The 57,671-nt window shown below is 54.3% G+C and carries 48 protein-coding genes (1 of these 48 running past the window's edge); 24 read left to right on the top strand and 24 right to left on the bottom strand.

The window, feature by feature from the left end; genetic code table 11:
* The coding region annotated (locus ACZ1HM_RS21325) for a hypothetical protein (RefSeq protein WP_472744736.1) crosses the window boundary (this coding region is incomplete at its 5' end): on the top strand, positions 1-118 show 118 of its 741 nt. 623 nt of the annotated region lie to the left of the window's left edge.
* Between the two features lie 63 nt (positions 119-181).
* Here the strand turns inward: ACZ1HM_RS21325 and ACZ1HM_RS21320 are convergent.
* The 10 genes from ACZ1HM_RS21320 to ACZ1HM_RS21275 all read right to left on the bottom strand — a co-directional run bounded on the left by ACZ1HM_RS21320 (position 182) and on the right by ACZ1HM_RS21275 (position 12,103).
* Positions 182-448 (bottom strand): integrase core domain-containing protein, encoded by a 267-nt coding sequence (locus ACZ1HM_RS21320; RefSeq protein ID WP_472744735.1) that lies wholly within the window; start codon positions 446-448, stop codon positions 182-184.
* Between the two features lie 479 nt (positions 449-927).
* Complete coding sequence (locus tag ACZ1HM_RS21315; RefSeq protein ID WP_472744734.1) at positions 928-1,755, bottom strand: hypothetical protein; 828 nt, start codon at positions 1,753-1,755, stop codon at positions 928-930.
* A complete protein-coding gene (locus ACZ1HM_RS21310) occupies positions 1,752-2,825 on the bottom strand; it encodes a GSCFA domain-containing protein (RefSeq protein WP_472744733.1) in 1,074 nt (357 codons plus the stop codon). Before ACZ1HM_RS21310 ends, ACZ1HM_RS21315 begins: the two co-directional genes overlap by 4 nt.
* A 238-nt stretch (positions 2,826-3,063) precedes the next feature.
* A protein-coding gene (locus ACZ1HM_RS21305; protein ID WP_472744732.1) for an IS3 family transposase occupies positions 3,064-4,190 on the bottom strand; the annotation gives its coding sequence in 2 pieces (ribosomal slippage) (positions 3,064-3,920 and positions 3,920-4,190; 1,128 coding nt in all).
* A gap of 103 nt (positions 4,191-4,293) precedes the next feature.
* On the bottom strand, positions 4,294-5,598 hold the full coding sequence (locus tag ACZ1HM_RS21300; protein WP_472744731.1) for a hypothetical protein: 1,305 nt from the start codon (positions 5,596-5,598) through the stop codon (positions 4,294-4,296).
* Positions 5,599-5,600: 2 nt separating this feature from the next.
* Positions 5,601-7,379: a glycosyltransferase gene (locus tag ACZ1HM_RS21295; protein ID WP_472744730.1), complete on the bottom strand. Its 1,779-nt coding sequence runs from the start codon at positions 7,377-7,379 to the stop codon at positions 5,601-5,603.
* A gap of 47 nt (positions 7,380-7,426) precedes the next feature.
* Positions 7,427-8,443, bottom strand: a complete 1,017-nt coding sequence (locus tag ACZ1HM_RS21290; RefSeq protein WP_472744729.1) for a class I SAM-dependent methyltransferase — start codon at positions 8,441-8,443, stop codon at positions 7,427-7,429.
* A 143-nt stretch (positions 8,444-8,586) separates the two neighbouring features.
* On the bottom strand, positions 8,587-9,381 hold the full coding sequence (locus tag ACZ1HM_RS21285; RefSeq protein ID WP_472744728.1) for a hypothetical protein: 795 nt from the start codon (positions 9,379-9,381) through the stop codon (positions 8,587-8,589).
* An 11-nt stretch (positions 9,382-9,392) separates the two neighbouring features.
* Complete coding sequence (locus ACZ1HM_RS21280) at positions 9,393-11,381, bottom strand: glycosyltransferase (RefSeq protein WP_472744727.1); 1,989 nt, start codon at positions 11,379-11,381, stop codon at positions 9,393-9,395.
* Positions 11,381-12,103 (bottom strand): hypothetical protein, encoded by a 723-nt coding sequence (locus ACZ1HM_RS21275; RefSeq protein ID WP_472744726.1) that lies wholly within the window; start codon positions 12,101-12,103, stop codon positions 11,381-11,383. Before ACZ1HM_RS21275 ends, ACZ1HM_RS21280 begins: the two co-directional genes overlap by 1 nt.
* Positions 12,104-12,341: 238 nt before the next feature.
* On the opposite strand from ACZ1HM_RS21275, the gene ACZ1HM_RS21270 reads away from it, so the two are divergent.
* The 8 genes from ACZ1HM_RS21270 to ACZ1HM_RS21235 are packed head-to-tail and all read left to right on the top strand — an operon-like array spanning position 12,342 to position 19,801.
* Positions 12,342-13,148 (top strand): hypothetical protein, encoded by an 807-nt coding sequence (locus tag ACZ1HM_RS21270; RefSeq protein ID WP_472744725.1) that lies wholly within the window; start codon positions 12,342-12,344, stop codon positions 13,146-13,148.
* Between the two features lie 39 nt (positions 13,149-13,187).
* On the top strand, positions 13,188-14,249 hold the full coding sequence (locus tag ACZ1HM_RS21265) for a DUF4214 domain-containing protein (RefSeq protein ID WP_472744724.1): 1,062 nt from the start codon (positions 13,188-13,190) through the stop codon (positions 14,247-14,249).
* Positions 14,250-14,309: 60 nt separating this feature from the next.
* On the top strand, positions 14,310-15,086 hold the full coding sequence (locus ACZ1HM_RS21260; RefSeq protein WP_472744723.1) for a hypothetical protein: 777 nt from the start codon (positions 14,310-14,312) through the stop codon (positions 15,084-15,086).
* On the top strand, positions 15,055-16,317 hold the full coding sequence (locus ACZ1HM_RS21255; protein WP_472744722.1) for a glycosyltransferase family 2 protein: 1,263 nt from the start codon (positions 15,055-15,057) through the stop codon (positions 16,315-16,317). Before ACZ1HM_RS21260 ends, ACZ1HM_RS21255 begins: the two co-directional genes overlap by 32 nt.
* Complete coding sequence (locus tag ACZ1HM_RS21250; protein ID WP_472744721.1) at positions 16,286-16,855, top strand: hypothetical protein; 570 nt, start codon at positions 16,286-16,288, stop codon at positions 16,853-16,855. Before ACZ1HM_RS21255 ends, ACZ1HM_RS21250 begins: the two co-directional genes overlap by 32 nt.
* A 9-nt stretch (positions 16,856-16,864) precedes the next feature.
* A complete protein-coding gene (locus ACZ1HM_RS21245) occupies positions 16,865-18,817 on the top strand; it encodes a glycosyltransferase family 2 protein (RefSeq protein ID WP_472744720.1) in 1,953 nt (650 codons plus the stop codon).
* Positions 18,769-19,182 (top strand): glycosyltransferase family 2 protein, encoded by a 414-nt coding sequence (locus tag ACZ1HM_RS21240; RefSeq protein ID WP_472744719.1) that lies wholly within the window; start codon positions 18,769-18,771, stop codon positions 19,180-19,182. Before ACZ1HM_RS21245 ends, ACZ1HM_RS21240 begins: the two co-directional genes overlap by 49 nt.
* Positions 19,175-19,801 carry a class I SAM-dependent methyltransferase gene (locus ACZ1HM_RS21235; protein WP_472744718.1) on the top strand — a complete coding sequence of 209 codons (627 nt, stop codon included), beginning with the start codon at positions 19,175-19,177 and terminating at the stop codon, positions 19,799-19,801. Before ACZ1HM_RS21240 ends, ACZ1HM_RS21235 begins: the two co-directional genes overlap by 8 nt.
* 83 nt (positions 19,802-19,884) lie before the next feature.
* Here ACZ1HM_RS21235 and ACZ1HM_RS21230 read toward each other — a convergent pair whose 3' ends face one another.
* Positions 19,885-21,672, bottom strand: coding sequence for an ABC transporter ATP-binding protein (locus tag ACZ1HM_RS21230; protein WP_472744717.1), 1,788 nt, complete (start codon positions 21,670-21,672; stop codon positions 19,885-19,887).
* 10 nt (positions 21,673-21,682) lie between these two features.
* Positions 21,683-22,951, bottom strand: a complete 1,269-nt coding sequence (locus tag ACZ1HM_RS21225) for a glycosyltransferase (protein WP_472744716.1) — start codon at positions 22,949-22,951, stop codon at positions 21,683-21,685.
* Positions 22,952-22,978: 27 nt separating this feature from the next.
* Between ACZ1HM_RS21225 and ACZ1HM_RS21220 the strand changes: the two genes are divergently transcribed.
* The 3 genes from ACZ1HM_RS21220 to ACZ1HM_RS21210 all read left to right on the top strand — a co-directional run bounded on the left by ACZ1HM_RS21220 (position 22,979) and on the right by ACZ1HM_RS21210 (position 26,782).
* On the top strand, positions 22,979-24,490 hold the full coding sequence (locus ACZ1HM_RS21220; RefSeq protein ID WP_472744715.1) for a glycosyltransferase family 4 protein: 1,512 nt from the start codon (positions 22,979-22,981) through the stop codon (positions 24,488-24,490).
* A 236-nt stretch (positions 24,491-24,726) separates the two neighbouring features.
* Positions 24,727-25,038 carry a helix-turn-helix domain-containing protein gene (locus ACZ1HM_RS21215; protein ID WP_472744714.1) on the top strand — a complete coding sequence of 104 codons (312 nt, stop codon included), beginning with the start codon at positions 24,727-24,729 and terminating at the stop codon, positions 25,036-25,038.
* 106 nt (positions 25,039-25,144) lie between these two features.
* On the top strand, positions 25,145-26,782 hold the full coding sequence (locus ACZ1HM_RS21210; protein WP_472744713.1) for a hypothetical protein: 1,638 nt from the start codon (positions 25,145-25,147) through the stop codon (positions 26,780-26,782).
* 171 nt (positions 26,783-26,953) lie between these two features.
* Here ACZ1HM_RS21210 and ACZ1HM_RS21205 read toward each other — a convergent pair whose 3' ends face one another.
* The 5 genes from ACZ1HM_RS21205 to ACZ1HM_RS21185 all read right to left on the bottom strand — a co-directional run bounded on the left by ACZ1HM_RS21205 (position 26,954) and on the right by ACZ1HM_RS21185 (position 34,464).
* A complete protein-coding gene (locus ACZ1HM_RS21205) occupies positions 26,954-28,249 on the bottom strand; it encodes an HlyD family type I secretion periplasmic adaptor subunit (protein WP_472744712.1) in 1,296 nt (431 codons plus the stop codon).
* Positions 28,250-28,295: 46 nt separating this feature from the next.
* Positions 28,296-29,039 (bottom strand): ATP-binding cassette domain-containing protein, encoded by a 744-nt coding sequence (locus tag ACZ1HM_RS21200; RefSeq protein WP_472744711.1) that lies wholly within the window; start codon positions 29,037-29,039, stop codon positions 28,296-28,298.
* A complete protein-coding gene (locus ACZ1HM_RS21195) occupies positions 29,036-30,088 on the bottom strand; it encodes a type I secretion system permease/ATPase (protein ID WP_472744710.1) in 1,053 nt (350 codons plus the stop codon). The genes ACZ1HM_RS21200 and ACZ1HM_RS21195 overlap by 4 nt, the downstream gene beginning before the upstream one ends.
* Positions 30,089-30,351: 263 nt before the next feature.
* Positions 30,352-30,543 (bottom strand): DUF6447 family protein, encoded by a 192-nt coding sequence (locus ACZ1HM_RS21190; RefSeq protein ID WP_472744709.1) that lies wholly within the window; start codon positions 30,541-30,543, stop codon positions 30,352-30,354.
* 150 nt (positions 30,544-30,693) lie between these two features.
* Complete coding sequence (locus ACZ1HM_RS21185) at positions 30,694-34,464, bottom strand: DUF4214 domain-containing protein (RefSeq protein ID WP_472744708.1); 3,771 nt, start codon at positions 34,462-34,464, stop codon at positions 30,694-30,696.
* Between the two features lie 488 nt (positions 34,465-34,952).
* Between ACZ1HM_RS21185 and ACZ1HM_RS21180 the strand changes: the two genes are divergently transcribed.
* Together ACZ1HM_RS21180 and ACZ1HM_RS21175 are read left to right on the top strand one after the other, a co-directional pair.
* On the top strand, positions 34,953-35,543 hold the full coding sequence (locus ACZ1HM_RS21180; protein WP_472744707.1) for a ParA family protein: 591 nt from the start codon (positions 34,953-34,955) through the stop codon (positions 35,541-35,543).
* Positions 35,544-35,612: 69 nt separating this feature from the next.
* Positions 35,613-35,912 carry a chromosome partitioning protein ParB gene (locus tag ACZ1HM_RS21175; protein ID WP_472744706.1) on the top strand — a complete coding sequence of 100 codons (300 nt, stop codon included), beginning with the start codon at positions 35,613-35,615 and terminating at the stop codon, positions 35,910-35,912.
* A 110-nt stretch (positions 35,913-36,022) separates the two neighbouring features.
* Here the strand turns inward: ACZ1HM_RS21175 and ACZ1HM_RS21170 are convergent, their stop codons facing one another.
* On the bottom strand, positions 36,023-37,075 hold the full coding sequence (locus ACZ1HM_RS21170; RefSeq protein ID WP_472744705.1) for a replication initiator protein A: 1,053 nt from the start codon (positions 37,073-37,075) through the stop codon (positions 36,023-36,025).
* 469 nt (positions 37,076-37,544) lie between these two features.
* On the opposite strand from ACZ1HM_RS21170, the gene hemF reads away from it, so the two are divergent.
* Positions 37,545-38,426 carry an oxygen-dependent coproporphyrinogen oxidase gene (gene hemF / locus ACZ1HM_RS21165; RefSeq protein ID WP_472744704.1) on the top strand — a complete coding sequence of 294 codons (882 nt, stop codon included), beginning with the start codon at positions 37,545-37,547 and terminating at the stop codon, positions 38,424-38,426.
* Between the two features lie 90 nt (positions 38,427-38,516).
* Here hemF and ACZ1HM_RS21160 read toward each other — a convergent pair whose 3' ends face one another.
* Positions 38,517-39,830, bottom strand: coding sequence for a nucleotide sugar dehydrogenase (locus tag ACZ1HM_RS21160; RefSeq protein ID WP_472744703.1), 1,314 nt, complete (start codon positions 39,828-39,830; stop codon positions 38,517-38,519).
* A 147-nt stretch (positions 39,831-39,977) separates the two neighbouring features.
* Between ACZ1HM_RS21160 and ACZ1HM_RS21155 the strand changes: the two genes are divergently transcribed.
* From ACZ1HM_RS21155 to ACZ1HM_RS21130, 6 genes are all read left to right on the top strand, one after another.
* Complete coding sequence (locus ACZ1HM_RS21155; RefSeq protein WP_472744702.1) at positions 39,978-41,102, top strand: class I SAM-dependent methyltransferase; 1,125 nt, start codon at positions 39,978-39,980, stop codon at positions 41,100-41,102.
* Positions 41,102-42,139 carry a glycosyltransferase family 4 protein gene (locus ACZ1HM_RS21150; RefSeq protein ID WP_472744701.1) on the top strand — a complete coding sequence of 346 codons (1,038 nt, stop codon included), beginning with the start codon at positions 41,102-41,104 and terminating at the stop codon, positions 42,137-42,139. Before ACZ1HM_RS21155 ends, ACZ1HM_RS21150 begins: the two co-directional genes overlap by 1 nt.
* Positions 42,124-43,491: a class I SAM-dependent methyltransferase gene (locus ACZ1HM_RS21145; RefSeq protein WP_472744700.1), complete on the top strand. Its 1,368-nt coding sequence runs from the start codon at positions 42,124-42,126 to the stop codon at positions 43,489-43,491. Before ACZ1HM_RS21150 ends, ACZ1HM_RS21145 begins: the two co-directional genes overlap by 16 nt.
* Complete coding sequence (locus ACZ1HM_RS21140; RefSeq protein ID WP_472744699.1) at positions 43,488-43,736, top strand: hypothetical protein; 249 nt, start codon at positions 43,488-43,490, stop codon at positions 43,734-43,736. Before ACZ1HM_RS21145 ends, ACZ1HM_RS21140 begins: the two co-directional genes overlap by 4 nt.
* Positions 43,737-43,750: 14 nt before the next feature.
* Positions 43,751-44,743 (top strand): glycosyltransferase family protein, encoded by a 993-nt coding sequence (locus tag ACZ1HM_RS21135; RefSeq protein WP_472744698.1) that lies wholly within the window; start codon positions 43,751-43,753, stop codon positions 44,741-44,743.
* A 362-nt stretch (positions 44,744-45,105) separates the two neighbouring features.
* Positions 45,106-46,680, top strand: coding sequence for a matrixin family metalloprotease (locus ACZ1HM_RS21130; RefSeq protein ID WP_472744697.1), 1,575 nt, complete (start codon positions 45,106-45,108; stop codon positions 46,678-46,680).
* Between the two features lie 544 nt (positions 46,681-47,224).
* On the opposite strand, the gene ACZ1HM_RS21125 is transcribed toward ACZ1HM_RS21130, so the two are convergent.
* The gene (locus ACZ1HM_RS21125) at positions 47,225-47,764 is read right to left on the bottom strand and encodes a recombinase family protein (RefSeq protein WP_472744696.1); all 540 of its coding nucleotides are present in this window, start codon (positions 47,762-47,764) and stop codon (positions 47,225-47,227) included.
* 219 nt (positions 47,765-47,983) lie between these two features.
* Here ACZ1HM_RS21125 and ACZ1HM_RS21120 point away from each other — a divergent pair, with 219 nt between their 5' ends.
* A complete protein-coding gene (locus ACZ1HM_RS21120; RefSeq protein ID WP_472744695.1) occupies positions 47,984-50,263 on the top strand; it encodes a mechanosensitive ion channel family protein in 2,280 nt (759 codons plus the stop codon).
* A gap of 21 nt (positions 50,264-50,284) precedes the next feature.
* Here the strand turns inward: ACZ1HM_RS21120 and ACZ1HM_RS21115 are convergent, their stop codons facing one another.
* The 4 genes from ACZ1HM_RS21115 to ACZ1HM_RS21100 form a co-directional block, all read right to left on the bottom strand.
* Positions 50,285-51,265, bottom strand: a complete 981-nt coding sequence (locus ACZ1HM_RS21115) for an NAD-dependent epimerase/dehydratase family protein (RefSeq protein ID WP_472744694.1) — start codon at positions 51,263-51,265, stop codon at positions 50,285-50,287.
* Between the two features lie 68 nt (positions 51,266-51,333).
* Entirely contained in the window at positions 51,334-53,904 is a 2,571-nt protein-coding gene (locus ACZ1HM_RS21110; protein ID WP_472744693.1) for a tetratricopeptide repeat protein, read from the bottom strand.
* 149 nt (positions 53,905-54,053) lie between these two features.
* Positions 54,054-54,629, bottom strand: a complete 576-nt coding sequence (locus ACZ1HM_RS21105) for a DUF4214 domain-containing protein (RefSeq protein WP_472744692.1) — start codon at positions 54,627-54,629, stop codon at positions 54,054-54,056.
* Complete coding sequence (locus ACZ1HM_RS21100; RefSeq protein ID WP_472744691.1) at positions 54,626-56,218, bottom strand: hypothetical protein; 1,593 nt, start codon at positions 56,216-56,218, stop codon at positions 54,626-54,628. Before ACZ1HM_RS21100 ends, ACZ1HM_RS21105 begins: the two co-directional genes overlap by 4 nt.
* Positions 56,219-56,924: 706 nt before the next feature.
* Here ACZ1HM_RS21100 and ACZ1HM_RS21095 point away from each other — a divergent pair.
* Positions 56,925-57,329 carry a hypothetical protein gene (locus tag ACZ1HM_RS21095; protein ID WP_472744690.1) on the top strand — a complete coding sequence of 135 codons (405 nt, stop codon included), beginning with the start codon at positions 56,925-56,927 and terminating at the stop codon, positions 57,327-57,329.
* 150 nt (positions 57,330-57,479) lie between these two features.
* The coding region (locus ACZ1HM_RS21090; protein WP_472744689.1) for a hypothetical protein at positions 57,480-57,671 on the top strand (192 nt) is incomplete at its 3' end.

The following is a 57,671-nucleotide window of genomic DNA, read 5'->3' as shown; positions in this document are numbered from 1 at the left end:
AGCGCAGCGTATTGTCACCGATGCTCGGGCCCGGATGGGCAACGACTACGAAAAACGGCGTGATTTCTTTTGGGATCGGCGCTGTGATTGGGTCAGCAACAGAATTGCCAGCTTCTGACTGCGCCCCTCGCCACTGACCTAGATTGCTCTGGGCGGCAGCCACCGCCTGACCATAGAGTGTCTAGCCCCCTGTTTCCGCGCCACTGATGAGGGGTTTCTCTAATAGGGTTTCGGAAACGGGCGGGCGCATGTTGAGTGCCTGATGCGGCCGGGTGTGATTGTACTGCCTGATCCAGTGATTGATGACGATCTGAGCTTGTTTGGTCGTCGTGAACCACTCCGCATTGAGAAGTGAGCTACCCCTCGAATTTCGGACACCGACGTAGGCTACGATTTGCTGTCTGCTGATCTTCGATGTGAAGCAACTCGGTGATCTTACGATAGCCATATCGGCCGTATTGCGTCGCCAGCCTGATGATGGCTAGCTGGTCTTCCCCCTTTGAAGTGGTCCTCCGCTATGTTTAGGAAAACGGAGGAAGACCATGGCAAACAAGCGACCTAAGCCTGAAGAGATTGTCACGACGCTCCGACACGTCTATGCCACATTATCACCAGTCGTCAGCTTCAGCTCAATCTCACGCAGCAGCTTCAAGATGTCTTCGTCTGAATGTCGCTTACTCGCCATGCCCAATCCCCCTCTCACGGCCAATGTAATGGCCCAGTTCTAGGGGAGCAGGTCAATACCGGTGCCACAAAGACGATCAACTATGATGACCTAACATATCAACAAAGATGTTATCTAGAAGCTAGAATCAGCGCAAGCCGCTAGCTGACGGGTACGGTTAGCATAAACTGAGGAAGTAGAAAGAATCGAGCCGCCAGAGCGACAGTAATAGAATAGTGGGCCGCTGTTGCTGTCCGGCGCGGTCACGTGGACGGTCCCGAACTGGTCAATGGCCTCCCAATAGCTTTTTCAAAGTTCATCCAAAATATAGCGCCATAGTCCGCATTACCATGCGTAAAATCTTCGGCAGGCTGTGCCTTTCCTCCAAGTCTAGGAGCGCCACGACAAAACGTATTCTTAGACAAAACTTTAAATTCTGAGACTGTTTCTTCGGGTTGGCTAAGCAGCCGAACATGTTTTTCTTCGAAAAATACTGAACGCATCTTCTTGAAATAATGTAGAATATTCGGTGCGAACTCGGAACTGTTCTCCAGCCTGCTTTTTGTACGTTGACCAAGCTTTCCACCTACGCTTGGATCAAGAAATTTTTCGAAAGGAAAAGGTGATGGCATCAGAAAATGTTGCTGACCTTCCTGCTCCAAAAGCATCCATTTTTGAAGAGAATCTTTGATCAGATCCGATTGAATTCCTGCAAATGTATTAGAGGAAATAAGAGAAATCGCGTCGAATTCGCCAGAGGGCGCGTCGCCAACGTCTACCTGAGCCATCAACCGTGAAACAGCATCAATACCAGTCTGAGCTCCAACCACACAAATAACGTCGAAATCACTAAGATCTATCTCCGCTTTTCCATTGATGTTCATAGCTTGTGTTCTGGCCTTGTCACAATCGACATCCAACCCTTTGACGGCCCGCAATACGCCATCGCTTTCTTGTTCAAAGCAATTAAAATAGTTTCCACCTACTGCAAAGAACTCTACTGATATGGCGTCCCCGAGGTCATCAGACACCATATCAAAGCCAGCCTTTATGCAGGCAGTGTGCGACGTTCCAATCATCCCAATCTTCATTTTGGAGCAAACCCCTCAAGCAGCGCTTCTTCACATACGACATCTTGATCTGCAGCTTCCACTCCCGTCGGTGTGTGTTCAACGACCGTGGGTTCCGCTAAGTCTGACATGGTAAGTTCTTGTGCCGATAGAAAGCCTTTCATTGCAACCGCTACACCTTCGTCGCGGACAGTACGCATGTTCTGGTGGAAGAAGCCCGCGCGTGCAGCCTGTGCTGTAATGATCTCATAGGAAGGATAGTAATCGACGTCATCAAAATCCTCATAAAGTTCTGCACATACTGCGCGTAACGTGGCCTTGGAACGACTAGTCGCCACTTCAACGTGTTGCGAAGTGGCCGTCGCAGTTAACGGCACAGGCGATACAGTAACAAGAAATCTTACATTCGGACGCAACTGCCGGACAATATTCCGTACATCTTCAAAATCCTGGCGAATTTCCGAGAAGCGAAAATTACGAAACGAATATCTTTTGGAATCAAAAGTTCCGGCAAGAGTTCCCGGTGCCGTTGGAAAAACAACTTCACCGTCCGACGTACACCAAGCCTCTGTAAGACCAAATGTAAACACAAATAAGTTGACATTTTCAAATATTCTACGGACGCGTGAAAGGTGAAATTCTCGGTGCTTTAAGACTTGCTCGGGACTATCAAGACCCCCCGGTTCAACATTTGGCCTTTGAGCGTCAAAGAACCGCCCACCACATTCCCAAACTCGTTCAATTGGATAATCCTCGAAGAATGCTTCTTTCAGGAGCTGGCGGAGCTGCCTGACTGTATAAATATTTCCATATCGGCCTGAATACATTCCATACCCATATCTTTGAGCAATAGTTCGAGGAATAATAGGAGGTAGCGGCTCTTCGTCGATAACCTTGTAACCGGCATCACTTAAGGCTCGACCTACATGCTGGGCGAAGCATGACCCAGCAGTCGCGATTTGATCACTTCGCAGAACACCAAATTTCGGGACATAAAAGCCATCAATGGTGGACGCGTCTCTTGAAGCCGCAGTTTTCGACCAAAAAGCCTTAGCTGGCAGTCCGCTATACGGAGAACTCGATTTTGACATTGGCAACCTATGAAAGTACCTATGAAAATTATGCACCGCTCCGGAGTGCGGCGCTTGCGATACTAACGTTGACGTGATGTTGCAGCAAAGAAATTTGAAAGTCCACACTCGGCATGCACTCGCACAAGTTGGTAGTTGATCTTTGCGGTGTGGCCGTGAGCTTTCTCAAATTTTTGTGAAGTGGTCCCATCTTTTCGGACAGTTTTGCAGCGTTTCTAAGGTGTATCGGGTTTAGGTATCATGCTGCCTTTTGCTCTTCCAAGCCGGTCCAGTATGCATCGTCGGGCGTTTGCCGATCAAGCGCGGAATGGGGCCGCTCGGTGTTGTAGAATGCCATCCAGTTCTTGATGACGCGTCGAGCCTCGAAGCCGTCGCGGATCTCTTCGAGATAGATCGCCTCCTGCTTCAGGCTCCGCCACAGCCGTTCGATGAAGATGTTGTCGAGGTACCGGCCCCGCCCATCCATCGAGATGCGCACGGCTGCTGCGGTCAGCGTCGTGATCCACGCCGATCCGGTGAACTGCGATCCTTGATCCGTGTTGCATATCTCGGGCGGGCCGTATTTGGCGATTGCCTCCTGCAAAGCCTCCAGACAGAAGTCTGCGTGCATGGTGTTGCTCAGTCGCCAGCTCAAAACCTTGCGCGTGGCCCAATCCATGATTGCGACCAAATACAAGAACCCGTTCTTGACCGGCACAAAGGTAATGTCGGCGCACCAGACTTGGTTTGGGCGGTCAATCTGCATCTTCCGCAGCAGATACGGATAGACCTGGTGCTGTGGATGCGGCTGGCTTGTTCTAGGCCGCTTGTAAATCGCCTCAAGGCCCATCTTGGCCATCAATCGCCTGACGCGATGACGCCCGACAATTGTGCCCTCTCTCCGCAGATAGGCCGTGATCTGGCGCGACCCGAAGAACGGGTATTTGGTAAACACGCGGTCAATCTCTTTCATAATGGCCAGCGTATCCGCATCAATCCCGACCGGGATGTAGTAGAACGCGGACCGCGACAGCTGCACCAGCTTGCATTGCTGACTGATACTCAGATCGGGGTGATCCCGCTGGATCATCGAACGCTTCTTTGCCGGGCTCACCTTTTGAGCCCTTCCGACAAAAAATCGTTCTCGACCGCCAGCCTCCCGATCTTGGCATGCAACTCTTTGACCTCTGCTTCTGTCGGGCCGCTTTGCTTACCGCCTGAAAACACATCGGCCATCCCATCAATCGCCTGCCGCTTCCAAGTGCTGACCTGATTTGGATGCAGCTGATGCTTCGCTGCGATCTCCTGCACGGTTTTATCGCCACGCAGCGCTTCCAATGCCACCTTGGCCTTAAACTGATCTGTAAAATTCCGGCGCTTCGCCATTCTCGTATCCCTTCAAAGGTCTGGGATACACCTTAGCTGACTGTCCAGTTTTCTGGGACCACTTCAGACGGCTATAAAGTTAATTCATTTTGGGGTCAAGAAACTAGCCGACTTCCCAATAGCGACCTTCAAAATATCCATGTTTATCAAAGTGTTCGCGACCACTAGAAAAGTAACCCATCCTGACCGCTTCACCCACATCCGGATAGCGATCTAAATACGCTTCTTCGAGACTCTTATTCTTGATGTCCCTTAGGTCTTCTTCCACAAACTTAGTAAGAGCAAAGAGGCTATCCTCAACACTAAATGTCTTCTCGATATTATTTAGATAATCAGATCCCAATATCTCTCTAAACTTTCTATCTATTTTGATATTTTCATGTTCATTTAGACTGGATGAGCTTCCACATACTGCAACCCTCAGAACATCTTTCAAATTCGTTCTGCCAGGGTAAGCTTCCAGCACATGGATAATGTCCTGGGGATCCAGAAACAAGGTAGATAAATGCTCAACTATGGAATTAGGATATGCGCGCCAACGTTCATATATATCATATTTCACTGCTAAAATCACACGCGCAACACGTTCACCTCCCGGCCAGCGCATGCCTTCCCGTTGACCAAAGCGCAAAAAGTGTAAAAGAGCACCTAATAAATAACCCTTGTCCGCCCTATCGAGAGACTTTGCAACATCAGGGCGATCTGCAAGATATTCCTCTGCCCCGCCACATAGTGACTTGACTAACATCTTTTGAGCCGCATCGAAGTCATGCTCGTTCAATGCACTTACTGCCTTTAGCAAAGCTATTTCCAGGTTCGCGCTCGCTTCTTCATCAATTCTTATCTGTACACCTCGAAATAACATTGTTCGAATTACAGATAGCTGCGCCTGACCCATAGGCTCATCGGGATTTACCTCACCAATTGAGGTAGCTAGCTTTCTGCCGTCTTCTGCTGTCATATCTGGTAGTGAAGTCAAAAGACGAAGTGCTTCCAACTCCTGCATGTCACCAAAGCTAGTTTTACTATCTAGGTGGCTTAGTAAGGATCTTGCTGCGGTACCTTGATCATTAAGTGCGGCTACACGAACTGCATGCACTAATGTTTCTGACGCACTTGGGTCACTATCCGGCTTTGCTAACCATGTTTTTGGTAATAGTGGATCAGAAAGACTCATATAATTAATTGGGTCAGAATAATGTCCTGAACGACTTACACGCCCTTCCGCAAGGTAGACGATTTCAAGAAGATCTGGTGAGATGGAACCAGCGAAAGCTGCTAGTTGGCGGGTGCGGTTGGCATCAATTGAGGAAGTAGAAAGCATTGAGTCGCCAGAGCGACGATAATAGAATAGTGGGTCTGGAACTGCCAGAACACTCAGCCCATTAAGAATAAATTTTGTGAACAACTCTAAGTCTTCATACCCAATGCCGTAATGCTCTGTGAACCCCCTAGTGAATCAAAAGCCTCCTTTTTTACTAAGGCATTTGCATCCCCTATGACATTGTTGAATAGAGAGAACCCCAACGAACCAGCTATTGGTACATAGCGCTCAGAAATTTCGGTTTTCTTTGTGGGGGTATCCAAGCCTTGAAAAACCTCGAATCCGCATGTAATCAGATCAACGTCAGTTCGAGAAGCAGCTTCAGCTAAAACTGAAAGTTCCTCTGGACGCGAAACGTTGTCGTCGTCCATAAATAGAAGATAATCACCTTTTGCTTCTGTTGCGGCACGATTTCGAGCTGCGCCAAGATAGTTATTTTCTGTTCGGATAATTTTCCAACGACGATTTTCAAATAAATCTTCTAAATCATCCAAAGTTTGTTTCGCAGCTTCACTCTTGCTACCGTCGTCGACAAGAATGACTTCGAAATCACAATATGTTTGAGACTCAAGAGATCTGACAGCCTGTACTAGAAGTTGCGGTCTCTCAAAATGCGTCAGACATACTGATATAAATGGTAATCCGCGTTTGTAGCTTGAAGACTTAGGGTGCAATAAATCTTCGACCTCAGTAATCCAATCTTGGTTCAACGTATCGGCTGAAACAGCTGGCCGAGCCAAAATCTGACCTTCATCTAAACACTTATTAATTGTCTTAGCTAGCGCGTCAGGCTTGATGTCAAATAAGCATTTTTCCCTATGATCTTCATGTATTAACTCACTAATACCTCCAACGGAACTTGCTATGAACGGAATTCCGTATCTCAAACATTCGACAATGGTGTAAGGTGAATTGTCGCTCAAAGAAGGCATAACAGCCAGCCTTCCCGGTACTACAAGATACTCCAGAGCTTCCTGTGCGCTAAGATCTGAAATAACTTTGACCTCCAAGTTAGAAGAAACGGTAGTCAGAATTTCCTCTAAACCGTTTTTGGGGCCAACCATGCCAGGTTTGCCAAGAAACGTCACTCGAGCTTGGGAAGCCAAATTACTGCTCTGACTAAGCCCTCTCAAGAATAACTCAAGGCCCTTTCGCCTCTCTAAACGACCAAAGAAGACAATCTCATCAATTGGTAGTATATCTCCATAATTTCTATTTTTTCGTATCGGTTGTGTTGTGACGAATGGGTTAGCGAGTACAGTAACCCGCTTGGGTAAATCCCACCCCATACCTCTAAGCCAACTGATCATATATGCTGATGGACTGATAAGCGCATCTGCTCCAGAAATTGCTCGACGCTCCAGTGCATAGGTTAGAAGATTTGGATGCCATTCCCCAGGCGGCTCGTGTTGGCCTAGGACATGCCAGAGCGTCGAGCTGTGTGCTACAATCACAATCGGCATAGACCTATGGGCTACACCTGCGCGCCGCGCTTCCACTGCTGAGAATGCGAGCCCTTTCCAGTCCACTATTAGGGCCAAATCAAATTTGTGCTCTCGCAGCCAATGATCTACTTCGATCGCCATGACCATGTTGGGATGTTCAGGAAAAACAGTAGTTTGACGCTGACCGACCTTTGATGGATCGCAAAGTAGAGCAACAAACTTGGCTCCGATATTAGAAAAAATCTCTTTTGCTCTAGGAATATGCTCTAAATCTATTTGTTCGGCTAACCCAACAAACACCACTGTAACTGAATGTTGTGCTGAGGCTAGAAGGGCGGCTTGATGATAGCAAGCTGTTCCAATACCCCCGTTTTTAACGATCCCGGGTAGATCCGGGGAGATGATAGCAATCTGTGCCATCTTCAACCTATTTCTGTGCTCTTGTCGTCAAGCGCAATAACCTTCTCTCAGAACCCCAGATTGGCAAACTTGGGTCGCAAGAAGCTTTGGTCAAACTGGATAGGTTCGGCTGATGAGCGGGCAGATGGCTTACGTAGTACGAGGGTTAGCCAACTTCTAGAAAATGCTATTGGAATATCGAGTTTCCACTCCAGAAAAAATGACTTTAAGAGCTCTTCTTCATAGCGTAGTGGGTTATATGCCAGAATTTCAGGTTCAAACCCATATCCAACTGTAATTCTATTCAAGTCCCCCAATGCGATTTCAAAATCATGGTAACTTACGCCCCTTCCCCAACGCGTTAATGACAATTTTTCATCAATATCAGGGTTTTCTCTCATTTCAATCATCTTATTTCGAAACGTGCTCGGTTTGAGCCGTTCGAGGTATAGCATCTTAACTTCATCTGGAAGCATATCAAAAAAGGGAACCTGCGAGGTATGCCTATGGAAGTACGTAAGAAGATTTGGCGTTTGACCAACGACAAGAATGCCACCTGGCTTTAAGATATCCCATGATAACTTTAACGTATTCTGACGTTCCTCATAAGTCTGGTGTTCGAGCGTAGCATAAAGGGATACTATATCTACTTGCCCAGCTGTCAGTTCCTTAACTTTAGTCTCAATTTTATTTGGGGATGCAAAAAAATGCTGTGTATTACTTAATCCTAGGACTTTTGCGCGGCCTTCTGCTGCCAGAGTAGACCCCTCATCAATGTCAAACCCCTTGACTGATTTAGCAATTTGACCGAACGCACAAGTAACAGAGCCAGTTCCTGCTCCTATTTCTACTACGTCTGCATCGTGAACGTTTGCAAACCGAGAAATCCAAGGAATCCAACGGTTACATGTGAATCTATATCGTGCAATAGCATGATCTTCCAGGCCACTTTTCTTACTAGGGCTATCAATCTTTTTAAGATTAGAATAGTTACTTTTTAGTACTTTTTCTATCTTCCTAATTTTCACCGTCGCAAGTTTCTCATAGAACGGTTTAATTGGTGGTTCCGGAACGGTGTCGACCATCTATGTTTTCCTTCGAAATCCTACTGATGATGATAGTTGCCTTTGCACAATCTGCCACGCCGTTAGCTATGTTTGTTTCCTACTTTTCTGTTAGGAACAAACATGATTAGAACGATGTATATGAAGGAACACAATTATATATATCAGTTATCATCATTTAGCATCCAGTAGTGATTTGACGACTGAAGCTGTTCCTTTAAATCGCCATAGTTTAGAATCAACTCTGAAAGTGGCTCCGGATTCATTTTTAGATTTCCAGGAGTGGGGTCGACAAAATCTAAGTCAAGAAAACGCTTGGCAACGCTTTGAACTTTGGCAGAAAACTCACCATGCTCAGTAAACATCCCATGGTACCTCATTATATGCACATTAGGGTTATCAGAGAACATATCGAGTACTCTAGCATCTTGCTTGAGTAGCCTATCAATGGAGCGTTCGATTTTCTCAGTATTCAGCTGAACTTTGGGTTTGTCGGATACGAGATGTTCCGGTTTTCCAGAGCTCCAACGCCCTGTCATTTTTGCGATTTCTTCAGAGATTATTACACGTAGTTTATTCTGCCGTATTATATGCACTACGTTTGCATCACTTTCCCGAATAAAGTTGGCGATGAACGGTTTTCGATTGTCAACATCTTCACGTGCAGGAATTAGGTTTAGACCGAAGTACTTTACGTCCATAGCAAGCCTTTTATTTGGGAAGTCTTCCCGCAGCTTCTGAATATATTCGTGAAATAGTCGCCGGTAGTTTTCTGGATGGGCTAAGTTGGGGTTGTTTTGCAACCGATCTTTGACGTAGGCAAAAAATCGAAAATCTTTGGAGAGATCTCCATGAAATATTTCATCGCAGTTGATAGCACCATGGCGCATTAGCAGGTCTCGGAATACAGTGGTCCCGCTACGCTGACGCCCTATAATAAAAATGAGTTCAGAACTCATCAGCCTGCCCCTTAGTGTTGCCTTGTAAGTTGTGCAAATAGATTGTTCGTTAGGTTCAAACTCTTGTCTGGATTTTGTTCATGGATATCATGTAAAGCTTCTCGTATCATTGTCTGCGTCCCAACGTTTTGACCGTCAGACCAAGGCCACGACATTGAGCCGGTCCGAAATCTATACATGAAGCCTGCTTCTGGAAGCACCGTTGCTTTGTAATTTCGGCCGGAGAAATTGAGCCAAAACACCCAGTCGTCGCCTTCACCGTTACGTCTTGTGGCATCAAACCCGATTTCTTTAAGAATTTTTGTCCGGATAAGTGCCGTCATTCTATAGTCATTCTCATGAACATGTACATGGTCTCCAATTGTCTGCCTTAGTATCAGTTCGTCACTCTCTCCAAAATTTCTTCTTTGTGGGATGATTGCATCAGCATTTATGCTATTTGAGTTCCATGCTTCAAGCATGTTTTCAAGCATGTTTGGCGCTATCAGATCATCAGTGTCGAGGAATATTGAGAGGGAAGTTTCACATTCGTCTATTAGAGCATTACGGGATGCAAGGAGGCCGGCGTTGGGTTGATGAATAATTCGGCAATTGGGAATAAGAGCTTTGGGGTACTCAAACCATGTGCTGTCTTCTATAGGTGTGCCATCATCGCAAATCAGTACATTTGGAATTCCAGCACTCTGCGTCGCTATGCTATCAATAGTCTCCATAAATTCATGGTTGGGTTTATAGGCTGGAATAAGCACTGTAATGTCGGAAATTTTCATACGTGGTTGATCGCACGAGTACATGCGCCAATCGCGCTTTCTGTCATGTGCTTCGAGATAGGTTTCGCTTAAAGAATTAGCTATTTTATTGGGCGATAGTGTACTTCTGCAGTGCTCATTAACACCATCTATTATCAAGTCTGCATCTCTAATGATCATTTCGAGTTTTTGCTGTAGTTCCTTCACTGTACGCATTTCTGCATCTATGATGTACTTTTTAAGTTCATCAGGGAAGAACTCAACCATTGGCGTATTGTGGCGGACAAGAGGAACCTGGCCCGCATCTATACCTTCTACGCAAGCATAGGAAAAAGTTTCATGTGATCCGAGGTGCGGGCTAATGGCTCCTGGTTCAAGTAACTCCAAGGCGATATCGCGCGGTTTGTAGTCAATAAATATTGCTCGATCTTTCAGCTCAGGATGTAGTCTTGCGCGTGTATATTCAATAATATCTTCTTGTCTAAAATTAGTGAATGTTATCCTGCCAATAAGTTCAATCCGCCTAATTTTATGGATGGAATTCAGAATGTTCGCAGCGTAAATGAGTTTGTCTAGCCCTTTTCCAATTGACAGCCTCCCCATATATTGGATTTGGTCTCTAATTTTTTCAAATTTTGATCGAGGAGTTCTGAATTCATATGGCTCTCGAACAACCTGTGAATTTGTCGTTATACCCAGCTTTTGGAGCTGTGTTTGACAATAGAGTGACGGTGTGACGACAATATCTGCGCAACGCAACTGTTGTCTTTCTGCCAGAAAGTTTGCTTGAGCCCATTCGGGTGTAGTTAGTTGATCTGCTTCCCAGATGAATTCACTTAGGCCATGGTTATAGACAGAGAGAAGTAAATTTTCAGAACCAGTTTTTGATTGAATTTTTTGGAAGAGAGCAAGGCACGGTGCCTGCCAATCTGTTGCCTCAACTACATCAATTTCCCATTCAAGTATTTTTTGATGTATCTTATCTGATAAATAGAAGGAAACGGATTGATCATGTGACCTCGAAGTAAAGGTTCTGTGTACTTTCTCATCAGAAAGCCACTCTATGTGAACTTGGTCTGATGGAAGATTGCTAAACATCAGTTGTGTGCCTAAGTCGTCCTCATTTCTATAGGTGAAAAGAAACACCTGATGGCCAAGCGCACCCAAAGCTGAAATCATATATTCGAGATAAGTTGCTATGCCCCCTCCAGGGAACAATGGTGTTTCACTTGATACAAAAAGAATTCGCATCACTCTATCTCGATAAAAAGGTCAAAAAGATTGAAGTTGTAGTTTCCGAATGTTGGAAGCCAAAGGATTACCCTCAATATCTCATATTTTTTGATGCTGTTCAGGGCCTCTTGAGAGTTCCCTATGGAGATAGTGTGCAATTTTGGCATAGTTGTAACTGGGAAGAAACCAATGTCAAAGTCTTCATATGAATGATCTTCGTTCGAACCTCTTAGTGTCAACTTAACAGTGTTTGTATGTAGTGATTGACTTTTATCAACGAAGTCAAATTCACTAATTAGGCTTATGGTAATTGAGCCTTTTTCGAAGTTTGGGATTTCTGCAACATTCGCCTCAAGTGTCATCCAGCCTGATGTTTTGTTTGTCGAGAAAACTGGGTGAACACTAACCCGGGGGGAGTAACGTTCAAACAGCTGTAGGCTTTTCTCACCCGTTTGTTCAGGGTCAAAGCTAACAACAGGCCAAATTTCGGTGCCTTGGCTTTCGTATCCTATTTGTACGCCGGGAAAGAAGTCTGCATATGGTGCAAGTGCTGTGGTAGGTATTGATTTCTTACTCTTGAGAAGATTATTCAGCGCCGTTTGAATTGAAGGCGTGCTTTTGGAGGCTTCCGTGATTCTTGTATTCGCATTTTCAGCTGCAAGAATACTTGATAGGTGATTTATCCCCTCTCTGAGGATCTTTATTCTAGTTGAAGTATGTTTTGGGGTTAATGCTGGCAAGGATCTTCTTTCTCCTACTTAAGGTTGCATCCCTAGTTGCTCAGACTGGTATACCTCAAATGTTCCAAGATAGATGCCAGCCTACATATTTCGTTAGATATTCGTAACGTGTGATGTAAGGAAGTCCACCGCTTCATGTAGTTTGTGTTGGTTCTTGTTGACATGGGTTGTGTTAGTCAAGTTTTAGGCTTTTCCTACGCAGTGGATGGCGGTTTGGAGTGGCAGACGGGAGTATTCTATGAGTGAGCTTTCTAGATCTAAGTATAAGGTGCTAAAACTTGAGCCAGGCTATTATGCCATTCGTTACTTTTGCGAAGCGTTACCAAGCCCATTGGCAATCTTGCATGGAGTGCCGATTGATGCGGGAGGAGAAGTTGAAGCAGTTGGCCAGAAATTAAAGGGCCAGATCTTGCTCTCAGATCAATCGCAGATTTCTTTGTGGCATGTAAAAGGAGGGTTAGCAGCTGTCACTGTTAACCTGTTGTTGCCGGACGAGGTCCCGAATGCTGGCATTGTTATTGATGTTGAACGTATCAATGAGAATTTGCCCAAAAAACCAGCACCCTCATCGTCACTTGTTTACCTCTCAGGTCACGTGGAGTGGAAAGGCGACATCAAGGTTGTCCCAAATGCTTATCTTGGAGCACAAAAAGGCAGCTCTCGCGTCGAAGGATTTGCCATCAACTGGCTGAAAAAGAAAGAAAATGTAAACATCAAGTACGGTTGCAGTTTCGGCGATCAACAAGAGACCTCAACTGCCCTCGGAGGCGGTTTCGTAGGTTCTCGCCGGCAATCCGCCCCGATCACTTCCCTGTGGATGGCGCTCGAAGGTTCAGCAGCGGTCCAGTACGATCTACAATTTATGGCTGTTTTTGCCAAATCAGGCAAGGTTACAGGTAGACAAGCGAAGGTTGTCTCTGGTAGCGGTATTGATGACTACTTGGTGGGGCTCTGGGTAAGTATAGTTGATGTACATGCAGACACCTCCATCTTGCCGCCTGAAAGTGGGCGCAAAATTAAAGAGTTAAAAACATTTAGGGCGTAAGTCTGCAGCGAGCGTTCGAGAGATGGGGAGTTAGGTACCATGGCCTACGACGTCACAGACCAAGAAATTATAGATGACATCGATTCGTCTGATCAGCCTGATGCGATCAAAGATGCGATCGAAGAAGAGCTCTCCGGAAGCGGTGGCTCTGTTAGCGTTGAGACAGTCGATGCTGAGGGTGACGATCCTGTAGACATCGATGAAGGCGTCGACGTTGTAGAGATCACCGGCGACGGTACATACAACGCTGATGGCGCTGACGTCGTCATCGTGAACTCCGACGAAGACACAAACATAAACTACACCGCTGAAGAAGGCGATGAGTCCTTCGTGATCAGTTCCGGTGGCGGTGATGACGAAATCACAGTCACAGACGACGGCAGCGAAAGCACAGACGCTATCGTTGAAGGCGGCGACGGTAACGACTCCATCACTGGTGCCTCCGGCGACGACTCCATTTCTGGTGGCGAAGGCGACGACTCTGTTGATGCCGGTGTCGGCAACGACGTCATCGGTCTGGGCGGCGGCAACGACAGCGTCGAAGGCGGCGCAGGCTTTGACACCGCAGTCGTGCAGGGCGGTCGTTCCTCCTACAACGTATCTGTAAACGCAGACGGCGATATCGAAATCACTGACGAGAACGGCGAAACCGATGTGCTCAGCGGCGTTGAGTTTGTACAGTTCGACGATGGCACCGTCATCGCGGCGGTTGAAGATCAGGAAACTGGTGCGGTTGCCCGTCTCTACGAAGCGGTCTTTGACCGTGAAGCAGATGGCGCTGGCCTCAACTTCTGGGTCGACAACTTCGAGCAGGGCAATGTGACCCTCGAAGATATCGCAGCGGCATTCCTCTCCTCTGATGAGGACGGTGGCGCGACAAGCGGTCTGTCGGATGAGGAATTCATCAACAACCTCTATCAGATCTTCCTGAACCGTGAGGGTGATGATGCGGGTGTCGAATTCTACCTGGGTCTCCTGCAATCGGGCGACGTGGATCGCGATGTGATCATTGCCGACTTCGCTGGATCTGATGAAGGTACCGAAGAATACGACTACATCCAGGTCGTGGGTGCCGGTAACACCGACTTCGACGCGACATAAGTCGCCTCTTGAAAGAATGCCAAAGCGCCGCAGAATCTCTGCGGCGCTTTGCATGTCCGGATGAGCGTTAGAGCCAACCAAAAGTCGGATCAAACTGGCGGAGCGGCAAAGTCCCTCACACCAGCGTCTTCCTTGTTTCAAAGTGGCGTTTTGCTCAATGGCCGCGCCGAAGAAGCTGCGGTGCGCAGCGCGCTGGCGGCCTTAAAGTCAGGCGATGCCCGCACTGCTGTGTCGCAAGCGTGGTCCGCCCGCAGTTTGAATCCTCTTCGTGCGGAATCCTTCGCGCTGATGGTCCGGGCGTTTGAGGCAGCTGGCGCTGACGATCTGGCGTTCAAGACGCTTGAACACGAGGTATCCAGCAAATCCGTCAGCGCCGCGCGGTACCAAAGCTATCTGTCTTTGTTGAAAGATCGCGATGCGGACAGCTTTGCCAAAGCGCTCCAACAAGCCTTGCCTCTGCTGAAGGCTCGCCATCTTTCTGACACTCTGGCGCTTGCTGAAGGTGTTGATTTACCCTGCTTGGGCGCTTGCTGGCGGGGGAAAAACACCATTGATTTCTGGATCCCGAACCCACCCAAAGACGGTAATCCGACAGATGTGACGCTCCATTGGTTTGGTCAGGATAAATGGACAAGGCAGCAGGTAAAAATTGGCCATAGTGCGGGCAAAGAGGTCATCGTGCTCAAACTGCCCTGGCGCAAAGGGATGGAGGCTTGCACGGTGCGGATGGGCCCAAAGGCCGCGCTTGTGCCAGGCAGTCCGCTTTTGGAGAGATTACGCTCTCCCTCCCCTAGCGGCAAGGCAGGTGCAAAAGCCTGCGTCGCCGAAACCCACTGAGGTGATCATCCCCGTCTATAAAGGGGTTGAAGATACAGACGCCTGCTTGAAATCCGTACTTTCTGCGGCGCGGGAGCGGGCTTTGTCCGTCACCCTCATTGCCGATCGCCCGCCAGAGCCCGCGTTACAAACGCTTTTAGAGGGCTATCGGTTTGAACCCAATCTCACGATCCTCAAGAACCCGGAGAACCTTGGTTTTACCGCCAGTGTGAACCGTGGGTTGCGCCGCGCATTGGCCGCTGGCCGTGATGTGGTGCTGCTGAATGCCGATACGATTGTCCCAGATGGCTGGCTCGATCACCTGCACCGGGTGGCCTATGCCGATGATCATATCGGCACGGTCACACCGCTGACCAACAACGGTGAGATTGTGAGCTTTCCGCGCCGGCAAAAATCAGCCCCCCTGCCCGCTGGTCTGGGCACCAATGCGGTGAGCGCTGCCGCCAAGGCGGCCAATGGGGATGCGGCGATTGATATTCCCACGGCGGTGGGTTTTTGCATGTTCATCAAAGCAAAATGCCTGCAAGAGATTGGCCTTCTGGACGCTTTCCGCTTTGGTAAAGGTTACGGTGAAGAGATTGATTTCTGCATGCGCGCCCGCCAGGCCGGATGGCGCAATGTCTGTGCCCCGGGGCTTTTCGTGGCGCATGCGGCCTCAGTTTCCTTTGGCAATGAAAAGTTTGATCTGGTGCGCCAGAACATGCCCCGTGTGAACAAGCTTTACCCGGAATATGGCGCGCTCATGCGGCGGTTTTTGCAGACAGAGCCGTTGAAGGAGGCCTATCACCGGCTTGATCGACGTCTGCTGCACAGCCGTGTCCCGCTCCCCACAGCGCTTGTGATTGCGCCCAGCGATTGGCACAAAAGCCCGCTTGTCGAACCGCTAGCAGATCAGCTTGAAGCCGAAGGCGTCGAAGCGCTCTTTCTCAGTGTGGACCCGAACCGCCCACAAAAGATCACCCTGGCAGCCCCCGAAGGCGGCGGAGCTGGTGCATTGCAGTACGACTGTGAGGTGCATGCCGCTGATCTCATTGCCGATCTCAAAGGGCTGCCCTTGGCCCAGATCCACTGGGCCCATGCACCGGATTTGAACATTGGGATGCAGGCTTTGCAAGCAGAGCTTCTTGCCTTGCACTGGGGTGCATCATCTCCATCTGCTGACGACGCAGATCTTGTGTTGGGCGGCAGAGGGGAAGGTGTTGGAGGCGCGCTCCGTTGCCGTGCCCTATAGCGGGTTTAGCAAGAATTGGGCGGCGAACCACCAATTTGAAACGGCACCAGTCCCTTCTTTGCCGCCTGTCCGCACCGCTCAAGAAGAGCCAGAGTGCGGTACACAAGATGATGTTCTCGGCATCGCGGTAGGTGGGAACATCGCTTACGGCCCAGAGTATGAAAAACTCCTGGCACTCGCGCGCCTGACAGCGGCGCAGGAGTTACCCCTCCGCTACTACATCTTTGAGAAAACCATTAATGACATGGTGCTGGCACGGACGGGGCATGTCATGCCCATCATAGATTTAAAGAAGCAAGACCTGGACAAGATGCGCCAAATTCTAGGCTTCCGCTATGTATTGGATTTGGGACAAGAGGATGACCCTTCAGGCCTTGTGTTCCGAAGAACAATCAGGCTGGCTCCCAGTCTAATCTGCTTCCCAGGAGGGTGTCGGGAGGAGCTCACCCGTCATCATCCAGATGCACAGTTTCTTCCGCAAGGGGCAAGCACCGCAGATATTCTCGATCTACTCAAATCCTGTCTTGCAGCAGACTGAAGCGATGGTGTGAAAGACAGCATGAAAGAGCACGTCACTTATCTTGGTCACTTCGAGGAGATCAACCGCGGTATCGCACGCGGTTGGCTTTTGAATTCCGCTGATCATAACCAAAAGCCCATCGTAGAACTGATCTGTGATGGGTATGCGGTTGCTTTCGATCGTGCTGATATTGCCCGGCCTGATTTACGACGAAAGTACCCAGACATGATCCCTTCTGATGATGTTTGTTTCGGGTTCGATATCCACATACCCTTACAAGCATCAGAAAATTGGAGCCAATTTTGGGTACGGGTCGCAAACACAGGTGAAGAATTCCATCTCGCAACACGCTATGAAGCACAGAAACAGACGAAAATCTTAACCGGTGAAGTCACCGCATACAGCGGCCTTGGCATCTCCGGCTGGCTCCACCCCCAAAACGATGAGGGTACACCTGGCCAGGTCGTCGTAAGGGAGGGTCAAAAAGAACTGCTACGATTCATTCCCGATGAACCATTGCCGACAGAGGCACAGTCCAAGGCTTCTCCGCTCATCCGAACTTTCCGAAAGCGCCTGCCACTAAGCCTCGCCGATGGTAAAGCACATCACTTGGATGTTGAGACAGAAGACGGTAAGCCCTTGAACGGTAGCCCAGTGACCGTCGCCGCTTGGATGACAGGGCCGCAATCCCTGGTCAGGGATCTAGAAGAACAAGCGCAAGAACACCCGGCACTCCAGCAAAGTATTGCTACCCTCGACACGGCGCTGAAGCGCGCCACCTTCCTGCAGCCTTCCTCTGCACCCTTCGACGATTATCCCGCCTGGCAGGTCCGTTTTGGCGCCAAGCCCCTACCCGACGTGCCCTCTACCTTCACCGTGATCCTGTATGGTCCAGAACCAAATGCAGATGCTGCGGAAGCCACACGCGCATCCGTTGAAACCCAAAACGCCACGGTGACGCTTTGCGAAGTTGGCGAAGACATCAACCGCCTCTCCTGGCCTGATACAGGCTACGTGGCCTTTCTGCGAGATGGGGATCAATTGCACCCAAACGCCTTGGTACATATGGCCAGGCTGCTGAAGACTTACCCCGTGGCCTATTCTGACTGCGATCAAGAGGTCGATGGTATCCTCCAACCATGGTTCAAACCCGATTGGGATCCCTACCTCTTCATTTCCCAAGGCTATGTCTTTGGCCTGCTCGCCGCACGGGCAGAGGCTTGGAAAACAACCAACGTAGCAAGTTTGGAAGAACTGGCCACACAGCTTTTGGACAACGCTCATCCAAAGGTCGGTCATGCCGACCAGGTGCTTTATCATCAGCTGAAAGCACCTGCATTTGGGGCTGCGCCTGTGAATTATGGTAATTTCACTAAGTCTCTATTTTCATTCAGTTTTGCAAAAAACTTGGCTAAAATTGACCCACTTTTCCCTACTTTTTATTGGCTCAGAAAACTCACTTGGACAACAACTAAAGCTCTCCCCAAGGTCTCCGTCCTAATCCCCACGCGCAACTACGCTGACCTTCTGAAAACCGCGATCGACAGCATTCAGCGCCTAACGGACTACCCAGACTTTGAGATCATCGTGATCGACAATAATTCGCACGAAGAGGACACCCTTGCCTACTTCGAAGACTGCCGGGCGCAAGGCATCCAGATTCTCCCTTACCCCGGCCCTTTCAACTTCTCCGCCATCAATAACGCCGCCGTCGCAGCCGCCAGTGGCGAGGTGGTCTGCCTGCTGAACAACGACGTTGAGATCACCGACGCCAACTGGCTCACCGAACTCGTCCGCGCGCTACAGATGCCCGGGGTGGGGATCGTGGGAGCCAAGCTGCTGTGGGACAACGGCATCGTCCAGCACGGCGGCGTGACCCTCGGCATCGACGGGGGGCTGCGCACATCGGGAACACCTGGTCGGACGCCGACATGGGCTATGCTGGCCTCAACCACGTCTTCCGTCAGAACACCTGCGTGACAGCCGCCTGTATGGTCGTGCGCAAAGCGGATTACGAAGCCTTGGGCGGCCTTGATCACCACGCCTTCCCCGTCACCTTCAACGATGTGGATTTCTGCCTGCGCATGCGGGAAAGCGGCAAGGCGGTGCTTTGGTCGCCGCAGGCCAAGCTTATCCACGCAGAATCCGCCTCACGCGGTCAAGACAACATCCTGGCCGAAAAACGTGCCCGCGCGATGCGCGAGCTGAACAATCTGCGCCGCCGGTGGGGTGATGTGCTGCTGCACGATCCCTTCTATAACCGGAACCTGAACCGCGACCGCGCACCTTACGAAGGCCTAGCCCTGCCGCCCTATAGATATTTCTCAGAGGATCCTCATGACTGATACATCCAAAACCACCGGCACCTTTTTGCATGTCGGTGCCGGTTCCGCCTCCGACAAACGCCTGCCACGGCTTTTCGATGGGTGGACAGAAGTGCGCGTGGATATTGATCCGCGCATGCAGCCGGACATCGTGGCCTCCATGACAGAGATCACGGATGTGGAGGATGCCTCCATGGATGCGATCTGGTGTTCGCACAGTTTGGAGCACGTGAGCCCGCATGAGGTGACACAGGCGCTTTCTGAATGGCGCCGGGTGCTGAAACCCGATGGTTTTGCCTTCATCACCACGCCGGATCTGCTGCAGGCTGCGCGTCTGATCGCGGCAGGCAAGATCAATGAGGTGGTGTACACCAGCCCCGCCGGGCCGGTGACGGCGCTGGATCTGATCTATGGTCAGTCCGATGCCATCGCAAAGGGCCTTACCTATATGAAGCATGAGACGGGCTTTACGCTCGACAGTTTGGGTGAGCGGCTGACCAAAGAAGGGTTCGACCGAGTGGATGTCTGGGTGGAGGGCCTCAGCCTTTGGGCGATGGCCTATTCGACGGAGAAATCCTTTGAGCTTTATGGCTGGGACCCTCAGGAAGAGCCGAACCATGAGCCGCTGCCAAAGGCGTAGAACGCTATTGTTCCGCGTGCGGTAGGCGGGGTGCAGAAGTTGTATTGGAAAGATGACGCGCGGGGGAGTGGGCCTTCTCAGCGTTAGTCATAGCTCTGACGCTGTGCGCCATACATGCCCGCATAGAGCCCGCCCATTTCCATGAGTTCTGCATGGGTGCCCTGCTCCACCACGGCCCCGTCATCCAGGACGTAGATGCAATCGGCATGGGTCACCGCAGAGAGACGGTGCGCCACGATCACCGTGGTTTTACCTTGCGAAAGATCCCCCAAGGCGCGTTTTACCTTGTCTTCGGTGCGTTGATCGAGTGCTGAGGTCGCCTCATCCAGCAGCAGGATCGGCGCTGAGCGCAAGAACGCCCGCGCGATGGCCACGCGTTGCTTTTGACCACCAGAAAGCTGGGCACCTTTTGGGCCCAAAGGCGCATCGCCGCGTTCGCGGATCAGATCGTCGATGCCCACATGGGCGGCAGCCGCCCAGATTTCATCCTCCGTGGCCTCGGGCTTCACATAGCGGATGTTCTCCCAGATGGACGCGTTGAAGATCACGATGTCCTGGGCCACCACCGAAAAGCTTTGCCTGAGCGTGGGGATGTCGAGCTGGTTTACGGCCGTGCCGCCGATGTGCACCGCACCTGCGTCTACGTCATAAAGCCGCGCCATCAGGCTGAGGATCGTGGTTTTACCGGAACCCGTGGCCCCCACGATGGCCGTCACCTTGCCCCCCTCAAACGTGAGGTTCAGGTGCTCAAAGAGCGCTGGTTTGCCCGCGTATTGGAAAAACACCCCATCGAAAGTGATGTCACCGCTGGCGTCGAATTCTTTTGTGGCCTCCGGCGCATTGGTGATCGACGGCACTTCGCGGAAGAGGCTGCGCACGCCATCAAGGATGACGAGGCTGGCTTGCAGTTTCACGAAAAATGCAGCCACCCGGCGGGACGGATCAAAGATCAGCGCCATGCCGATCATGAAGGCCACGATCGCGGCACCATCCATGTCGAACCCATCCGACAGCGCCATGTAGCCGCCGCCGCCAATGATCAGGATGAACACAAGAGCCGAAAGGATATCAACCGTGGGCATCATCAGCGCCTGGGCTGTTTGCAGCTTGATCGCCAGATCCTTGATGTCCCCGGTGGCTTTGAACAGCCGCTGGCGCTCCACCGGTTCCTGGTTGGAGATTTTCACGGTGCGCATGCCGTTCGACATCTCCTCAATCCCGGTCATATAGGCGCCCATCGCATTTTCTGCGGACTGCTGGATCACTTTGATTTTATTTGAAACATAGCGCACCATCAGCGGGATAAACGGCATGACGGCAACCGCTGACAAAAACAAAATTGGGGATTTGTAGATCAGATAGCCCGAGACAATCAGCACCGTCGCCACATCGCGCACGGCAGCCACGGTGGTTTGCCCCACAAATTCGCTAAGATCCTGGGCCTGGTTGACCAACCGTAGGATGATATCGCCTGATGAGGTCCGCTCAAAATAGGCCAGATCCAGGATCATCATGTGATCAATCAGGTCCTGGCGCATCCTGAGCACCGCATCGGACGCGAGCCAGATCGACACACGCGGCACCAGGAAAGACATCAGCGCCCTGAGGGCAAAGATGCCGAACACCATGAAACACACGCGGATCAGCCCGCCCACATCGCCGTTTTCAAAGATCACCCGCAGGCCGGTTTCCGTGAGCGAGATAAACTGCTGATAGACCAACCCCTGCACCATCACCATGCCGAGGACGGCAAAGAGCCAGGGCGTTTTGGACTTTAGATAGTTATGCCAGAACCACTGCAGGTTATCGCGGTCCGTGGGCGAAAAGAGCGGGCGACGGTCGCCGTTTTTCTTGAAGGGCCAAATGCTCATGATAGTGCCCTCAGGCCGTCTCCGTCGCGGCCAGGATGCCCTGGGCCACGTCTTGCCAGGTGCGCAGCTGGTCTTTTGCGGCAGCGATCCGCGCTTTCAGCGCGGCATAGGCTTCTGCGTCGGACTGTAGCTGGTCAATCAGATCGGCAAGCGCCTTGGGGTCATCGGGATCGAAATACTGCGCCAGATCGCCTCCTACCTCACGCAACGCCGCCGCCTGCGCGGAGGCCAGACCCGGTGTGCCCAGCCACAAAGCCTCGCCCAATGGCAGGCCCCACCCTTCCATGCGCGAGGGGATCGCCAGCGCCAGCGCGCCTTCATAGAGCACGCGCAGCTCAGCCTGGTTGGGGTTGGTGACGATGTGCAGATGTTTGCGGATGGGTTCGAATTTGTCCTGGTCCAGATAGGTATCGGTGCGCTTGCGCCGCGCCCCCGCCAACACCAAGGGCGGCAGGTGCCGGCCCGTTTCATGCAGGTGCAGATAGGCCTCCATCACGCATTCAAGGTTCTTGCGCCCCGTCAGGATCCCGATGCAGAGCACGTAAGGCTCTGCCGGTCCGCGTTTCTCAATCGGCTCATCGGTGGGGCGCAGTTCATGGCTTAGCGGTACGGGGATCACTTGCGGGACAGGGGGCAAATGGCCAGAGGCAGAAAACCGCTCAATCTCGGCCTTGGTAAAGGCGGAATTGGACAAAACCCGTTCCGAGCCTTTGATCACGATGTGATTGTCGTGGGTGAAGTTGTTGGAAAAGACCTTGGAAGACGAATGCGCAAATTCGTAGATCGGGATCATGTCGTGCAAGAGCGGATTGAGCTTCACACGCACCCCGGTCCGGGCCAGCACCGTCAGGTAATCGGCCATGATTTTAGGCCTGCCCAAAGACACCAGCGTCTGGCCATTCAGATCGACCTCTCGCACCACCCCGGGCGGCACTGAACGCCAGCGCTTGAGGTTGATCTGGCGCGCGCCCCACAGCGCCAGCGGATAGGTAAGATCGCGAAATTTGTTAGGTTTTGGAAAGCTATAGCGCATCCGAATGGGCGTGGCCTCGGGTGGCAGGCCCGGATCCAGAATGCCTGTGGGGCTGTCCGCACCAATGCGTGGCGTGACCTCAAAAAACCGCTCATGCGCAGGTGAGAAAATGACAAAGCGCACGTCTTTGCCAGAGCAGGCCAGCTCATAGCCCACTTCCATTACGGTGCGAGAAATCCCGTAGTATTTGAACTTGAGCCCCGAGGCGAGGAACTGTTCAGAAAGGTCGTAATAAAGCGCGCCCATGGCACGCTCTTAGCACCGCTACAGGGGTTGAGAAACACCTCAATACCGGTCAAAGAGCCGGTCAAAGACACCCGTGCCGAAAGCGATGCCATGAAGACCCATTTTTTCGATGTCACCGACATTGTGCTTTATGTTGAAAAAGAAACCTCTGTCTCTGGCATCCAGCGGGTCTCTTTTGAGGTGATCAAGCGCATGGTGGACCGGCATGGCACGGATGCGGTCAAGCTGTCCTATTGGGACCGGGGCAAGCGTGAATATGTCTCAATCCCTTCTGATTTTATCGCCGAAATGGTGGAATTTGATCCCGACATCCTAAGCGCTGTGTTCTTTGGCAAAGGCGCGCGGTCCCGTCATGACACACCCCCGACCCTGGACCGCTATCGCAACAGACCTTTGAAATACTGGTTCCACCACAGCCGCCGCAGCTGGCATGCCGCACGGGGCAACAAGGCGCATTTTGAAAAACACGGCTCCTCGATAGAGGAATGGCGTGGGTTCAGATCCGGTGAGACCGCAGACACAGCGCCGGTCAAATCCTATGATATGCCCCGCACGCTTGTGTCTCAGATGGCCCAACCCGGCGACCGTTTGGTGATCTTGGGGGCGACCTGGTCCATCGACGGGATTGATGAGGCGTTCCAGTCTTTGCAAGACAATCAGGGTCTGGAAATCTCTCAGCTGATCCATGATCTGATCCCGATCATCACCCCCGAACATATCGCGGGCGATTTCGCCCAGGAGTTTTACCGCTGGCTGACCACATCCACGGGCTATTGCAGCAGCTATTTTGCCAACTCCAAGAACACCGCCAAAGACCTGGCCGCCTTTATGGAAGAGATCGGACGCGAACGGCCCATCCAGACGGTGCCGCTGGCGCAGGACTTCACGCCTGTGGAGCCCAAGACCGTGCGCAAGACCAAAGGCCCGGATGGCGCGTTCAAGGCCCGTGTTGACCGGTCTCTGGGGCTGCGCCGCGAGGTGCTGAACCTGTCCAAAACCCCCTTTGCGCTGGTGGTGGGCACGATGGAATCGCGCAAGAACATCTGGCGCCTGGCGCTGGCCTGGCAACGGCTGACGCAGGACCCCACGCTGGAAATGCCCAAGCTGGTCTTTGCGGGCAAACCCGGATGGTACAATGATGATTTCAACCAGTTGAACCACTTCACCGGCAACCTTGGGGGCTATATCCAGTTTGCCGACAGGCCCACGGACACCGAACTGGCCTATCTTTATGAGACCTGTCAGTTCACCGCGATGGTGAGTTTCTATGAAGGTTGGGGCCTGCCCATCGGCGAAAGCCTAGCCTTTGGCAAAACCGGTGTGGTGGCAAACAATTCTTCCATGCCCGAGGTGGGCGGCGATATGGTCGAATATTGCGATGCCCATTCTTTGAGCAGCATTGAGGCCGCCTGCCGCAAACTGGTGGCAGATCCTGCCCACAGAGAAGCGTTGGAGGCCAAAATCGCCGCCGCCCAGCTGCGCAGCTGGGACGACGTGACCGCAGATTTTGTCAATCTTTTGAGCGGCACAGCCGCCTGAGGCCAGATAAATCAGGCCGCAATTGTGCATGGCGCGAGGGCAATGCGCCCTTTTTGCGCGCTTTGAGGCATTTTTGGAAACATCCCGGGGTTGTGAACAAAGATTTACCTGGGATTGGAAACAAACCGGCTAAGTTGATTTGCCACACGAAAAATTCTGCTGTATAGTGAACCACTGAACACCCCCGCATCCTTGCGGGATTCTGACCCCTAAACTGCCATTTGAGGGCAAAACCCATGCTTGCAGAACTGCACAAGTCGACACCGGAAGAAGCCCGCGAACAGCGCGCAACCTTTGGTCAGTGGCTCAAAGCCCTGCGTGAAGCCGAAGGGCTGTCACAGCGTGATCTCGCAGACCGGCTGTCATTGGATTACTACACGTTCATCTCCCAATTGGAGAATGGCCGCGGCAAGATCCCCGCACACCGCTATGCGGAGTGGGCTGTTGCCCTGGGTCAGGAGCCTAAGAGCTTTGTGAAGACATTGCTCAAGTACTACGAACCCCTGACCTATCAGATCCTTTTTGACGACGCCGAGGCCGCCGTTTAAGGATCTCGTCTTTGCATCTGTAACTGGATTGCAAGGACAAGACGCGATAGACTGAAACCGTGCCGCTTGACGTGCACGGACAACGATTGATCAGGGGCAGCGCTTCATGGCGAAAATCCTCTCCTTCCGGACCAAAAACGGCGCAACTTCTGAGCCGCATTTCCTGACGGATGAGCACAAGCTGTCCTTCCAGCAAGGCGACGATGGTGTCGTCAGCCTGGGCGATCTGCCAGCGGCAAACATGCCCGCTGTCCTGCCAGACCCCAAGAAAGACTGGACCAACCAGGAACTCGCGGATCTGTTCCGCGTTTGCCAATTGCTCACAGGTGCGGGTGTGCCTGTCGACACGATGCGCGGCATCACCGATGAAGGCGATCCATGGTTTGTCTATTGCCACCTCAATGGCGATGTTTTCATCCATATGGCCCGGATCGACGGCGCCTATGTGCTCGACAGTCCCAACGTACAGCGCGCCCTGCGCGGCCGGGACTTTAATGAGCTGATTGACGATTTCACCTCCGGTGCCCTGCCCTCTTACACCCAGACGGGCGAGGATGAGGATACAGAGCGCCGCGTGGTCAAGCTGGAACGCGGCGGTAAGGTGCAATTGCACCCTTCTGCGATGCTGGCTGCGCTGATCTGGACGCTCTATATGGCGTCCGAAGAACTGGTGATGATGATCCAGGAAGAAGAGGCGCTGGCAGGCGATGATCTTCTGGACTTCACCGATATGATTTCCGCGGATCTGGAACATCAGGTGGTGGAAATGGACACCGCCGACATCGAAAGCCTGGTCAGCCACGACAGCCTGAAAGACCTCAGCGAAGAGGTTTTGCAGACCGGCGCTGAAGGCACGCAGGTGCAGATGCGCGATCAGGGCATCGCGATGCAGCAAAACGCCTATGCGATGGGCCTGTCCACCATCGCCATTGCCATGGGTTTCATGTCTGAGGCGGTGCTGCTCGACAACCAGCGCAAGGTGCTGGAAGGGCTGAAAAACATCGGCTTCACGCAATATGCCGCCGACACCGAAGCGGGACCAGAGCTGGAACAGATAGCGGGTGAAGGCACTGACGCCTTGCTTGCCAAGCTGGCCGAATTCCTCGGGCTTGATCTGGGCGCTGACACCCAGGTGGCAGAGGTGCCAAATGCCCGCAAAGAAGCCGCCCTACTCAGCGATGAAGACGCCCAGCAAGTGGCCGATGTGGTGGAAGACACTACTGTGGCCCAGAAAGTGACACCGGCGGTCGTGCGCAAAGACAGCAAAGACGCCGAACTGGCCGAAGCGCCCGATGTCGATGCCAAGACCATCCCTGTCGCACAAGACAAGCTGATTACCATGGCCAGCGCGGAACTGGATGAGAGCGAGACGCTCACCATGTCTGACCTTCTGGGCAGCAAGGTGGAGATGGAAGAGTTCCAGCTGGGCAAGACCACGGTATTGGCCAGCTTTGATCTGACCAACACGGATGTTTTTGCCCTCTCCGATCTGATGGTGAACCAGCGCACCACCAACCACCGTGCCTTTGATGAACAGGCCCAGGCCTTTATCGATTACATCCAAGGCAAGGACACCGATGTGGGTGTGATCAACATCGGCAATGAGATCATCATGATCGACCGAAGCGCGTTCCAGAACACGGGCGCAGACACCTATACCTTCAGCTGGGAAACAAATGAGGGTCAGGTGATCTCCATGATCGGGCTGCGGGCTGAATTCCAGCAGTTTGATCTGATCGCTTAAACCATACGCCTTGTATGAAATGGAGCTGCCATCCTGAGGGGTGCCTGCGCCGTACAGGTGATAGTCACGGCTGCGCGAGGCGACTTTGCGGACAGAGCATAAAATAACCCCCGCATGATCAAACATGCGGGGGTTTTATTTTCTAAAGGCGGCGGCTTGGCCCCTGCCCTCTTATTCCTCAATCATGCTTGTGCGGACAGCATCCATCAGCGGAGACGCAAGATAGTTGATCACGGTCCGCTCACCTGTGGTGATCACTGCATCCGCAGGCATGCCTGCCGTCAGGCGGCCACGGATTTCTTCGGGGATATCATTCTCATCCACGGTGATCCGCGCCAGGTAATAGGGGGATTCATTGGCGTTGTCCGGTGTTATGACATCGCTTGAAACGGTTTCGACAAAGCCCAGCATGATCGGGGTCAGCTTGGCTTTGAAGGCGCTAAAGCGGATTTCCGTTTCAAACCCGGCACCCACGTTATCAACGTCAATCGGTGACACGCGGGCGTTGATGATCAGCTCTTCATCCTCTGGCACCAGTTCCATCAGCACATCGCCAGGACGCACCACAGAGCCAATGGTATGCACCTTCAGGTCCTGGATGGTGCCAGACCCAGGTGCGCGAATTTCTGTCCGGTTCAGGATATCCTGCGCCACTTTGCGACGCTCACTCAGTTCATTGATCTCCGCGCGGATCTGTTCCAGCTCCGTGCTGGCCCGCTCCCGGTATTCCTGCGTCAGCTGGAGCACCTGCAGCTCGGTCTCGCCAATAGAGGCATTGGCCTGCGCGATCTCTGAGATTACCTGACCGAGGTTGGCCTCAATCTCAATCAGCTCATCTTCGCGCTGGGACAGCACATTGCCCGCGATGTTGCCACCTTCGGCCCCAGTGCGCATCCGCACGAGCATTTCGGTGTAGTTCTCAATCCGGCGCTCAAAGGCGGATTTCTGCAGCTCCAGCCCTTCGATCTGTACATGGATCTGATCCACCCGCGCCTTAAGGATGTTCTGCTGGCTTTCCAGGATCAGGCGGCGGTCACCGAAAAGATCCTTTTGGTCTGCTAGAACAGCCGTCACAACCGAAGAAGGGTTTGTCACAACCTCTTCGGGGAAGCTGACCTCTGCCTCCAGTGCACGTTCGGCAAGAAGGCGCGCTTCCACCAGACGCGCCACATCAAGACGGGTGGAGACAACGCCCAGGTTTGAGCGCGCCTCAATGCTGCTGAGACGGATGAGCACATCGCCCTCTTCCACCTGCATGGCCTCTTCAACGAGGATCTCTTCGACCAATCCACCTTCGAGGTGTTGTACCACCCGGCGGTTGCCTTCCAGAGCGATGGTGCCCGGTGCCACCACCGCGCTGTCGAGCTTGGCCACAGAAGCCCAGCCGCCAAAGACGCCAAAGGTGACGAAAAGCAGAACGTAGCCCGCGAGGGCCACAGGTTTCGGACTTGGTTTTTGCAGTGCCATGGGAGGTGCCCCTTCAGAAGAGCTTAGGTCACAAAATTGGGTTGGTTCAGACGCGCGGCTTGTCGGTCATGCTGACCACCGCCGGAGAAGCAGCAGGTGCTTCTTTCTTCTCATGCTCGGCTTTCGCGGCCGCGGCCGCAGCCTGTTGCTGCTGCGCTTGCTGGGCAAAGATTTCGCGGGTTGAGCCAAACTTCTCTACCTGGCCGTTGACCAGCATCAAGGTCTTGTCCGACAGGGACAACAGGTTGGCCTTGTGAGTGACGATGATGACGGTCTTGCCCATCTTCTTCATCTCTTGAATGCAGTTCGCCAGCGCCTGTTCGCCGTGCGCGTCCAGGTTGGAATTCGGCTCATCCAGAACGATGATGTTGGGCATCCGGAACACCGCGCGGGCAAGGCCCACACGCTGACGCTGACCGCCCGAGAGCGACTGGCCTCCATCACCAACATCGGTGTCATAGCCTTCTGCCAAAGTCTGGATCATCTCATGCGCCCCAGAGAGCTGGGCTGCTGTGATGATTTCCTTGTCTTCCGGCTGGTCCACAAAGCGGGAGATATTCTCAGAAACAGACCCACGGAACAGCTTTACGTCTTGCGGCATGTACCCCATGTGACGGCCAAGCTGTTCAGGATCGTAATGCTGCAGTTCTGCGCCGTCGATGCGGACTGTGCCAGATGCCGCCTGTGAGGCGCCAACCAAGTGACGTACGAGGGTGGATTTACCCGAGCCGGATGGCCCGATCACAGCCAGTACTTCGCCTTGATTGATGGCAAAGGAGATGCCCTTCAACAGCGCCGGTTTGGAGCCCGAACCACCGGGCTTGGACCAGGTGCGGTTGCAATCAAAGACTGCACTGCAATGTTGCCCTTAGGCGTGGGGAGCTGCAGACGCTCTTCTTCGTCACCAAAAGCCTCGAAAACCGTCTTCAAACGTTGATGTGCTGAACGCGCGCCCACGAAGGCTTTCCATTGGCCGACCGCCTGTTCCACCGGGGCAACAGCCCGACCCATCACGATGGAGGCCGCGATCATGATACCCGGAGAAATCTCCTGCAGGATCGCGAGGTAAGCACCGGTGCCCAGAATAGCGATCTGCATTGTCATTCGCACAAACTTAGAAGAGGCCATCACAGCCCCTGCCCGCCCACTCGCTTTCGCCTGAGCACCGAGCATCTGATCATGCTGCTTCACCCAACGTTTGTTGAGCTGCTTTTCCATACCGAGCGCGCGGATCACCTCCGCGTTCTGCATCGTGGTATTTAGAAAGTGCGTCGCACCCTGATTGGCCTGCCCCGCTTCTTGCAAGAGGCCCCGGGTCGAGAATTCATTCAGAAGCGCGAGAATAAAGATAATCACGGCCCCAACCGTCGCCACAATCCCCAAAATTGGGTGGAAGGCATAGATCAACGCAAGGAAGAGCGGGGCCCAAGGCGCGTCAAAGAATGCAAGGATCCCCTGCCCTGTCAGGAACTCTCGCACGCGGTTAACGTCACTGAGCGTCATCTGCGCGCCACTGTTGGGAGAGGCCAGGTGATTGCGCACGGCTCGATTGAACGCCGGGTTGGCGAGCATATCATCAAACTGCAAGCCTGCGCGCACCAACAACTTGGAGCGTATGAATTCCAACATCCCGTAGGTCATCAACAACGCTACCGCGATTGCACTAATCATAATAAGAGTCGTCTCATTCCGACTGGCCAGAACCCGATCATACATCTGCAGCATGTAGAGCGGGCCAACAAACATCAGGATGTTGCTGAAGAAGCTAAACAAAATGGTCGCGCCGATCACCGCACGGAACCGTCCGTAGGCCTGCTTCAATGGCGTTTGGGGTGTCATACGGGGAGCGTCCTTATTTTGTCGGGGCGCGGCACCAGTACTGCCTGCTCAGGCACCGTCTATTGGGTAAAAGTCATACACCACAGCAGGGTTTGATGCAATTGTCGCGGCCCGGAGGGTCTCACGGAAAAGTTAATCAGATGCAGATGTTTGCTTAAAATATGGCGTGGTCTGCTGAGGCTGATGGGCTGGAAAAATGAAAAATGAAAACGTCATAAGCACGCGCCGGCCCGAAGGCTCAGGCCGGCTGCGTCATAGGTAAATCACGCGTCCTTGGGCAGTTGCCCTGCAAGCGCCTGCGCATAGGCATTGCGCGCGGTCTGCGCGATTGCCACTTCGCGGCGCAGCTCTGTCAGGCGTTGGTCGCAATAGCGTAGGTTGAGGATGTTGTCCTGTGCTTCCTTGGAGAGCTTCTCACTGTCGTATTCTTTGCCGTCGATGGTCACTTTGGCCATGGGGGATCCTTTCATTGCTTTGCCTCGGTGCATATCGAAGCTGAGGCGGAGGTGCAAAGGGGGGACAAAAGAAAGCCCCCGACAGATCGGGGGCTTTCGAAGATTTTGGTATTCCTCTCGGCCAGAAGTATGGCCGGGAGAAACCGCTAGTTAGGTGAAGTCCAGCGCGGCATGCGCAGTGGAACCAACCAGTGTCGCGTCAGCGATGTCTGCTAGGCTGTCACCGAAGTCCAGGGAACCCAGCTCAACAACAGTCATGTCATCATCACCGCTGCCTACTTCCGCGTCCCAAGTCAGTTCGAACACTTTGTATTCGCCATCGTTGTTTGCGTTTTCGACCATCAGGACCGCTTTACCTGCACCGTCAACAACGGTAGCGGCTTCATCCTGCTCGAAGGCAGTGCCGACCAAGTTGTCGATGTCTGTATCGTCGTTGTACAACGCCGCGATATCTGCCGCAGACAGAGACTCAAACGTGTTGGTGTCTGCTGTATCATCTTCGTCATAAGACGCGATGATCACCTCGTTTGCAGTCGCATCTGTATCAGCGCTCAGCGTCACTGCTGTTGTACGCTCCGATACGCTCGATGTTGAGCCTGTCGCGCGCTCTTGGCTTGTCAGATAAGCAGTGAAGTCCAAGAAGTCCGCACCTGCTTCTGCAGCGTCATCTGTGAAGTTCATCACAGTGTCGTCACCGAAGTTGGTACCTGACAACACAACTGTTTCATTGCTTGTACCGTCAATGAAGCGTGTGTTCGCAGAAGACGTCAACGCGACTGCCGTGAAGCCTGTAGCGTCCGCATCTGTAGACAGAACGATCACATCATCGCCAGCACCGCCGTTGATCACGTTGTCGTTCTCAGTGACGTCAGCAGTACCCGCTGTGTGCAGGTTGTCAGCAGCCTGGTTACCAGCAGCTGTTGCAGCGTCAGAAGCGTTGCTCAGACCATCATACCAAGTGTTGGCTTGGGCTGCGGCTGTGCCGATCGCAATGCCATTGCCTGCGGCACCATCTGCACCGGTCGCACCTGTCAGCGCGTCGATGGTGATGGTGGAGTCGCTGAAGATAGACTGTGCTTCATCCTCGACACCGCTCCAATTGGCCGCCGCACCCAGATCGTCCTGAGCAATATCAATGCGCAGGTCGCTTGGGTCAAAGACGCCAGACGTCTTGGAGGTGATCGTCAGAGTATTGTTAGAAGCAACAGACACTGACAACAGCGCGTTCAGAACCGGATCATTTTCAATGGCGTTGATGATGGCGGCGTTCACGTCACGCTCGTCACCATAGTACTCATTGCCGTTGATCAAGTTGTCGATGGTCACAGTGCTTTCATAGCCATCGTCAAGCGCAATGGCACCAAGTGCACCATCGGCCATCAAACCACCACCAGCTGCAACTGCAGCGATACCAGCACCTGACAGGGTCACAGTGATGGATGCGCCACCGATGTATGCCAGTGTTGTTGGCGTACCTGGCAGATCATCTGCTGTCGACCCGGCGGCAAAAGTAGGCGCACCGGATGTGTTGATGGCATCAACACGTGCGTTGTCAAAGTTGAACGCCCAGATCGCTTTGGTGCCAGCACCATCTGTGTAGATGGCATCGTCGCCGTCACCGCCCAGGATGTTGGCCACGCCTACACCGTCTGCACGAACCGTGTCAGCACCTGCACCTGCGTCGATAGACACATTGTCCAGGATCGCCTGGTTCAGCTGGTTGTTGTTGGGGTCTTCATCATCGAAAGCAAAGCTTACGTTAATGCTGTCATTACCACTGTTTGTGAAGATGTTGACGGAGGAGTCTGCGTAATCCAACGCATCGCCTGCCATCGCCAGCGTAACGGAGTCTGCACCGGCACCTGTGGTGTAGCTGTAGGCCTGGTTAACTTCCTCACCATCAACTTCACCCACAAAGGTTACGTTGCCGCCACCTTGGGCTGTCAGCGTGTCAAGGTTCACGATAGCAGAATTCATTGTGTCGCCTGTACCGAGGTACAGATCACCAAGGAATGCATCTGCATTTACAAGCTGCAGATCGCCATCTTCGTCACCGTCGTTGTCTTCTTCGAAGCCATCACGGATTTCGAGGCTAGCATGTGAAGAACCTGCAACGAATTCAGCGGCTGTGGAGATGACAATTGTCTTCAGCTCACCACCAGTGGATGTCACTGTACCAACACTGCTTGGCTTGGCTGGTGCGCCATTTGGATCATCGGCACCGGCACCCAACACGTCAATGTTGAACACTTCGATACCGTCAGCGATACCAGGCTGAGTATTGTCGGACTTACCACCAACAACCAAATCACCACCATCACCACCTCGGCCAGCTTTATGCAGGTCGATGTCCACAGAGATAGGCTGGTCAGCTGTTTCGTTTACCTCGCCGAAACGGCCGTAAACGTCATACTCACCAATGGCGTCAGCGACACGGGAGAAGCCTGTTGCCTCAACCTGAGAACCGTCACCGGTGATCAGAACGATCGCTGGGATATCATCAGAACGATCACCATTGTCGAGGAATGTGTCGTCAACGTTGGTTGGGTCCAAGGTCAGCGTTGTACCCGCTGGCAGTGTGCCGTCGGCGATCAGCGCCTGAAGCGCATCTTGCAGAGCGTTCACGAAACCCTGGTGTGTACCTGCTGTCTGAGCAGCTGCGTCATTCAGCGTTACTGCTGTGACAGTGCCGTCAGCATTGGTGATGTTGAAGCGGATACCGTCAACGTCGATGTTGTTCAGACGGTCAGTCAGACCGGCAAGTTCAGCATCTTCGTCCAGCAGGTGATAGAACACTTGGCCTTCGGATTCCTGACCGGACAACAGATAGTCGTTGTCGAACAGAACTTCGAGGTCGGATGCGTCACCGTCTGTGTTGAAGTTGTCGGTGTGATCCATGGTAACAGTGATCTCGGATGTGTTCCGAGCTGTGCCACCGGATGTCAGCGTTGTGACGTTTTCGATCTTCAGATCGCCATCGGAGTAGTAAGAACCGATTTCGACGTGGTCTGTGATGTTTTTCGCATCAACGACGATTTCAACACCTGAGCTAAGACCATCGCGCGCTTCAAGATCGATTTCTTCGATGTTCTGGGAGCGTGGCTGAATATCAAGTTGTGGTGAATCAGCATCTGTTCCAAGGAATTCATAGCTCAATTCCGCATAGAGACGGTCGTCGCCTGCGCCACCGTCCAGACGGTCAGCGGAGGACAGAGAGTTGGATACGCCACCAGCAAATGGGTTCTGCTGGATGTATGCGTTGAACTCGTCTGCGTTGTCGGTGCCTGTCAAAACGTCTGTTGCAGATGTCAGCAGGTATTCTTCGCCAGGCACTGGCGCTGGCGTGAAGAAATCGTCGATTACAGATTTGGCCGCTGTAACGGTTGCACCGTCTTCGGTGATGCCTTCGATGATGGACTTCGCTGTCGCTGCCTGCGCGGAATCGTAGTCTGTGCCCGCTGCTTCCGCAGCATCAGTGAATGCAACACCAACTTCGATCTTGTTCAGGATGGTTGTGCGGTCCTGCGTACCACCTTCAACGTCAACTGCACCCTGAATGATCGCGGTGATGATCTCACCAACGGACAGAGCACCTTCTTCGCCGGCTACAGCTGCTTCAAGTGCGGCTGTCCAGAAAGCCAGGCCTTCTGCGTCGGGGTCGCGGTTAAACAGGTTCTGGTAAAGAGATGTGATGAATGTGCTTGCGGACGCTGTGTCAGGGTCTGCGAAGAACGGGTGCACAGCCTGTGTTTCGGACTGGGACGCGAAATCAGATGTGATCGCGGTCAGGTCCAGGCTGGTGTTCGCCACAACGGCTTCCCAGAACTGCATGCCTGCTGCGTCGGCTGCGCGGTCATAATAACCGATGTAGACTGCTGTAAGCGCCTCGCGGGTGCTCAGTGCAGATAGATCTAAGCTCATAGCTTTCTTCCTCTAATGATGTTCGGCACCTGATCAGTGGCACCATCAACGTCGATGCTGTCCCCATCCACCTCCCTGTTATGGAACCAGCGCAAAATAGACATTCTACGCCCGGCGGGTGCTGACGGGGGTCAACTAGAATAGGCTTCTAATGGGTCGATTCCTATTCAACAAGACAAAATGTATAGCGAAACACATACCCCTGTACAGTGATTTATATACCTTTTGGCGGCAACAATTTAAGCATTTGTTTTTAAAGGATTTTAAAAAAGTGCGCGCTTGGGATGTGATGTATTCGCAACAAAGTTTATGCGCAAAGGGCTTTGTTTCCGGGCTCAGAACAGCGCTCAGGCCGCTGGAATAGCCCTGCACCGGCTCAGTAAAAACTTACCGGATAATTTAACTTACCGGATTTATTTATTTATTGGATATTTTTGATTATCTGGTTAATAAACAAATCAGGTAACTATAAAAGAGCAGGAAATCGCATGCCTACAATCGTTGTGGCCTCCCCCAAGGGCGGGGCCGGAAAATCCACCACTGCTGTGCTTTTGGGCACGGAACTCGCCCATGGCGGCATCCCCGTAACGCTGCTGGATTGTGACCCCAACCGCTCGCTCACGCTGTGGGCTGATCGCGGAAATTTGCCCAAGGGGATCACGGTCCTGTCGGATGTGACAGAGGCCGATATCGTGCGCACCATCAAGGCACATGACGGGGACGGAGAGCTGGTGATCGTCGATCTGGAAGGCGTGGCCTCGCGGCTTGTCAGCCGGGCCATCAGCCAGGCGGATCTGGTGCTGACGCCGATGCGGGCCACAACGCTGGATGCCACCATCGGGGGCAGGGCGCTGCAGTTGATTGCGGAAGAAGAGGAGGCCTTGGACCGCACGATTCCCCACGCGGTGGTCTTCACCATGACCAAGGCCATCCAATCCAAACAGCACAAGGGCATCGCCATCTCTCTCAAAGAACAGGACGTGGATGTGATCGACCCGCCGTTGATGGAGCGGGCGGCTTTCTCAAGCCTTTTTGCCTTTGGGGGGATCTTTATTCCATGCCACCCCAGGGCAATATGATCGGCGCCAAGGACAATGCGCGCGCCTTTGCGATGCAGGTCTATAAGCGGCTAACGGGGGAGACATAGGATGTCAGACAATCCGTTCAGCATATCGCTCAACCCCAACAAGCTGCGCAGCAGGCCCAAAGACACCAGCACCAAATCTGTGGCTAAGGTGGATGAAGCAGCTGAAAAACATGGATTTGTGGAGCGGGCACCGAAGAAGAAACGCGGGCGCAAGCCCAGCCCGCGTACGGGTCAGGTGCACGCCAAGGTGATGCCTAATGTGCAAAGAGAAATTGCACATGAAGCAGCACGGCGCGGGGTGCAGCAGGGGGTGCTGATTGAGGAAGCCTGGGCGCTGTATCTCAAGGCGCAGGAGGAGTAGGGGATTGAACGCAGATGCTGTGCGGTGGTGCAGGCGGTGCGTTTGAGTTGTAGTGGAAAGATGAAGCGAGGGGTGGCGCGCCTTGGCTTCTGAGGCGGCCAGACGAGGCGTTAGTGGGCGGCACCTTTGCGTTCGTACCATTTTTTGCAAAAGCCAACGAAAGCGCTATCGGGGTGAACCGGGGGTTCATTCATCCACATGCGCCATTCCTGTTCCAGGAAATAGGCGTCCCAGCTGGGGGCCACTTCACGGGCGCGCACATAAGCATCCGGCGAAAGCCGCACGCTGTCTGACACCGAAGGGGCAGGGGCCTCAAGGTAGGCATCCAGGAACTCTGGCTTGGGGGCGACTTCCAGCACATCGTGCAACAGCCGGAAACGATAGTCTGGCATGTGGGATTGTTCTTCGTCTGCTTTGCAGATCGCTTTGACCAAGCGCTTGAATTCCTTGGAGGTGGAGGTCGAGCCGGTCTTGTGTTGCAGCTTATCAAGGCCAATGCGCCAGACGTCTTGTTTGCCGCAATGTTTGCGCGCCAGCTCATAAAGACGCCGCTCCAGTGGTTTGCGTAGCTGGAAATAGGCCTTGTGCAGGGTGAGGACGTTCTTGTTCTCAATCGCTTTGACAAGCCAATCGCCCATCTCAAGCTCAACACTCAGCAGCCGGCCTGTTGAATCCTCCTTCACGATACGCGCATCCGTAATGAAGGAGATCGAGCGCCATTCGCCCACGCCTGCGTCGTGGATGTTGGTTTCAATCTGGGTGAACTGCAGACGGGTCAGCGCCCGGCGCAGGGTGGCATAGGCCTGGCCCGTGGTATGGCGGTTGGTGGCTTTGAGCAGATCATGGGCCGAAATCTGGACCCGGCGCCCGATCCGTTGACCTTCGTTCTTGGCAGCCATCAACTGGCTGAGGACATAGATCAGGATGTCACGGTCAAAGACATTGGCCCGGCCTTCTTCGGCAGATGGGGTGATTTTCACCTTCACCTGGCCCTGTTCATACTCAAAGGCCGCCATGTCTTTTTTCACCGACAAAGAGAAGAGCGGATGCTCCATCGAGGCGCGGTCACTCTTGGGGGTGGCGTCGAGAATATCGCAGACAAAAAGGTCTGGTTCCTGGTGCCGTTCGGGCAGAAGTGCAGTCCGTTTCTTGGGTCGCGCCATTCTTCGATACTCTACACACTGTTCTTCGATACTCTGCCCACCAGAGCCCGAATTGTTCGATACTCTACACACCTTTCTTCGATAGTCTACCCACCATTCTTCGATACTCTACACACCGAATCGTAGAATCACCGCCGAATCCGAACATGAATCCAATTGCTTACGCGGGACCCGATTCTCGTAACACCTATTTAACACATATATAACACAGGCTTGGGACTCAGAGTTGATGTGGATAAATCCTACAGGAAGGCCTGTTCAGATGGCGAATGCAGCCCCAGGAACTGTGGCCAACCAACCGCATCAGAGGGCCTCTTCAGACAGACTGAAACCGCCTTTGCTAAGAAGAGACCAAAGCAAAGTTGAGAAGACGCCTAATGAAGGCCAAACGGCAGGGGAAAGAGATGTCTATTTTAATTGACACTTTCCGAAGATAGGCTGTGTGCGAAACGACGTTTGGACAGCCTTCATGACAGAGACCTTTGAGACCGAAAAAGCCCAAGCCGCCGCTTGGTTCCGACAGCTGCGCGATGACATTGTGTCAGCCTTTCACGCCCTAGAAGACCGACATGAAGGGGCAGATCCCGCAGGCCGCGTAGAAGTGCGCAAGACGACACGTACCGCAGAGGACGGCTCGGATGCGGGCGGCGGTGAGATGAGCGTCATGCGGGGCGGCCGCGTCTTTGAAAAGGTGGGGGTGAATATCTCGACCGTCTACGGCACGCTTGGGGAACGGGCGCAGACGGCGATGGCCGCGCGCAAAGGCATTCCAGGGATGAAGGATGATCCGCGGTTTTGGGCATCGGGGATTTCGCTGGTGGCCCATATGCAGAACCCGCACAGCCCGGCGGTGCATATGAATACGCGGATGTTCTGGACACCCCATGCTTGGTGGTTTGGGGGCGGCGCGGATCTGAACCCTTGCATCGAGTATGAGGAAGATACCGCGCATTTTCACGCTGCGATGAAAGGAGCCTGTGATCCGCATGGAGACACGCTCTATGATGAGCTGAAGGCCTGGGCGGATGAGTACTTTTATATCCCGCATCGGAAACGTGCACGGGGTGTGGGCGGGATTTTCTATGATGATCGCAACATCGGCGATTGGGCGGCGGATTTTGCGCTGACCAAGGATGTGGGGGCTGCGTTTCTGCCGGCCTTTGTGCCTCTCGTGGACAAGCGGCGGGAGACGGTGTTCACGGAAGCGGACAAAGAGGTCCAGTTGCGCCACCGGGGGCTCTATGCGGAGTATAACTTGGTCTATGATCGGGGGACGAAGTTTGGACTGGAGACCGGGCATGATCCGGAGGCGGTGCTGATGTCGCTGCCGCCGGTGGCCAAGTGGTATTGAGCTGAGGGCCTGCAGATTTTCTATGAGGGGCTCTGCCCCGTCGATCAAAGATCGACTCCCCGGAGTTGTAGTTAGAAAGATGAAGCGGGATCAGGCCTTGGTGACGTGGTCCATGGGCAGGCCGCGTGTAGCGATAGCGTTGCGGGTGTCGATTACCGGCAGGCCGAGGTTCAGTAGGGCGGTGTAGTCTATGGCATCGTGATCTGTGGCGATGACCACACCGTCGAAGTTTTGGGTGTTTAGGGTTGCCGGATCCAGTGCTGTGCGGCCTTCATAGACGCCGTATTCGCGCATGGGCGGGATTTGCGGCACATGGGGGTCGATGAAGCTGATCTTGGTGCCGGCTTCTTCAAAAAGCTGCATCAGCCGCATGGAAGGGCTTTCGCGCATGTCTGAGACGTTTTTCTTATATGCCACCCCCACCAGCAGCAGATGGGCACCGTTCAGGCCCCGGCCTGTGGCACGGTCCAGCACCTCGCGGGTGCGCTGCACGATGTGCTGCGGCATCTGGGTGTTGATCTCTCCGGCCAGCTCAATGAAGCGGGTGGGCACGTCAAAGGCGCGAGCGCGCCAGGTGAGGTAGAAAGGGTCAATCGGGATGCAATGTCCGCCCAGGCCCGGGCCGGGGTAGAAGGGCATGTAGCCAAAGGGTTTGGTGGCCGCGCCCGCGATCACGTCCCAGACGTCGATGTCCATTTCGTCAAAGATCAGCTTAAGTTCGTTCACCAGCGCGATGTTGACCGCGCGAAAGATGTTTTCGGTGATCTTCACGGCTTCGGCCACGGCCGGAGAGGGGACAGTGACGGTTGTGTCCACCACAGCGCCATAGAACGCCTCCATCAGGGCCTGAGCGGCTTCCTCGTCGCCTGCAATGATCTTGGGGATGGTTTGGGTGTGGTATTGCGTGTTGCCGGGGTCTTCGCGTTCGGGCGAGTAGCCGATGAAGATCTCGGTGCCGGGGGTGAGGCTGCTTGTGGCCAGCAGGGGTTTCAGCACTTCTTCCGTGGTACCGGGCCATGTGGTGGATTCCAGCACCACCAGCGTGTCGGGAGTCAGGTGCTGGGCGATCTGGCGCGCGGTATCTTCAACATAAGACAGATCCGGCTCGCGGTGGGCATTGAGCGGCGTGGGCACACAGATGATGACCACATCGCAGTTGGCGATCTGGGCCATGTCGGTGGTCCAGCGGCAGTGTGTTGCAACGCTGGCAAGATCCGCGTCAGAGACGGCTTCGATATAGCTTTGCCCTGCCGCCAGCTTTGCAGGCTTTGAGACATCCACATCAAAACCAATGACCTTGAACCCGGCCCCGGCCGTGGCCACCGCCGGGGGCAGGCCCACGTAGCCAAGCCCAATGATGCCTGCGGTGGCGTCTTGTGTGGCAAGCCGGGAGAGAAGGGTCATAAGATCAGCCTCGCTGTGGGCGCGCGCCCTTGATGGTCAAGGATGTGCTATAGGGAAGGGGAAAGATCAACGCCTCGCCTGGGGCTTGAAGCGCGGGCAGCGATGGGCGAAGAGACCAAGACCCGCCATCAGGAGGAGACCGGGGCCATGAAACCTCTCAAAAAGCTGGAAGGCTACTTCGCGGCGCTTTTCACCTTGGGCCGCCTCCGGCGCATGGCCAAGGAGGCGCAGCGCAAGCTGCCGCAGGTGGATCACGTCCAAGCGCAAAGTGACCGGCAGGATCAGCGTCTGGACCGCGTGGGCGAGGATCTCGGGGCGATGCAGGCAAGCCTTGATGCGCGCCAGGGTGAGATCCGGGGGCTTGAGGGGCGTATCGGTCAGCTTTTGGAGTGGACGCAGCGGCATGAGGCCTTGGCCGATGAACTGGTCGCAGATTACGCCCGTGAGGCGGCGATCCTAAAGCGCACGGGCCAATCTGACAGCGCGCTTCTGGCGCGGATGTTTACCGATCTGTCGCGGCGGATGGATGGCACTGCGCCGACCCCGCCCAAGGCTTCCACAGACCCCAGCGCGCTGCCGCACACAGACGGTTTCGATCTTTTCAAGGACAGTTTCTACCACCGTCTGGAAAACCAATGGCGCGGGGCGCCGGAGGAGATTGCAGGACGGCTTAAGATCTATCTGCCGGATGTGGAGGCGGCCTGGCTCAGGACGGATAAAAAGCCGGTGATGGATCTGGGCTGTGGGCGCGGCGAATGGTTGGGGTTGCTCAAGGACCATGGCATCACCGGGATGGGGATCGACACCAACGCGGTGCAGATCGAAGAGGCCAAGGAGGCGGGGCTTGATGTGCGTCTGGGCGATGCGCTGCAGGCGCTGGCAGACCTGCCTGATGCCAGCCTCTCAGCACTCACCGCCCATCACCTCATTGAACATCTACCCTTTGACGCGGTGGCCTGGATCACCCGCGAAGCGACGCGTGTGCTGGCCCCCGGTGGCCTCTTGCTGTTTGAAACACCCAACACCCGCAACGTGCTTGTGGGCGCCACGACGTTCCACACCGATCCCACGCACCTCAAGCCCATGCCGGAACAGGTCATGGGGGTGCTTTTTGAGACCGCGGGCTTTGATCCCGTCGATATCCGCCACATCAACCCCCACGCGCGCTTTGGTGAATTCCTCGACAAGCCCGATATGAATGATGAGCTGGCGCATCTGCTCTTTGGTCCGCAAGACCTCGCTATTTTGGGCCGCAAGCCCAAGGACGCCTGATGCGCATCGGGGTTTTGAGAACACAGGTGCCTTTCGTCACCGGCGGCGCGGAGCGTCATGCGGCTAACCTTGTGGCGGCCTTGCAGGCGCGGGGGCATGAGGCGGCAGAGATCACGGTCCCCTTCAAGTGGTATCCCGGTGGGGCGCTGGCCGATCACATCCGGGCGGCCAAGCTCTTGGATGTCTCGGAAGTGGAAGGCGTGAAGGTTGATCTGGCCATTGGGCTAAAGTTCCCCGCCTATCTTGCGCGCCATCCCAACATGGCCTTCTGGATCATCCACCAGCACCGCCAAGCCTATGACATGTGGGAGGCGGGGCATTCGGATCTGCTCGATGATCCGCAGGGCGAGGCGCTGCGCGCGATGATCCATGCAGAGGACCGTGCCGCCTTTGAGGCCAGCCCGCATCCCCTTTATGCCAATTCCGGCAATGTGGCGGGGCGGCTGCAGCGTCATTTGGGGCTGGAGGCCACGCCGCTTTATCATCCGCCGCCTAATGCCGCCGCGCTGCGTCAGGGCGGCACGGGGGATTATATCTTTGCGCCGGGGCGGATTAACCCCTCCAAACGGCTGGAGCTGTCCCTGGAGGCGCTGAGCCATGCCCCTGCGGCCCGCTTGGTCGTCGCAGGCACCGCAGAGAACCCCGCTTACCAGGACCACCTTGTGCAACGGGCCAAGGAGTTGGGTGTGGCCTCTCGCGTCGAATGGCTGGGGGCCGTGGAGGATGCCACCCTCATTCGGCACTACGCCGAGGCGCGCGGGGTGGCCTTTGTGCCTCAGGATGAGGATTACGGCTATATCACGCTGGAGGCGATGCTGTCGGGCAAGCCGGTGATCACCGTGACAGACGCAGGTGGCCCGCTGGAGTTCATCACTGACGGCGCCGAGGGGCTGGTGAGCGCCCCTGAGGCAGGCGCGCTTGGCGCCGCCTTCCAGCGGCTCTCTGAGGATGCCGCCCTTGCGGAACGGCTGGGGCAGGGGGGCATGCGCGGTATAGCGCGCAGAACATCTCTTGGGATCATGTGGTTGAGACGCTGACAGGGCAGGGGCATGCGCCGGTGGCCCCAGATGCCGCCCCGCCACTGCCTGAGCCAGAAACCGCTCCTGTGCCCCAAGACGCCACCGCCCAGCTTGCGGCGGCCGTGGCCCCGCCTGAGGCCCCTGAGGATCTGCCATTCGCCAATATCGGCGAGGTGCTGGAGGCCTATGCCTTTGATGAGCTGCCCGCCGCCCTGGGCCGCGAAGAGCCGCCCATTGATGCAGGCCTTGCGGGATATCTGGGTACCCATTGGACGCGCTATGGATCGACCCTGCGCCAGTTGGAAGGGTTAGAGATCACCCGCGCGCTGGATGTGGGGGTCTTTCCGCCGCTGGTCTTCCAGGCGCTTTTGGCCAGCCAGTTCCCAGATGTTGAGATGCATGGGCTGTGGGAAGGCCCGGACCCCTTCCAGCAATCGGTGCGCGCGCGCGCCGGGCATAAGGTCAAACCTTTCGACATCCGCCTTGAGGTCGCCAATGGCGAACGCGATCCCCGGCCCTATCCAGACAACAGCTTTGATCTGGTCACGGGCATGGAGATCCTCGAACACCTCGCTCTCGATCCTTATTTCTTTTACTGTGAAGCGGCACGTGTGCTGAGGCCCGGCGGGCATTTGCTGCTGACCACGCCCAATGTGAACAGCCACCGCGGCGCGTGGAAATCGCTCAACAACATCGCGCCCTATTCCTTTGGTATTTTCGTGCCGTCGGGAGGCGTTTACGGCCGCCACAACCGCGAATACGCGCCGCAAGAGCTGGGTCTTATTGGCGAGGCTGCTGGGTTTGAGACAGTGCGGCTACAGACCTTTGACGTCTATGACCGCCACATTGAGCCTGAGATGGCTCAGATGCTGGTCGCACGTGGTGACGATCTGAGCTTGCGCGGAGAGAACATCCAATACCTGGCGCGCAAAGTGGGCGCGCCACGGGGCGTGCCTGAGGGGCTTTATCACGGTGATCCCACGCGCATGCATGGGGTCCTGTCGGTGGCAGAGACGGAAGCCGCGACCGGATTGGTGACGCTGCGCGTTGAGAACACCTCGCCAAGCGCCTGGCCCGTGGCCGGAGACCGCGCCACCTGTCTTTTGGCGGAATGGGTCGATGGGAAGGGTGATCTGCGCCACCAGCACCTGATGCAGCCGCTGGTGACCCCCCTCACACCCGGTGAGAGCGCCCAGATCCAGCTGATGCTGGCAGGCGACGGCCCCGGCACCCTGCGCCTGCATCTCTACCAGCAGGGCGTGGGTGTCTTTACTGGGCGGGGGCGGGCGGCACCGCTGACGCTGCCCTGCGCCAAAGCGGCCTTCCTCAAGCTGGTTGAGACCACGCCGCTGCCCCAGGGCGGCCCATGAGCGGCTCCGTGAAACCCCGTGTGCACTGGGTCTCGCCCATTCCCCCGGCGCAGACCGACATTGCCCATTACACCCGCCGCATCCTGCCGGAACTGGCGGCGGCCACCGATCTGACCCTTTGGACCGATGCGCCTGAATGGGACCGTGAGCTGCACAGCATCGCCCCTGTGCGCCGTCTGGATCCCGACCGCGTGACCCCCGCGATTTTGCACTGGCAGGGCGCAAAGACGGCAAGCCGGGGCTGAGCCCCGAGGTGGTCATGGTCAACATCGGCAACGCCTGGCCGTTTCACGCAGGCTTTCTGCGGATGATCCAGCGCATCCCTTCCATCGTGGTGCTGCATGACATGGCCATCCAGGAGATGTGTTTTGACGCGATGGAGCGGGATCTTTTTCCCCGCGATGTCTATGATGCGGAGATGTTCCGCTGGCATGGGCAGTCGGGGCTGGACAGCGTCCATGCGGTTTATAAGGACGAAATGACACCCGGCGATCTGGCGCACCGCTATGCGGGCTTTGAGCTGACGTTGAAACATGCGGTGTCTGTGCTGACCCACACGCCAGTGGCGCGCGATGCGGTGGCCGCAGCGGCGCCGGAGCTGCCCACCTATCTGCGCGATCTGCCTTTCCGTCCCTCAGCGGCGATGCCTGAGGTGATCCGCTCTGGCATTGGTCCCATGCGGCTGATGCAGTTTGGCTATACCGGCCCCAATAGGCGGCTGCAGAACGTGCTGGAGGCGCTGGCCCCCTTGAAGGGTGAGATCGACTTTCAGCTCGATGTGATGGGCAAGATCTGGGATCCTGGCTATATCGCAGGCCGCGCGGCAGAGCTGGGCATCGCCCGTCAGGTGCGCCTGCACGGATTTGTTGAGGAAGCGGAGCTGGATGCGCGTCTGGCCGAGGCGCATCTTGTCTTCAACCTTCGCCATCCCACGATGGGCGAGGCCTCAGGCAGTCAGATGCGGATCTGGAATGCGGCGGCCCCGTCGGTGGTGACGGATCTGGGCTGGTATGCCGATTTGCCCGATGAGACGGTGTTCAAGATTGATCCAGATCACGAAGGGCCAGCGCTGCAGCGGTTGATCCGTCAGTTGGCGGAGGATCCCACAGAGGGGCGTGCCAAAGGCCTGGCGGGCCGCGCGCGGTTGGAAAGCCACCACGCGCCTGCGGGCTATGCGCAAGGGGTGGCTGAGGTGGCCACGCGGTTTGGGGCGGATGCGGCGGGGGCTATGGCAGCCCGGGACAGCCTCTGATTTGAACGCTTGCCCGGAACAAGGCTGCTCGCAGCCACCGGGCAGTGCCGGCCCCTCCCACGGGCCGGCGCTTTTGTTGAGGCTGGGCACAGACCTGTGAGTGAAAGACGTGCTTTGCGACCATAAAGTGGCCGCAACCCACGTTGGCAGCGCCACCCAGGGGCCGGCACTGCCCTGCTATCGCATCCCAAAACTTACGTTCCCATCTTCATATCGGCTTAACCACGCTGGTCAAAATACCCCCATTGGCAGGGCTCCGCCCGGGGCACCCTCAATCATATTTTAACATAGTCTCGCCCTAATATGTCCGCATATGCGGTGCAGAACGTACCTCCGGGTGGATCGGTTGAGGGAGTTCTGGCATGTGCGAGTTTTGCTCGAACAAATACCATTTGAGCAATGCCAAATGGGGTGAAGGGGAATACGGTACGCCTGGTGGCACCGTGTACTGGAGCTTTGCGGAAACCCCTGGCACGGGGTTTGTTTTCTCTGACTACATCACAGATCCCGCCTACCGCGACGCCATCAGAGATGCGTTTCAGGCCTGGGAAGACGTGGCAGACATCGACTTTGTCGAAGTCTCTGACGGATCGCAGACCCAGGTGCGCCTGGGGTGGGACGTGATGGACGGCCCCTATGACGTGGTCGGTGAGGCTTCCAGCCGGGGCTATAAGACCACCGAGACGTTGTTTTCCTTCACCGAAGGCGAAATCCGCTTTGACAGTGCCGAGAACTGGACCACGGACAAAGACGTGGGCCGCAATGAGGTGGGCTTTTTCCAGGTCGCCCTGCATGAGATTGGCCATATCCTGGGTCTGAACCATACCACAGACCCCGATACGATCATGTATTCCAGCGATATCAGTGATTTACCGGGGCTGACCGAGGGCGACATCATGGGCGCCCAGCTGTTTTACGGGGCAGCGCAGAACGCAGCGCCTGCACCAGATCCCGTTCCTGAGCCGACACCAGAACCGGAGCCAGAGCCCGCGCCCCCGCCGGTGTCAGACCCTGAACCGGACCCTGCCCCTGATCCCATTGCCGTGCCTTACGTCGCCACCCGGGGCAATGACACCTTCTCCGCCCGCAGCGGTGATGACGTGATTGATGGCATGGGCGGGACGGATACGCTGACGCTGTCGGGCGATCAGAGCCAATACACGCTGACGCTGACCGCGGGCGCGATCACGCTGACGGACCGTATGGCGGACCGCGATGGCAATGACCAGCTGATCAACATCGAACAGCTTGCCTTCCAGTCCAGTGGCGCAAGCTCCAGCAATGTGGTGTTCAACTTGGATGCCTTTGACGGGGTAGCGCAGCTTTCTGCAGGCGAATTCTATCAGATCGTCGAATTATACATCGCCTATTTCAACCGCGCGCCGGATGCCGTGGGCCTGGCCTTTTGGGGCGATGCCTTTGAAGACGGGCTGTCCCTGCAACAGATGGCCGCCCTTTTCATCGATCAGGTCGAGACCCGCACGACCTATCCTGACAGCATGAGCGATACGGCCTTTGCCACGGCCGTCTACAACAACGTGCTGGGCCGCGTCCCTGACGCCGAAGGCTTTGCCTTCTGGGTCGATGCGCTCAGCAGCGGTGCGGTGGGGCGCGATACGTTTATCCTGTCAGTGCTCGAAGGGGCCAAAGCGGCCTATCCTGCGGGGGCCTCGGCGGAATTCATCTCCCAGGTGCTGCAGGACCGGGCTTATCTGTCAGATAAAGTGGATGTCGGCGCCTATTTCGCTGTGCACCGGGGCATGTCCAATGTCTCAGACGCGGCAGAGGTGATGGCGCTCTTTGACGGCTCTTCGGGCAGCAAGGAAGACGCCTATGATGCGGCTGACGCGCATTATGCGGATGCTTTGAGTGCAAGCTCAGGCGATTTCCTGATGCCGCTCGTGGGGGTGTTGGATCTGTCTTATGAGGCAGGGTGATGCCTTACACACTCTCGCAATGAATATCTAAAGAGGATGTGGTGTGCTGGGACAATAAGGTAAGCTGCCCGTGGTTTTATCCCAGTCTCAAATAAATAGACTGCCTTGTTGAAAAATATTGAAATCAGCACGACGGAAGATACCGTTATGCGTGTATAAGTGCCTGCAGATTATGTAAGCGCATGAAAGCTGAACCTGTTGACAAATGTTGAAGTATAGAAAGCATTCTCTTTAAAATTTCCTATTTTTTAAGGCTTTACTAAATTTTAGGGTTAGAGTGGTTTGAGGTCATAAAAACATGTAATGGTTGTAGCGTATGTTTTAGGCCGGGGTAAGATTTTAGCGGTTGTTTTGAAGTAGAGAGCGATAAATTCTAGGAACGTGCAGAGTTAGTTTGGCGCAAGTTAAGCACTTATGTCTTAGGCGTCATGCAGGAAGCCCAGGCCGCGCCTTTCATGCTGTAACTTCGTAGATATGGGTTAATCGAATTTTGGCGCCGGCCAGATGTTCCATACTGATCTCCATTGCGGGAAGTGCGTTTGCATCATGCTCGACGTACCGTTCGCTCGCTTACTCTAAATAGCCTGGCGATCTCCGATATTGCCCGTTGCTCATCATCGCGCATGCGGCGCACTTCGGACTTCTGTGTGGTTGATAGGGCAGGTGGGCGACCACCGACACGCCCGCGCGCTTTCGCAGCTATTAGCCCTTCTTTCGTACGCTCTGCGATGCGCTCGCGCTCAAATTGAGCGATAGAGGCAAAGACGTGGAATATGAGCCGGCCAGCCGGTGTGGTCGTATCGATATCCTCGGCAAGAGATCGGAAGCCCACACCACGATCTTTGATGGTCTTTACCAGATCGAGCAGATCGCGCAGCGAGCGGGCGAGCCGGTCATACTTAGCGACGATCACCACATCACCTGAGCGTAGTTGATCGATCATCTTTCTAAGCTCGGGGCGATCTTGCTTTGTGCCGCTGGCCTTGTCCGCAAATATCCGCTCAGCACCGGCCGCTGTTAGAGCGTCAGTTTGCGCGTTAAGTTTCTGATCGTCTGTCGAGACGCGAGCATATCCAATGATCATGTCCTATCGTGACAAAAACGACCGTTTTTGGCAATTCTTGCGCCTCTGCTTTTCTACATCTCCAAATTTCTCCGGATCGCTATCATCGGTTCTCTAACGTAGATTGAAATTGCTTGATGGGGTGTGGTGTCGGCTCTTGAAGTTGGTCGTAATCACGTGACAACTGAACCGTGCTCTGGCAACAGTCATTTCGTAGGGGACGATTTTCGGAGACATCACGTGCGCTTTCTTTTGCCTGTTCTGATGGCATTGGCCATTTCTGTATGGACCACCATTGAGGCCCCGGCCCAGAGCTTGTTCTTAGGCGGAAGCGCCCCGGCGGAGGACAATACAGCAGCCTTGCTAGAAGAGCCGCTGAGCACAGATGAAGCCAATGCGCTGATTTCGCGGTTGTCGGATGCTGAGGTGCGCGAGGTGCTTTTGGCGCAGATGGCGCTGCGGGCCGAAGCGGCGGGTACGGATGAGCAGGCAGCTGTCTCTGATCTGATCTATCATGCCACGCAAGGCGCCTTTGGCTCGGTCACCATCGCGGTGCAGCGGGTGCCGCTGATGTTCTCTAAACAGGGCGAGGCTTTTGTCAATTTTTTCAATGGCTTTGGGGCCTCTGGCGTCGGGCTTTTTCTGGCGTTGATGGCAGCTACGGTGGCCATTGGCCTGGCGGTGGAATGGGTTTTCCGCCGGCTTACCCTGCGGTTTCATGAACTGCCTGCGACCGAGGAACAAAACCTGCGCCAGACGCTGACTTCACTTTTCCAGCGGCTCTGCCGAGATGTGGTGGCGGTGATCCTCTTTGTGCTGACCACCTGGGGTGTCTCCGTCGTGATCTTTCCGCCTGAGATGCAGGTCTATGTGGGGCTCATTGGCTGGTGGCTGATTGGATTTCCGCGCATGGCCTGGGCCATCAGCCGCTTCTTCATGGCACCGCAGAACCCAGCCTACCGGATTGTTTATGCCACCGATGAAAATGCCAAGGTCATTGTGCGTCACTCAGTCTGGCTGGCGCTACTTATCGGGTTTTCAAACGTCATCGTGCAGTTCAATGCGCTCAACGGCGTACCCATGGGCGAGACGCGTCTGGGCTTCTGGCTCAATTTGGCGGTACATGTCTATCTGGGGCTCTTGGTCTGGCGCTACCGCGATGCGATGTCGGATATGATGCGCGGAGGTCATGAGGTCACGCGCGGCGAAGAGTTGGTGGCGCGGGCTTATCCGTATTTCCTGATTTTCATGGCGTTTTTCACCTGGTATTTGGTCAACATCATCGTCAGCTATGGCAACTTTCAACTGCTGGCGGGGGCACCGCATTACGTCACACTGACGCTTTTAAGTTTCTTGCCTGCGATGGATACGGGCATTCGGGGCCTGGTGCGCCACCTGGTGCCGCCCATGGTGGGTGAAGGGACCGTGGCCGAACGCGCCTATCACGCCACGCTGCGCTCCTACATCCGCATCGGGCGGATCATTGTCTTTGGCATCATTGTAATCGTGTTGGCACGCGCCTGGGGGCTGGACCCTGCAGAGTTGGCCGCAGCCGGTGTGGGGGAACGTCTGGCCGCCCGAGTGATCGAGTTCCTGATTATCCTGTCCTTTGGCTATCTGCTGTATGAGGTGGCCTCGCTCTATATCAACCGCAAGCTGGCGGCGGAGTTTACCGCCTCGGGCTATGATCCGGACAATGCCGATTTTGGCGGGGATGGCGGTGGGGCAGGTGGCTCACGTCTGTCCACCGTGCTGCCGCTTATTCTGATGGTGGTGCGGGTGGCCATTGTGGTGCTTTTCCTGCTTCTGGCGCTTGGCAATGTGGGCGTGGACACCACGCCACTGCTGGCTGGTGCTGGTATCGTCGGTCTGGCCATTGGTTTTGGCGCGCAGAAGCTGGTCACGGATGTGGTCTCAGGCGTGTTCTTCTTGGTGGATGACGCCTTTCGCACAGGGGAATATGTAGAGATCGACGGGACCATGGGCACGGTGGAGAAGATCTCCATCCGCTCGCTACAGCTGCGGCACCACAAGGGGCCGGTGCATACCATTCCCTATGGCGAAGTGCCCAAGATTACGAACTATTCCCGCGATTGGGTAATCATGAAGCTGAAGTTCACGGTGCCCTTTGATACCGATCCCAATAAGGTGAAGAAGATCTTCAAAAAGATCGGTCAGGACCTGTTGCAAGACGAGATTCTGGGCGAGGATTTTCTGCAGCCCTTTAAGTCTCAGGGCGTGTTTGAGATCGACGAAGTTGGCATGGTGATCAGGGGCAAGTTCATGGCGAAGCCTGGCAAGCAGTTCATGATCCGTAAAGAGATCTTCAACCGCGTGAAGGCGGCGTTTGGTGAGAACGGCATCGACTTTGCCCGTCGCGAGGTGCGCGTGGCGCTGCCGGATACGGCAGGGCGCGATGAGCTGACGGACGAAGATAAGGCCGCGATTGCGGCGGCGGCGAGCCAGGCGGCGCAGGAGCAGGCTGGGATGGTGCCGGGAGGTGGATCGGATGATCGTTAGGTCTGACCCTGGGCCTGAAGCTTAGTTATTTTGGCGCTGTTGTACTTGTTGATCGATCCACTGATAGGTTTTTTGCATACCCTCCTTAAGGGACTGTTGAGGTAACCAAGAGAGCTTCTCTTGGATCAACCTGTTGTCCGATGTTCTGCCTCTAACACCTTGTGGGCCAGGGATATTATTTACTGAAAGTGACTTACCGGATATGTCGATAGCCATTTGGGCGAGGTCGTTGATAGCGATCATCTCCTCCGACCCTATGTTCACAGGCCCCTCAAAATCTGATCTTAAGAGCCGCAATGTCGCGTCGATACATTCGTCGATATAGAGAAACGATCGGGTTTGTTTACCATCTCCCCAAACGTCTATCACCCCCCCAGATTCAGCTTCGGCAACTTTGCGGCATAGTGCTGCAGGCGCTTTTTCTTTACCGCCATCCCAGGTCCCTTCCGGGCCAAAGATGTTGTGGTACCGGCCAACGCGACATTCCATGCCATAGTTTCGATTGTAAGCAAGATAGAGCCGTTCGGAGAAAAGTTTCTCCCAACCATATTCGCTATCTGGGTTGGCAGGATATGTGCTGTCTTCAGCGCAATTTGGATTATCTGGATCTTCTTGGTTATGTTCGGGGTAAACGCATGCTGACGAAGAATATAGCACGCGCTTGATACCCATTTTACGGCATGCTTCGATCATGTTGAGGTTTACTAAAGCGGAGTTGTGCATGACGTTAGCGTCATTCTCTCCAGTGAAGATATAGCCAGCGCCCCCCATATCCGCGGCAAGCTGGTATACCTCATCGAACGGGCGATCCATGATCTGCGCGACTAACGCCTGATTGCGTAGGTCACCGATGATAAAGTCGTCAGCCTCGGTTGCACGAAATTCATTATGCTTGAGATCGACCCCTCGCACCCAGAAGCCTTCTTCCTTCAGCCTTCTAACAAGATGACCTCCTATGAAGCCTCCTGCGCCGCAAACCAATGTTGATTTTATACTAGACATTTGAGTTCCTTCGGGCGGGTACCCTAACGTCAGGGCGCATGTCGCTGACGAAATTGAGTGATCTTAGGCTAGCCGGCGGCGCACCAGATATCTTGAGGTGGTTTGCCGTCAAAATAGAGTTCATATGCTTGGAGGAGGCCATTTTCGAGTAGCTTTGTATTCTCTTTCGACTTGAACAATGGCTTGCTCAACCGGTTTATTGCGAGCCTCTCCCTGACTTCCTTCAACCGTTTTCTGTCGGTGGCCAGTTCTAGGATCAGGGCTTCATACTCTTCTTCGCTGTAAGTGATCAATTCCGGCAATCCGACAGCCGAGAGCACGCTGGCCGCGACGCGTGCGGCAAACTGTCGGCCAGCTTTCGTGACGATGGGAAGGCCTGCCCAAAGAGCTTCGCTTGCAGTTGTATGGGCGTTAAAGTTGAAAGTGTCGAGGAAGAGGTCTGCATGCTTATGGCGCGCAAGATGTGTGGCGTGATCTGCTACTTTGTCGGCAAAGATAAGGCGGGACGGGTCTACACCACGCTGTATCGCTTCTTTGCGCAGGTTGTCTTTGGCCCAATCGTTAGACTTTCGTACCCACAGAACACTGTCTTCGACTTTCGCAAGCAGACGCATCCAGATGTCAAATTCGGGAGAACGGATCTTGTAGTTGTTGTTAAAGCAGCAAAAGACGAAGCTATCTTCTGGGAGCTCATAATCAGATCTAGTAGTGCTATCATTAGCAATCTCCAGCGTATCGTCATTAGGTAGATAGCTGTGTGGCATGTAGATGCATCGTTCATCATAGTGTTGTCGTTGTTCAGGGGGGACGAGTGTCTGGTCTACGATAATATAGTCCATGAAATCCGCACCCATAGTGCCAGGGAAGCCTAAGTAGTTAATCTGGATAGGAGCCAAGCGGGATTGAAAAAGTTCAGACCGTGAGTGCGCTGTGTAGCCTGTTAAGTCGACGGCAAAGTCTAGGCCATGATGGCGAGCGAGTTGAACAACTTCTTCATTTGATAATCCCGCAACATCGATGAAATGATCAACTGCGGACTTGGCGCGTAGGCGTCGATCGCCACTTTTGTACTGGCCATAGCTAAATGCATAGGTTTCAAACGCATCTTTGCTGTGATTGAGTAGAAAACCTAGTGCGAGATAAAGTACTGGGTGGTTGTGAAAATCGGCACTGAAATATCCAATCCGAAACCTCTTAGGTTTGACTTTGGGAGGGAGGGGAGTGGCATGGTGGGGTGTTCGGGGCAGCTGATGAGCTTTTTTGCGAGATCTTACTTTCTGGCGTCTTGGTTCGTCTTCGACCGCAAACATTGAAAATGGGGCTACGGCAGAGGAGCTGATCCCAAGACGTTCGCAAGCTTCTGGAATAACCGCATCGTCACTCCAGTCACAGCAATGATGCATGTTATGTATCTTTGCACTCTCTGCTTGCGAAAAACTCGGATTTACTTCCATTGCGTCTTTGAAGGCCGCAATGGCTTCGTCTAATTTCCCCTGACGAACTTTTAGTTTGCCTAAGTTAAGAAGCATCTCAACATCTTGCGGGTTAATGGCCAGTGCATTTTGAAACGCAACTTCTGCTCCATCAAGATCCCCTAGTTCGGTTAGTAGTGCGCCTAAGTTGATATGTAGATCGGCATGATCTGGTTTAATGCTAAGTGCCTTTTGATAGGCTGACTTGGCTCTGTCGCCATCTTTATTTTTACGGAGTGCATTTCCTAAATTATTGTAACAAAAAGCATTTTTTGGATCAGCAGAGAGTAATGCTTCATAGCTCCTAATGGCATCGTCTAATCTTCCTATTTCAGCCAGCGCAACACCCATGTCATTATAGACTCTGATATACTCTGGTTGGAGTTCGAGAGCTTTTTCGTAGTACGTAAGGGCGTCCTCTGGTGCTCCTTGTGCTTTCAATAAGTTACCCATGTTGTAGTGCGCTTCGGCATGCTTTGGTTTGAGTTTGATTGTCTGCTGAAAGGCAATACGTGCTAGATCAAATTTACCTAGAGCAAGAAATGCAAGCCCTAGGTTATGATAGCTCTCGGGAAGATCTGGCCTGAGAGAAATGGCCTTCTGAAATGAGATAACGGCGTCTTGGGATTTGCCCAGTTCTCGCAAGGCTAAACCCATATTGTTGTAAGCGAGTACATTGTCTGGATGAAGTTCGGTTACGCGTTTGTATGTCGCAACCGCCCCTTCGAAGTTCCGCAACTTGATTTGTGCAGATGCAAGCAGCGTATAACCTGCGACTGCATCGGGTTCGAGTGCTGTGACTTTGCGGAACGCGCGTTCCGCTTGCGCAAAATGACCCAGTGCAGCATGCGCCTTTCCTAAGAGATTCCAGAGCAATGTTGTGGTGGGGTAGCGATTTAGGAGTTCTGTGGCATGGTTAACCGCTTCTTGGTGATTTCCCGCATGTTCCATGGTAAGCACCATGTTTACTTCATGAGGCCTTGGTTGATCGGGTTGGTTTTGAGGGTTCACCGTTTTGTTCAACCGCTGAATTGCTTTTCTTGCTCGCGTATTCTTGGGAAAGGTTGCCAGAATCGCGTTGTAGATACTGCGGGCTTGCTCTGCTTTGCCGTTTCGCTCATGGGTTCTTGCGCGCAGCAGAGCTTTTTCCACCTGAATCTTCGCCATTTATCCTCCGGATTTGAGGCCTTTGGTTTGGTGCAAACAATTATGCTATAATGAGCGTGCTCGTAAGCCCCCATGACGTGTGGTGAAGTGGGTTATACAAATACTTGCCTATGCGTCTACGCATTTAGGATCTACGAACGACCTTAGGGCTAGCCGAACCAAATCCCGTCATCGATTTGGGGTGCGACACTCGCCTTGTTCTCATCGCTTTCGGAAAAGGACACCAGCATGTCCGCACGGCTGAGACCGGCTGCTTGCTGGGCTACCCAAAAATCATACCCCGCCGTATCTGGCATGCGGTCCAGCACGTTGAGATAGAGCAGATCCAGATAGGCTGCGTCACTGAGCGCACTGCCATAGGCGCTTTGGAACTCAGCGGAGTTGATAAAGGCCGCAGCGGCTTGTTCCAGTGAGACCGCGCCGCTGTCGAGGTGTTCCATCCAGAACTGCAGGCCCGGGGCATCCGGGGTGCGGTCAAAGCTGGCTTGATAAAGGCGGTAAGCCTCACCTGCGGTGCCAAATTTATCCAGCGCCAGCAGGCCGTCGGTAAAGGCCAGCCGTTCGATGCTGTCGAGGATGACGGTATAGCCCAGGACACCGCCATAGACCTCGGCCCAGCCGTAGCCGTTAAAGAGCAGCTCCACCTCGGCGCGGGCATGGCTGAGCGCCAGCGTATCAATGCCGGCCGTGCCAGAGAGCTGTCCGCCGCTTGCAGGCAGGCTCATCCAGTTGCCTTGTGTGCTGGGCGTCGGGGCAGGAGAAGAGGGCGTGGGTGCCGGTGTACTGGGGGCAGGCTCCGGCACCACGGGTGTTGGCACCGGTTCTGCGATGCGCGGGGCAGGGGGGTGGCGCCCAACTGTAGCGTCAACGCCACCACGTCAAAGGGGTTGAGCGTCAGCGCAATGTCATTTGCGTTCTGAAAATAGAGATCGCGCAGGACCACATCCGCATCGTGTTCATTGTAGTAATAGGGCGCGCCATCGACCCAGAGGCTGTCTGCCGCCTCGCCGCGCTCCCACTGCTGGCCATTGGTGCCCGTGCGGTCCAGCATGACCTGCACGCCGGTTACAGCGCCTTGCGCGGGCAGGGCGCCGCCCAGATCCAGATCAAAAGACATCACATCCCAGCTGCGCGACGAGATATAGAGCACCGCCTCACGGTCTGAGGCATAGGCGGTGACATCCACCCCCGGCACGCCGCTGGAAAACGACGCGGACAGCAGTTCTTTACCGATAAGATCTTCGGACATCAGATCATAGACCGCCCCCGTGGGGGAATTCGTCAGCCGTCCCTGGCCGTCCAGCCGCACGCCATAATCCGTATCCAGTGTCAGCGCGGTGCGGGAATGGTAATCCATCGCCCAGATATGCGCGGCATCCACGCCCATGCGGATCATGTTCTCAAACTGATGCACCAGGGTGGAGGCACCCACCATGCCCTGGATCTCATGCGCTGTGGTGCGGATGTTCCATTCGGTGATGTTAAAACTCAGCTCTTTACCAAAGGCGGCGTCCCAGATTGCGTAATCCTGATCGATCGCGCGCAGGTCCGCGCCTTCGGCAAAGGTGAGATCCGTGCGGTTGTAGTAATAATGCTCCGTCACCCCATCGATGGCATCGCGGGCCCCATCGCTGAGCTGCGCGATGATCTGCTGATTGGCGGCCTCCGTGCGCGCGGTGTAGCTGCCGGGCGTGCTGGGGCCAAACTCGGATCCGTTGTTGCCAGCTGTGGCCATCTGCACCAGGATCTTGGGCTGGTTTTGCGGGGCTATGCCCGCCCAAGACATGCCTTGCGCGATGGCCTCGGCGGCGATGGAGGCTTTCTGGCCATAAGCCGTCTCGCCCATCTCCCAATATTCATTGCCGATCTGAAACGCAGAGATCAGATGGCCGTATTGCTGCATGACCGTTTGGACAAAGGCAGCAATGTCCTGCCCGAAAGCTGCATAATCCGCCGCAGAGAGGTGTTTGGTGGGGATGATCAGCGTGGTTTGCACCGGTTGGTTTTGTGCCTGCGCCCATGCGAAGTAGTTCACTACTTCGGATCGTAACATGCCCCCCGGCATGTCGACGATGTTGATGGCTGACACCCCGTCAATGGGCCGCCCCCCAGCGGTACCTCCAGTGACGGGGTCCAGATCAGCCTGCCCTCCTCCAAATCGGATGTTGTGCACCCCAAGCACCTCAGCCGCTGCTGCATAAGCGGTTGTAGGCGCACCATTTTGGGTCTGCTCAAACACCACATTGGCGCCGAACATCTGGGCGGAGACAAAATGCCCGGTTCCTTGGACAGTTGAGAGCGATAGAGTTGGCATAGCACAGCAGCTCACTATTGTGAGCCTGAAGTTTCCCCCAAACCCAATTGTGCCCCATCCCCGCCATATTTGTGCCTTAGTTGGGGATGGTGGATCAATGATTTCTTTCTAATTATCTGTTTTTATGTGAAAAATTTTTCAAATTCGGACTGACTTAGAAACAATGCCCAGAAATGCCTATCGGTTGTTTCATAGAACGAGACAGCGCTTTGAGGAATCGATCCGCTTTCGATTGAGAGTACGGCCAGGTGAGCAAAAGTGAGCATTTTTCGGCCAAAATAGATGAAAATAATTACATAATCCGAATTACCGGTCGCATGTTCACACCTCCCAATCACCGTCACCACAAAGCCAGCTTTCCCCGCTCTTTGTAACGCTGGTGGATTTTGGCCCAACCGTGCAGCGGATGTCGCAGCAATTCGCACATTTACGCATCCCGCGCTGTTGGTCGTTGTCGGATAGATGGCCCCTGTGGCACTGTCTCAGGAAAAGGCAAATGTGACGGCGGATGCCTGCCCTAGGCGGCACTTCAGCTTCAAAAAATTAGAGTGGGGAAATGATCTGTATGGACGCAGAAGCGATGACACGTGAGCACCATGATGAATGTTAGTCCGATCTTTGCATGAGCCTCAAAGAAGAGCCCCACCCTGACGGATGCGATTGCGGATCTTGTGGGTGCGAGGGTCACAGTCATGTTGAGGGCCATTTGCACTGCCATGGCGTCTATGATCCGACCTTTGGTATTCCTGAACTGCGCACAGCGGAGGACTTTGTTACATCTGGCGGCCGTTGGACAGGTGGCGGCGGATATACCTCCAGCCTGGGTGCTGGCGGTGGTACCATCATATGGAGCCTTGCCGGTGCTGGCCTGGATGATGCGACGGACCAGTTTTTCAGCGGTTCGACAGTTGATATGGCCACTTTCCTGCCGTTTGACTTCGCGGCGACGTTGCAGCGCGCCTTTGATGCCTGGTCAGCGCATGCGGACATCGAGTTTGTGCAGGTCGCGGACCAAGGGGGCGACATTGGTGTGACGGGTTCCCCCACCATTCGGGTGGTTGGTGCCCATACTGATGGCTATGATCAGCCCCACTTAAGTGGCCCAACTTGATTGTTAGTGCATGATTGGCCTTTGGTCCATCTGCACAATGCGCGCCTGAGGCCGCAGAACAGATTTGGCAAGTACCACGATGGTTCAGTTTACCTCGTAGGTCCGATTGGCTATGAGTCGCTTCACGAACTTTTCGAGAGGCTCATAGCCATGACATTGCCGGCCAAGACCTGGCGCGAAGATCAGCGCGTCGCGTATCCAATGAAGAGACTGGGCCACGCTCAGCTCGGCGCTTTTGAGGGTGCCATGCTTTACTATCTCACACGCGATTGGTGCAGCGGCGCAGGGGACGTCGCTGAACTGGGGTCTTTCCTTGGGGCAAGCACTTCTCTGCTTGGCAAG

The organism is Sulfitobacter sp. GN1-4 (genome assembly GCF_055693825.1).
Note: the sequence above shows the minus strand (reverse complement) of the source record. Positions and strands in the feature narration are given on the sequence as shown.

Coding starts and splice junctions, on each gene's coding strand:
- ACZ1HM_RS21205 (WP_472744712.1), bottom strand. CDS start 28,249: ATGGCACTGCAAAAACCAAGTCCGAAACCTGTGGCCCTCGCGGGCTAC.
- ACZ1HM_RS21310 (WP_472744733.1), bottom strand. CDS start 2,825: ATGTCAAAATCGAGTTCTCCGTATAGCGGACTGCCAGCTAAGGCTTTT.
- ACZ1HM_RS21210 (WP_472744713.1), top strand. CDS start 25,145: ATGGCGAAAATCCTCTCCTTCCGGACCAAAAACGGCGCAACTTCTGAG.
- ACZ1HM_RS21225 (WP_472744716.1), bottom strand. CDS start 22,951: ATGGGCGCGCTTTATTACGACCTTTCTGAACAGTTCCTCGCCTCGGGG.
- ACZ1HM_RS21215 (WP_472744714.1), top strand. CDS start 24,727: ATGCTTGCAGAACTGCACAAGTCGACACCGGAAGAAGCCCGCGAACAG.
- ACZ1HM_RS21185 (WP_472744708.1), bottom strand. CDS start 34,464: ATGAGCTTAGATCTATCTGCACTGAGCACCCGCGAGGCGCTTACAGCA.
- ACZ1HM_RS21230 (WP_472744717.1), bottom strand. CDS start 21,672: ATGAGCATTTGGCCCTTCAAGAAAAACGGCGACCGTCGCCCGCTCTTT.
- ACZ1HM_RS21175 (WP_472744706.1), top strand. CDS start 35,613: ATGTCAGACAATCCGTTCAGCATATCGCTCAACCCCAACAAGCTGCGC.
- ACZ1HM_RS21195 (WP_472744710.1), bottom strand. CDS start 30,088: ATGACACCCCAAACGCCATTGAAGCAGGCCTACGGACGGTTCCGTGCG.
- ACZ1HM_RS21180 (WP_472744707.1), top strand. CDS start 34,953: ATGCCTACAATCGTTGTGGCCTCCCCCAAGGGCGGGGCCGGAAAATCC.
- ACZ1HM_RS21125 (WP_472744696.1), bottom strand. CDS start 47,764: ATGATCATTGGATATGCTCGCGTCTCGACAGACGATCAGAAACTTAAC.
- ACZ1HM_RS21140 (WP_472744699.1), top strand. CDS start 43,488: ATGAGCGGCTCCGTGAAACCCCGTGTGCACTGGGTCTCGCCCATTCCC.
- ACZ1HM_RS21270 (WP_472744725.1), top strand. CDS start 12,342: ATGAGTGAGCTTTCTAGATCTAAGTATAAGGTGCTAAAACTTGAGCCA.
- ACZ1HM_RS21115 (WP_472744694.1), bottom strand. CDS start 51,265: ATGTCTAGTATAAAATCAACATTGGTTTGCGGCGCAGGAGGCTTCATA.
- ACZ1HM_RS21100 (WP_472744691.1), bottom strand. CDS start 56,218: ATGCCAACTCTATCGCTCTCAACTGTCCAAGGAACCGGGCATTTTGTC.
- ACZ1HM_RS21265 (WP_472744724.1), top strand. CDS start 13,188: ATGGCCTACGACGTCACAGACCAAGAAATTATAGATGACATCGATTCG.
- ACZ1HM_RS21135 (WP_472744698.1), top strand. CDS start 43,751: ATGGTCAACATCGGCAACGCCTGGCCGTTTCACGCAGGCTTTCTGCGG.
- ACZ1HM_RS21190 (WP_472744709.1), bottom strand. CDS start 30,543: ATGGCCAAAGTGACCATCGACGGCAAAGAATACGACAGTGAGAAGCTC.
- ACZ1HM_RS21285 (WP_472744728.1), bottom strand. CDS start 9,381: ATGAGTTCTGAACTCATTTTTATTATAGGGCGTCAGCGTAGCGGGACC.
- ACZ1HM_RS21170 (WP_472744705.1), bottom strand. CDS start 37,075: ATGGCGCGACCCAAGAAACGGACTGCACTTCTGCCCGAACGGCACCAG.
- ACZ1HM_RS21130 (WP_472744697.1), top strand. CDS start 45,106: ATGTGCGAGTTTTGCTCGAACAAATACCATTTGAGCAATGCCAAATGG.
- hemF (WP_472744704.1), top strand. CDS start 37,545: ATGACAGAGACCTTTGAGACCGAAAAAGCCCAAGCCGCCGCTTGGTTC.
- ACZ1HM_RS21315 (WP_472744734.1), bottom strand. CDS start 1,755: ATGAAGATTGGGATGATTGGAACGTCGCACACTGCCTGCATAAAGGCT.
- ACZ1HM_RS21260 (WP_472744723.1), top strand. CDS start 14,310: ATGAGCGTTAGAGCCAACCAAAAGTCGGATCAAACTGGCGGAGCGGCA.
- ACZ1HM_RS21240 (WP_472744719.1), top strand. CDS start 18,769: ATGGGCTATGCTGGCCTCAACCACGTCTTCCGTCAGAACACCTGCGTG.
- ACZ1HM_RS21155 (WP_472744702.1), top strand. CDS start 39,978: ATGAAACCTCTCAAAAAGCTGGAAGGCTACTTCGCGGCGCTTTTCACC.
- ACZ1HM_RS21150 (WP_472744701.1), top strand. CDS start 41,102: ATGCGCATCGGGGTTTTGAGAACACAGGTGCCTTTCGTCACCGGCGGC.
- ACZ1HM_RS21105 (WP_472744692.1), bottom strand. CDS start 54,629: ATGAGCCTGCCTGCAAGCGGCGGACAGCTCTCTGGCACGGCCGGCATT.
- ACZ1HM_RS21295 (WP_472744730.1), bottom strand. CDS start 7,379: ATGGCACAGATTGCTATCATCTCCCCGGATCTACCCGGGATCGTTAAA.
- ACZ1HM_RS21160 (WP_472744703.1), bottom strand. CDS start 39,830: ATGACCCTTCTCTCCCGGCTTGCCACACAAGACGCCACCGCAGGCATC.
- ACZ1HM_RS21110 (WP_472744693.1), bottom strand. CDS start 53,904: ATGGCGAAGATTCAGGTGGAAAAAGCTCTGCTGCGCGCAAGAACCCAT.
- ACZ1HM_RS21280 (WP_472744727.1), bottom strand. CDS start 11,381: ATGCGAATTCTTTTTGTATCAAGTGAAACACCATTGTTCCCTGGAGGG.
- ACZ1HM_RS21235 (WP_472744718.1), top strand. CDS start 19,175: ATGACTGATACATCCAAAACCACCGGCACCTTTTTGCATGTCGGTGCC.
- ACZ1HM_RS21290 (WP_472744729.1), bottom strand. CDS start 8,443: ATGGTCGACACCGTTCCGGAACCACCAATTAAACCGTTCTATGAGAAA.
- ACZ1HM_RS21320 (WP_472744735.1), bottom strand. CDS start 448: ATGGCTATCGTAAGATCACCGAGTTGCTTCACATCGAAGATCAGCAGA.